Annotated in this window: 63 protein-coding genes and 2 pseudogenes (2 of these 65 cut by a window edge); 17 read left to right on the forward strand and 48 right to left on the reverse strand. The window is 68.0% G+C overall.

Translation table 11 applies throughout. The features are described from left to right. The 12 genes in view from QMK34_RS07255 to QMK34_RS07310 are tightly spaced (at most 50 nt apart) and all read right to left on the reverse strand, a layout consistent with a single transcriptional unit that may run on beyond the window. On the reverse strand, nt 1-673 hold the 5' end (the start) of the coding sequence (locus QMK34_RS07255) for a hypothetical protein (RefSeq protein WP_326412831.1). The gene continues 1,337 nt to the left of window position 1, outside the view; only the first 673 of its 2,010 coding nucleotides appear in the window; the start codon lies at nt 671-673; the stop codon falls past the left edge of the window. Beyond that, nucleotides 673-1,173, reverse strand: a complete 501-nt coding sequence (locus tag QMK34_RS07260) for a hypothetical protein (RefSeq protein WP_326412832.1) — start codon at nt 1,171-1,173, stop codon at nt 673-675. Before QMK34_RS07260 ends, QMK34_RS07255 begins: the two co-directional genes overlap by 1 nt. 21 nt (nt 1,174-1,194) lie before the next feature. Then, complete coding sequence (locus tag QMK34_RS07265; RefSeq protein ID WP_326412834.1) at nt 1,195-1,377, reverse strand: hypothetical protein; 183 nt, start codon at nt 1,375-1,377, stop codon at nt 1,195-1,197. Nucleotides 1,378-1,385: 8 nt separating this feature from the next. Beyond that, nucleotides 1,386-1,655, reverse strand: coding sequence for a hypothetical protein (locus QMK34_RS07270; RefSeq protein ID WP_326412836.1), 270 nt, complete (start codon nt 1,653-1,655; stop codon nt 1,386-1,388). Continuing rightward, a complete protein-coding gene (locus tag QMK34_RS07275) occupies nt 1,652-2,017 on the reverse strand; it encodes a hypothetical protein (RefSeq protein ID WP_326412838.1) in 366 nt (121 codons plus the stop codon). The genes QMK34_RS07270 and QMK34_RS07275 overlap by 4 nt, the downstream gene beginning before the upstream one ends. Before the next feature lies 1 nt (nt 2,018). Next, nucleotides 2,019-2,405 (reverse strand): hypothetical protein, encoded by a 387-nt coding sequence (locus QMK34_RS07280; RefSeq protein ID WP_326412840.1) that lies wholly within the window; start codon nt 2,403-2,405, stop codon nt 2,019-2,021. 50 nt (nt 2,406-2,455) lie between these two features. Then, a complete protein-coding gene (locus tag QMK34_RS07285) occupies nt 2,456-2,806 on the reverse strand; it encodes a hypothetical protein (RefSeq protein ID WP_326412842.1) in 351 nt (116 codons plus the stop codon). Next, complete coding sequence (locus QMK34_RS07290; RefSeq protein ID WP_326412844.1) at nt 2,803-3,159, reverse strand: hypothetical protein; 357 nt, start codon at nt 3,157-3,159, stop codon at nt 2,803-2,805. The genes QMK34_RS07285 and QMK34_RS07290 overlap by 4 nt, the downstream gene beginning before the upstream one ends. A 6-nt stretch (nt 3,160-3,165) precedes the next feature. Then, complete coding sequence (locus QMK34_RS07295) at nt 3,166-3,378, reverse strand: hypothetical protein (protein WP_326412846.1); 213 nt, start codon at nt 3,376-3,378, stop codon at nt 3,166-3,168. Next, nucleotides 3,378-6,455 (reverse strand): phage portal protein, encoded by a 3,078-nt coding sequence (locus tag QMK34_RS07300; RefSeq protein ID WP_326412848.1) that lies wholly within the window; start codon nt 6,453-6,455, stop codon nt 3,378-3,380. The genes QMK34_RS07295 and QMK34_RS07300 overlap by 1 nt, the downstream gene beginning before the upstream one ends. 49 nt (nt 6,456-6,504) lie before the next feature. Next, on the reverse strand, nt 6,505-8,220 hold the full coding sequence (locus QMK34_RS07305) for a terminase (protein WP_326412850.1): 1,716 nt from the start codon (nt 8,218-8,220) through the stop codon (nt 6,505-6,507). Then, the gene (locus QMK34_RS07310) at nt 8,177-8,482 is read right to left on the reverse strand and encodes a terminase small subunit (RefSeq protein ID WP_326412852.1); all 306 of its coding nucleotides are present in this window, start codon (nt 8,480-8,482) and stop codon (nt 8,177-8,179) included. The genes QMK34_RS07305 and QMK34_RS07310 overlap by 44 nt, the downstream gene beginning before the upstream one ends. A gap of 311 nt (nt 8,483-8,793) precedes the next feature. Between QMK34_RS07310 and QMK34_RS07315 the strand changes: the two genes are divergently transcribed. Further along, the gene (locus QMK34_RS07315; protein WP_326412854.1) at nt 8,794-9,387 is read left to right on the forward strand and encodes a DNA primase; all 594 of its coding nucleotides are present in this window, start codon (nt 8,794-8,796) and stop codon (nt 9,385-9,387) included. A gap of 111 nt (nt 9,388-9,498) precedes the next feature. Here the strand turns inward: QMK34_RS07315 and QMK34_RS07320 are convergent, their stop codons facing one another. The 9 genes from QMK34_RS07320 to QMK34_RS07360 form a co-directional block, all read right to left on the reverse strand. Then, a complete protein-coding gene (locus tag QMK34_RS07320) occupies nt 9,499-9,759 on the reverse strand; it encodes an HNH endonuclease (RefSeq protein ID WP_326412856.1) in 261 nt (86 codons plus the stop codon). A gap of 201 nt (nt 9,760-9,960) precedes the next feature. Then, a complete protein-coding gene (locus QMK34_RS07325) occupies nt 9,961-10,983 on the reverse strand; it encodes an HNH endonuclease (protein WP_326412858.1) in 1,023 nt (340 codons plus the stop codon). A gap of 94 nt (nt 10,984-11,077) precedes the next feature. Further along, complete coding sequence (locus QMK34_RS07330; RefSeq protein WP_442785108.1) at nt 11,078-11,413, reverse strand: WhiB family transcriptional regulator; 336 nt, start codon at nt 11,411-11,413, stop codon at nt 11,078-11,080. Continuing rightward, nucleotides 11,413-11,805, reverse strand: coding sequence for a helix-turn-helix domain-containing protein (locus QMK34_RS07335; RefSeq protein ID WP_326412860.1), 393 nt, complete (start codon nt 11,803-11,805; stop codon nt 11,413-11,415). Before QMK34_RS07335 ends, QMK34_RS07330 begins: the two co-directional genes overlap by 1 nt. An 11-nt stretch (nt 11,806-11,816) precedes the next feature. Then, nucleotides 11,817-12,137: a hypothetical protein gene (locus QMK34_RS07340; protein WP_326412862.1), complete on the reverse strand. Its 321-nt coding sequence runs from the start codon at nt 12,135-12,137 to the stop codon at nt 11,817-11,819. Then, on the reverse strand, nt 12,124-12,426 hold the full coding sequence (locus tag QMK34_RS07345) for a hypothetical protein (RefSeq protein ID WP_326412863.1): 303 nt from the start codon (nt 12,424-12,426) through the stop codon (nt 12,124-12,126). The genes QMK34_RS07340 and QMK34_RS07345 overlap by 14 nt, the downstream gene beginning before the upstream one ends. Further along, entirely contained in the window at nt 12,423-12,905 is a 483-nt protein-coding gene (locus QMK34_RS07350) for a hypothetical protein (protein WP_326412865.1), read from the reverse strand. The genes QMK34_RS07345 and QMK34_RS07350 overlap by 4 nt, the downstream gene beginning before the upstream one ends. Before the next feature lie 313 nt (nt 12,906-13,218). Continuing rightward, a complete protein-coding gene (locus tag QMK34_RS07355) occupies nt 13,219-13,455 on the reverse strand; it encodes a hypothetical protein (protein WP_326412867.1) in 237 nt (78 codons plus the stop codon). Further along, nucleotides 13,452-13,769, reverse strand: coding sequence for a helix-turn-helix domain-containing protein (locus QMK34_RS07360; RefSeq protein WP_326412869.1), 318 nt, complete (start codon nt 13,767-13,769; stop codon nt 13,452-13,454). The genes QMK34_RS07355 and QMK34_RS07360 overlap by 4 nt, the downstream gene beginning before the upstream one ends. Before the next feature lie 181 nt (nt 13,770-13,950). Between QMK34_RS07360 and QMK34_RS07365 the strand changes: the two genes are divergently transcribed. From QMK34_RS07365 to QMK34_RS07375, 3 genes are all read left to right on the forward strand, one after another. Then, complete coding sequence (locus tag QMK34_RS07365) at nt 13,951-14,439, forward strand: hypothetical protein (protein WP_326412871.1); 489 nt, start codon at nt 13,951-13,953, stop codon at nt 14,437-14,439. Between the two features lie 174 nt (nt 14,440-14,613). Continuing rightward, nucleotides 14,614-14,853, forward strand: coding sequence for a hypothetical protein (locus QMK34_RS07370; RefSeq protein WP_326412873.1), 240 nt, complete (start codon nt 14,614-14,616; stop codon nt 14,851-14,853). Between the two features lie 193 nt (nt 14,854-15,046). Continuing rightward, nucleotides 15,047-16,204 (forward strand): tyrosine-type recombinase/integrase, encoded by a 1,158-nt coding sequence (locus tag QMK34_RS07375; RefSeq protein WP_326412875.1) that lies wholly within the window; start codon nt 15,047-15,049, stop codon nt 16,202-16,204. An 85-nt stretch (nt 16,205-16,289) separates the two neighbouring features. Here QMK34_RS07375 and QMK34_RS07380 read toward each other — a convergent pair. After that, nucleotides 16,290-17,099 (reverse strand): annotated as a pseudogene (locus QMK34_RS07380) (RtcB family protein); the annotation flags it as partial. Nucleotides 17,100-17,259: 160 nt separating this feature from the next. On the opposite strand from QMK34_RS07380, the gene QMK34_RS07385 reads away from it, so the two are divergent. Beyond that, nucleotides 17,260-18,396, forward strand: a complete 1,137-nt coding sequence (locus QMK34_RS07385; RefSeq protein ID WP_326412877.1) for a DUF418 domain-containing protein — start codon at nt 17,260-17,262, stop codon at nt 18,394-18,396. Between the two features lie 120 nt (nt 18,397-18,516). Then, nucleotides 18,517-19,398, forward strand: a complete 882-nt coding sequence (locus QMK34_RS07390) for a DUF4034 domain-containing protein (RefSeq protein ID WP_326412879.1) — start codon at nt 18,517-18,519, stop codon at nt 19,396-19,398. Nucleotides 19,399-19,503: 105 nt separating this feature from the next. Here the strand turns inward: QMK34_RS07390 and QMK34_RS07395 are convergent, their stop codons facing one another. Together QMK34_RS07395 and QMK34_RS07400 are read right to left on the reverse strand one after the other, a co-directional pair. Next, nucleotides 19,504-20,574: an aspartate-semialdehyde dehydrogenase gene (locus QMK34_RS07395; RefSeq protein WP_326412881.1), complete on the reverse strand. Its 1,071-nt coding sequence runs from the start codon at nt 20,572-20,574 to the stop codon at nt 19,504-19,506. After that, nucleotides 20,574-21,839, reverse strand: a complete 1,266-nt coding sequence (locus tag QMK34_RS07400; protein WP_326412883.1) for an aspartate kinase — start codon at nt 21,837-21,839, stop codon at nt 20,574-20,576. The genes QMK34_RS07395 and QMK34_RS07400 overlap by 1 nt, the downstream gene beginning before the upstream one ends. Nucleotides 21,840-22,090: 251 nt before the next feature. Between QMK34_RS07400 and QMK34_RS07405 the strand changes: the two genes are divergently transcribed. Then, entirely contained in the window at nt 22,091-22,681 is a 591-nt protein-coding gene (locus QMK34_RS07405) for a nitroreductase family protein (protein WP_326412885.1), read from the forward strand. Nucleotides 22,682-23,047: 366 nt separating this feature from the next. Then, on the forward strand, nt 23,048-23,701 hold the full coding sequence (locus QMK34_RS07410) for a hypothetical protein (protein WP_326412887.1): 654 nt from the start codon (nt 23,048-23,050) through the stop codon (nt 23,699-23,701). Nucleotides 23,702-23,704: 3 nt separating this feature from the next. Here the strand turns inward: QMK34_RS07410 and QMK34_RS07415 are convergent, their stop codons facing one another. Continuing rightward, nucleotides 23,705-24,082 carry a hypothetical protein gene (locus tag QMK34_RS07415; protein ID WP_326412889.1) on the reverse strand — a complete coding sequence of 126 codons (378 nt, stop codon included), beginning with the start codon at nt 24,080-24,082 and terminating at the stop codon, nt 23,705-23,707. A gap of 244 nt (nt 24,083-24,326) precedes the next feature. Here QMK34_RS07415 and leuA point away from each other — a divergent pair, with 244 nt between their 5' ends. Both leuA and QMK34_RS07425 read left to right on the forward strand, forming a co-directional pair. Next, nucleotides 24,327-26,114, forward strand: coding sequence for a 2-isopropylmalate synthase (leuA, locus tag QMK34_RS07420; RefSeq protein ID WP_326412891.1), 1,788 nt, complete (start codon nt 24,327-24,329; stop codon nt 26,112-26,114). Nucleotides 26,115-26,183: 69 nt separating this feature from the next. After that, a complete protein-coding gene (locus QMK34_RS07425) occupies nt 26,184-27,164 on the forward strand; it encodes a helix-turn-helix transcriptional regulator (RefSeq protein ID WP_326412893.1) in 981 nt (326 codons plus the stop codon). A gap of 163 nt (nt 27,165-27,327) precedes the next feature. Here the strand turns inward: QMK34_RS07425 and QMK34_RS07430 are convergent, their stop codons facing one another. Continuing rightward, complete coding sequence (locus QMK34_RS07430) at nt 27,328-28,245, reverse strand: SDR family oxidoreductase (RefSeq protein ID WP_326412895.1); 918 nt, start codon at nt 28,243-28,245, stop codon at nt 27,328-27,330. Nucleotides 28,246-28,417: 172 nt separating this feature from the next. Between QMK34_RS07430 and QMK34_RS07435 the strand changes: the two genes are divergently transcribed. After that, the gene (locus tag QMK34_RS07435) at nt 28,418-29,311 is read left to right on the forward strand and encodes a helix-turn-helix domain-containing protein (RefSeq protein WP_326412896.1); all 894 of its coding nucleotides are present in this window, start codon (nt 28,418-28,420) and stop codon (nt 29,309-29,311) included. Nucleotides 29,312-29,412: 101 nt separating this feature from the next. Then, the gene (locus QMK34_RS07440) at nt 29,413-29,967 is read left to right on the forward strand and encodes a DedA family protein (protein ID WP_326412898.1); all 555 of its coding nucleotides are present in this window, start codon (nt 29,413-29,415) and stop codon (nt 29,965-29,967) included. On the opposite strand, the gene QMK34_RS07445 is transcribed toward QMK34_RS07440, so the two are convergent. Continuing rightward, nucleotides 29,954-30,604 carry a peroxiredoxin-like family protein gene (locus tag QMK34_RS07445; RefSeq protein ID WP_326412900.1) on the reverse strand — a complete coding sequence of 217 codons (651 nt, stop codon included), beginning with the start codon at nt 30,602-30,604 and terminating at the stop codon, nt 29,954-29,956. The two genes, QMK34_RS07440 and QMK34_RS07445, sit on opposite strands and share 14 nt — an antisense overlap. Before the next feature lie 69 nt (nt 30,605-30,673). Here QMK34_RS07445 and QMK34_RS07450 point away from each other — a divergent pair, with 69 nt between their 5' ends. Further along, on the forward strand, nt 30,674-31,279 hold the full coding sequence (locus QMK34_RS07450) for a TetR/AcrR family transcriptional regulator (RefSeq protein ID WP_326412902.1): 606 nt from the start codon (nt 30,674-30,676) through the stop codon (nt 31,277-31,279). A gap of 203 nt (nt 31,280-31,482) precedes the next feature. Here the strand turns inward: QMK34_RS07450 and QMK34_RS07455 are convergent, their stop codons facing one another. The 3 genes from QMK34_RS07455 to QMK34_RS07465 all read right to left on the reverse strand — a co-directional run bounded on the left by QMK34_RS07455 (nt 31,483) and on the right by QMK34_RS07465 (nt 34,153). Further along, nucleotides 31,483-32,388, reverse strand: a complete 906-nt coding sequence (locus tag QMK34_RS07455; protein ID WP_326412904.1) for a LysR family transcriptional regulator — start codon at nt 32,386-32,388, stop codon at nt 31,483-31,485. A 144-nt stretch (nt 32,389-32,532) separates the two neighbouring features. After that, nucleotides 32,533-33,321 (reverse strand): choice-of-anchor P family protein, encoded by a 789-nt coding sequence (locus QMK34_RS07460; protein ID WP_326412906.1) that lies wholly within the window; start codon nt 33,319-33,321, stop codon nt 32,533-32,535. Nucleotides 33,322-33,352: 31 nt separating this feature from the next. After that, nucleotides 33,353-34,153 carry a L,D-transpeptidase gene (locus QMK34_RS07465; RefSeq protein ID WP_326412908.1) on the reverse strand — a complete coding sequence of 267 codons (801 nt, stop codon included), beginning with the start codon at nt 34,151-34,153 and terminating at the stop codon, nt 33,353-33,355. A 299-nt stretch (nt 34,154-34,452) separates the two neighbouring features. Here QMK34_RS07465 and QMK34_RS07470 point away from each other — a divergent pair, with 299 nt between their 5' ends. After that, nucleotides 34,453-35,370: an EamA family transporter gene (locus QMK34_RS07470; protein WP_326412910.1), complete on the forward strand. Its 918-nt coding sequence runs from the start codon at nt 34,453-34,455 to the stop codon at nt 35,368-35,370. 45 nt (nt 35,371-35,415) lie between these two features. On the opposite strand, the gene QMK34_RS07475 is transcribed toward QMK34_RS07470, so the two are convergent. Further along, complete coding sequence (locus tag QMK34_RS07475; protein WP_326412912.1) at nt 35,416-36,120, reverse strand: SDR family oxidoreductase; 705 nt, start codon at nt 36,118-36,120, stop codon at nt 35,416-35,418. Nucleotides 36,121-36,208: 88 nt separating this feature from the next. On the opposite strand from QMK34_RS07475, the gene QMK34_RS07480 reads away from it, so the two are divergent. Beyond that, entirely contained in the window at nt 36,209-36,778 is a 570-nt protein-coding gene (locus tag QMK34_RS07480) for a CGNR zinc finger domain-containing protein (protein WP_326412914.1), read from the forward strand. A 9-nt stretch (nt 36,779-36,787) separates the two neighbouring features. On the opposite strand, the gene QMK34_RS07485 is transcribed toward QMK34_RS07480, so the two are convergent. The 14 genes and pseudogenes from QMK34_RS07485 to QMK34_RS07550 all read right to left on the reverse strand — a co-directional run bounded on the left by QMK34_RS07485 (nt 36,788) and on the right by QMK34_RS07550 (nt 51,524). Then, nucleotides 36,788-37,585 (reverse strand): alpha/beta fold hydrolase, encoded by a 798-nt coding sequence (locus tag QMK34_RS07485; protein ID WP_326412916.1) that lies wholly within the window; start codon nt 37,583-37,585, stop codon nt 36,788-36,790. 129 nt (nt 37,586-37,714) lie between these two features. After that, nucleotides 37,715-38,392, reverse strand: coding sequence for a DedA family protein (locus QMK34_RS07490; RefSeq protein WP_326412918.1), 678 nt, complete (start codon nt 38,390-38,392; stop codon nt 37,715-37,717). A gap of 81 nt (nt 38,393-38,473) precedes the next feature. After that, nucleotides 38,474-39,115, reverse strand: coding sequence for an SDR family oxidoreductase (locus QMK34_RS07495; protein ID WP_326413011.1), 642 nt, complete (start codon nt 39,113-39,115; stop codon nt 38,474-38,476). Between the two features lie 171 nt (nt 39,116-39,286). Beyond that, nucleotides 39,287-40,399, reverse strand: a pseudogene (locus QMK34_RS07500) (ABC transporter ATP-binding protein); the annotation flags it as partial. Continuing rightward, nucleotides 40,396-41,391: an ABC transporter ATP-binding protein gene (locus tag QMK34_RS07505; RefSeq protein ID WP_326412920.1), complete on the reverse strand. Its 996-nt coding sequence runs from the start codon at nt 41,389-41,391 to the stop codon at nt 40,396-40,398. The gene QMK34_RS07505 and the pseudogene QMK34_RS07500, both read right to left, overlap by 4 nt. Before the next feature lie 6 nt (nt 41,392-41,397). Further along, complete coding sequence (locus QMK34_RS07510; RefSeq protein WP_326412922.1) at nt 41,398-42,324, reverse strand: ABC transporter permease; 927 nt, start codon at nt 42,322-42,324, stop codon at nt 41,398-41,400. Beyond that, on the reverse strand, nt 42,321-43,322 hold the full coding sequence (locus tag QMK34_RS07515) for an ABC transporter permease (protein WP_326412924.1): 1,002 nt from the start codon (nt 43,320-43,322) through the stop codon (nt 42,321-42,323). The genes QMK34_RS07510 and QMK34_RS07515 overlap by 4 nt, the downstream gene beginning before the upstream one ends. Before the next feature lie 91 nt (nt 43,323-43,413). Beyond that, nucleotides 43,414-45,087 (reverse strand): ABC transporter substrate-binding protein, encoded by a 1,674-nt coding sequence (locus QMK34_RS07520; RefSeq protein WP_326412926.1) that lies wholly within the window; start codon nt 45,085-45,087, stop codon nt 43,414-43,416. Nucleotides 45,088-45,371: 284 nt separating this feature from the next. Next, nucleotides 45,372-45,851: a uridine kinase family protein gene (locus tag QMK34_RS07525; RefSeq protein ID WP_442785109.1), complete on the reverse strand. Its 480-nt coding sequence runs from the start codon at nt 45,849-45,851 to the stop codon at nt 45,372-45,374. Between the two features lie 47 nt (nt 45,852-45,898). After that, nucleotides 45,899-46,342: a DUF2304 domain-containing protein gene (locus QMK34_RS07530; protein WP_326412929.1), complete on the reverse strand. Its 444-nt coding sequence runs from the start codon at nt 46,340-46,342 to the stop codon at nt 45,899-45,901. 16 nt (nt 46,343-46,358) lie between these two features. Then, nucleotides 46,359-47,060, reverse strand: a complete 702-nt coding sequence (locus tag QMK34_RS07535; protein ID WP_442785111.1) for a glycosyltransferase family 2 protein — start codon at nt 47,058-47,060, stop codon at nt 46,359-46,361. Between the two features lie 60 nt (nt 47,061-47,120). Continuing rightward, a complete protein-coding gene (locus tag QMK34_RS07540) occupies nt 47,121-49,112 on the reverse strand; it encodes a DUF6541 family protein (protein ID WP_326412933.1) in 1,992 nt (663 codons plus the stop codon). A 94-nt stretch (nt 49,113-49,206) separates the two neighbouring features. Beyond that, complete coding sequence (locus tag QMK34_RS07545) at nt 49,207-50,502, reverse strand: hypothetical protein (RefSeq protein ID WP_326412935.1); 1,296 nt, start codon at nt 50,500-50,502, stop codon at nt 49,207-49,209. A 5-nt stretch (nt 50,503-50,507) separates the two neighbouring features. After that, nucleotides 50,508-51,524, reverse strand: a complete 1,017-nt coding sequence (locus QMK34_RS07550; protein ID WP_326412937.1) for a glycosyltransferase family 2 protein — start codon at nt 51,522-51,524, stop codon at nt 50,508-50,510. 79 nt (nt 51,525-51,603) lie between these two features. Here QMK34_RS07550 and QMK34_RS07555 point away from each other — a divergent pair, with 79 nt between their 5' ends. Continuing rightward, on the forward strand, nt 51,604-52,716 hold the full coding sequence (locus QMK34_RS07555) for a UDP-N-acetylglucosamine 2-epimerase (protein WP_326413012.1): 1,113 nt from the start codon (nt 51,604-51,606) through the stop codon (nt 52,714-52,716). Between the two features lie 67 nt (nt 52,717-52,783). Here the strand turns inward: QMK34_RS07555 and recR are convergent, their stop codons facing one another. Continuing rightward, nucleotides 52,784-53,380, reverse strand: coding sequence for a recombination mediator RecR (gene recR / locus QMK34_RS07560; RefSeq protein WP_326412939.1), 597 nt, complete (start codon nt 53,378-53,380; stop codon nt 52,784-52,786). Continuing rightward, the gene (locus QMK34_RS07565; RefSeq protein WP_326412941.1) at nt 53,381-53,743 is read right to left on the reverse strand and encodes a YbaB/EbfC family nucleoid-associated protein; all 363 of its coding nucleotides are present in this window, start codon (nt 53,741-53,743) and stop codon (nt 53,381-53,383) included. It abuts the gene before it with no gap. Nucleotides 53,744-54,021: 278 nt separating this feature from the next. Between QMK34_RS07565 and QMK34_RS07570 the strand changes: the two genes are divergently transcribed. Then, on the forward strand, nt 54,022-54,663 hold the full coding sequence (locus QMK34_RS07570) for an N-acetylmuramoyl-L-alanine amidase (RefSeq protein WP_326412942.1): 642 nt from the start codon (nt 54,022-54,024) through the stop codon (nt 54,661-54,663). Between the two features lie 314 nt (nt 54,664-54,977). Here QMK34_RS07570 and QMK34_RS07575 read toward each other — a convergent pair whose 3' ends face one another. Beyond that, nucleotides 54,978-55,898 carry the end of a DNA polymerase III subunit gamma and tau gene (locus QMK34_RS07575; RefSeq protein WP_326412944.1) on the reverse strand. The gene runs 1,122 nt beyond the window's last position, so only the last 921 of its 2,043 coding nucleotides appear in the window; its start codon lies off the right edge, out of view; the stop codon is at nt 54,978-54,980.

The following is a 55,898-nucleotide window of genomic DNA, read 5'->3' on the forward strand; positions in this document are numbered from 1 at the left end:
ACGTGAGCTGCACGAGGATCGGCGCGGCGACCGCGCCAATCCGGATGAACGCGGCGCCGACCGGGGCGAGGAACTTCCCGATGTTCTGCACGATCCGGGTGGTGGCATTCAAGATGGTGTTCAGCCCGGATACCTGGCGGGGTGCGGCGAGCATCGCCGTGAAGCGGCCCGCCAAACCGCCGACCGCGGACGCAACCGACTTCAGCCCAACCGTCAACTGCGGTAGCAGCGTCTTGAGGTTCCGCACGGCCGGGGCGAACGACTGCTCGAACGACAGCGACACCGCGGACTTCAGGGTGTTCAGCGTCGGCGTGAGCTGCTCGAACGCCCTCTTGATCCCGTCCGATCCGAGTTTGATGGCGGCCATCACGCCGACCGCGGCGAGGCCACCGGCGACCAGCAGCGGAAAAGCGCCGGCGGCGACCGCGGCGCCGACGGCGAGGGCGTGCAGCACCACCACCGCGGTGGCGACGCTGGACGCCGTCAACGCCATACGGCTCAAACTCGCCGCGGACGATAGGACGCTTGCGGAGAATCCGGCGAGGGACTGCTTGTGCTTGTCGGTGGCGGCCTGCATGGCTTTGATCTCGGCGCGTGCCTTCGCCGCGGCCGACGCGAGCCCGGTACTTGAACCGTCGAACCGGATGCGGATGGTGCGTTCAGCGGTGGCCATCAGAGATCACCACCGGCGGAGAAGCGGCGGACAATCTGGTCTGCGGCGTGGTTCCACGCGCTCGAGATCGCGGGTGCTTCGGATTCGACGAGCGGGAAGAACCAATAGGCGTCTTGCCCGCGGTGCGGCCGGTACTGGCGACCGCGACCACCGTGGTAGCGCGGCGCGGCGTACCAGCCCGATCGTCCGAAGTAGCCGAACACGGACCCGAACAGCAGCCCGTAGGCCGGGGCCCGGGTGTGCCCGACCTTGCGGGTTCCGCCGACGGTCACCATCGGCACCCGGTCGCGGGCGGCCTTGATGGTCGGGGCGAGCAGCTTCCCTTGCGGTCCACCGTGCGCGTGTGCGTCGACGACCGCTTTGGCGGCGATGGCTTTGGCGAGCTTCTGTGATGCGTCGCGGAGCTCGTTGTTGGCGTCGGCCGGAAGTTCCTTGAACGCGGCGAGGGTCTCGCGCACGCCCTCGATCCGCAGGTTGACGGTCAGGCTGGTTTTTCCCACTGCTGTAACACCTCCCGTCGGTCATCCGGACATCTGCACGCCGCTGTACGGCGAGCCCTGCCCCGGCTCCGAGGGTGTGCGGTGGTTCCCGTTCGCTTGCTTTTCCTGCTGTTCGAGGATCTTGCTGGCGGTGGTGATTGCCTTGGCGCCCTCGTCGGCCCACACGCTCGGCGCGATGCCGGTGGCGACGGCCAGGGCAATCACCGTGTGCGCTAGCGACCCTCGTTCGTAGGGTCCGAGTCGTCATCCTCTTCAGGCACGACGTCATAGCCCGCCTCGAATTCGGCCAGCGAGCCGGTGAACACGGCGGTCCGCTTGGCGGCGAACCACGCGATCTTGTAGAGGTGCCCCAGTTCCATACCGTCGGCGAGGTGGCCGAACTTCGCGCCCTTGGTGGTCTTCTCCCAATTCAGCACGTCGCGCGCGGTCGCCTTGACCTCGGTGGACTGTCCGGCGTCGTCGGTGACGGTGAACGTGATCACGCGAACATCACCACCGCTCGGGTCACCGACGCGGTCGCCGAGTAGTCGACGTAGGCCTTGCCGACGTCGGCGGGCAGCACCGCGGACGCGGTGGTCTGCCGGTAGTGCGGCGAGTTCAGCGGGATGAGTTTCGGTGCGGTGCCAACGGGAACGGTAACGACGCGCTCGGCGATGGCAAGGTCGCCGTCGACGGTCTCGGGCGTCTGGACGGTGACGGTGATCGCGCCGCTGCCACCGTTGAGCACGGACAGGAACGTCCGGCCGACGTCGAGGACGTCGCCGTCGGCGGAGACCGCGGTGTGCACCGGCGCGAGTCCGGGATAGACCAGCGGCTGAGCCGCGGGGGTGAGACGCGCTGCCACGTCAGATCCTTTCGTAGGTCAAGCCGTTGCCAAGGGTCCCGATCACCTGCAGGGTGATTTCGGTCATTTCGGTGTCACGGGCGTCGCCGCCGACCGGCGCGGGTTTGATGAGTACCTGCCCGGTAAAGCGGACGTGTTCGCCGACGATCTCGGGGTGGTGGTCGAGCAAGAAGCTGGCGACGACGTTGGGGTTGGACCACAGGAAGTCGGAGATGCCAGCGGAACGCCAATCACTGAAGAACTTCAGCTCAAGTGTCGGCTCGTCGTCGGTTTCCTCAATGAACGTCCCATCAGGACAGAACGTGTACTGCCGGTCTCCGTCGTCGGTGCCGGGGTCGAGATTCCAGCTGTTGAGCTGGCACTCAAACGACGTGCCGCCGATCGTCAACGTGATCAGTTTCAGCCTGCGCTGTTTCACGGACACAACAGCACTTCCTTTCAGGTCAAGGGAAATTCGGCGGTGAACAGGTAGGCCGGGAGATCTCCGACCGGGTATATGCCGGGGTCCGCGGCGTCGACGGTCGCGCCGGTGGCCACTTCGATCGCGGCGGCGACCAGCGGCGCCAGCGTGAGCAGCTGCCTGACCGACTTGTCGTCCATCGACACGACCAGGTAGACCGGAAACGACGCCGAGGTGATCTCGGGCGAGTAGGCGCCCCACACCAGCCGCGGCACGCCGACGACCACGCCCGGCGGGTCGACCGACGCGCCGAGCTCGTAGACCCGCACACCCTCGACCGACGCCAGCGCGGCGGACAGGGTGGCCGCGGCGTCCGTGACGGCGCTCATCCGATGACCGCCACCGCGTGCCGCCCGATCCGCAATAGCCGATCGATGTCCGGATCGAAACTCGCGACGCGCGCGGATCCGAGGTCGGCGCCGAGGTTCACCATCCCGTCAGGTGAGCGCGGCCGGGTGTACCAGCGCGCGGCCAGCCGGATGGTGCCCAACACCAGATCCGCTGTCGGCGCCGGGTAGCGCGAGAGCGGGTCGGCGGTGTAGTTGAACCGCGGCCGGACACGTTCCACGAACGCAACGGCAGCGTCCAAATTGGACTGGTAACGCTGGTCGTCGCGCTCGTCGGCGTCCTTCACCTTCTGGTCGAGCTTCAACGTCGCCAGCGTCGGCGGCCACGTGCTCACGGGCGATCAGTCCTCACTGTCCTGGTCGTCGGCGGTGTCGGGTGGTTCGAGGGTCCAACCGCGGTCGGTGAGCACGTAGCCCCCGGCGCGACGGGTGTAGTCGGTGGTCGTGTCGGCGTCTTCGACCGGGGCGTCCTCGACCACCGCGGCGTCGAGCGCCACAACGGCGGTGTCGGCCGGTGCCGAATCGGCAGGGGCGGGCTTGCGCGCGGCGGGCACTACGCGCCGACCGTGTGCCGGATGGCGTGCAGCCCGGCGGGACGCAGCAGGCGCACCGCGACGTAGCCGAACAGGGCAAGGTCGATGTTCGCCGGTCCGCCGCGCTCCTCGAACCGGAACGTGAGCAGCGGGGATTCCCACCCCCACACGTCTTGGCTGTTGAACACGAGCACGTCGGCGTCAGCGGCGCCGTTGCCGCTCATTGACCAGGTGGGGACGTTGGGCAGCCCGTCGACTGACCAGCCCTGCGTGAGCGCGTTGCCGAGCCCGGACGAGTTCTGCGCGCCGATGCTCGGCAGCAGTGAGCGGCCGTTGCCATCGACCGCGGTGGCGTAGGCCGTGGTGCCTTCCTGCGACAGGTGCGCGTGGTTCGGTGCGGCGAAGCGGTGGAACGGGTACTGCGCGAGCAGCATCCGTTCGGTGGCGAGCAGCTTCTCACCGCCGTAGGTTCCGGCCGCGACGGATCCGCCGGTGGAGGTGTAGACCCACGCACCGGAGGGAACCTGCCCGACGGTGATGGTGCCCCCCGCGCCGTTGACACCGTTAAGCTCGGCGTAGAGCTTGGCTTCGGCGTTCTGCGAGTAGGCCTCGGACATGGCCTGCGTGGCGATCGCGTCGATAGCGGGGTTGGAACTGTCGGCGATCTCCCGGGTGATGGTGAACAGTCCGGACACCGCGCCCGGCGTCACGGTCACCGTGCCGACGGTCAGGTTGCCGGTGGTGGGGTTGGTGCCCTCAGTGTGGTTGCCCGCCATGGCGGTCGCGGTGCCGAACCTCGGGATGGTGAACGGCGTGGCGTCGCTCAGGGAGCCGCGGGACACGGACTGCCAGAACGGGCGGCCCTGCAACAGCTGTGTCACGTAGAGGTCGGGGCGGTAGCCCGGTGGGACGATCGCCGCGGCGTTGGTGGTGTTGCCCGCGGCGAAGTTCGCGGCGAGGATGCCGGACGCCTTGCGCTGCGCGTCCTGCAGCTGCAGTGAGAACTTGCCGAGCCGTTCGCGCGCGTCGTGGTCGCCTTCGGTGCGGGACTTCCACGCATCCTTGATCATCGACGGTCCCGAACCGCCGTTCATCTGGTACACCAGCGGTTCGCTCACGACGTGCGCACCCTGCCCGGCGGGGATGACCTGGCGGCCCTCCTGGTGCTGCGGCAGCGGGAGCTTGGCGAACGCGTCGGCGATCGCGGTGCCGATGGCACCGGACAGTCCGGCGGTGAACTGGACGAAGTCGACTGCGGGTGCCGCGGCCGGTGCGACGGGTGCGGCCGGGGCCGGGGCGGCAGGGGCGGTCATCGTGGTGGTGTCCTCTCGGGTGGCGGCGACGTGCGCAACTCGTGCGTCGTCAAAGGCGGGCATCGCGGTCAGTGCGACCGCGCGCAGGGTGGCGCTGTGCACCAGGCGGACGGACTCGTCGACAGGGTCCGGCGTCCAGCCGTCGCCGTCCTCGAAGTCGATTTCGATCGAGAAGCCGTCGTAGACCTTGTCTTCGGCGAGCGCCAGCATTTCGTCACCGACGGGCCCGCGGGCGACCTTGAACGCCGAGCCGAGCCCGGCATCGCTACTGGAAAGTGTTGCGGCGTAACCGAATGACTGGTAGCGGTCGTGATCTCGGTTGAGCTTGACGCGCGTGGTGTCGCCGCCCCAGTGCAGTGAGTTCGGGGCAAACTTCCAGCGAGCGTAGCCGGATCGCGCGATGGATCCCCACGGGACAGCGATGCCGGAGACCGTCCGGGTAGCACTGTCCACTGTGAACTCAACGGCGGAAGTGCCGGCGTCGAATCCCATCGTGATCGAGCCCTGCTCGTCGGCGAATCGGGCAACCGGCGCGGGTGCGTGCTGGGCGGCGGACACGGGGTTTCCCTCCTGCGGGGCGGGCGCGGGCGGCGCTGTCGGCGCGGCGGGAGTGGGAACGGTTGCGGTCGGAATGTTCTCCAGCACCGCAATCCGTTCGTCGTTGTAGACACCGACTTCCCTGCCTGCCTTGTAGGCCTGCATGCGGGTGAGGGTGTCTGATTTGAGGAAGTGCGCGTACTCGTAGCGGGCGACGTAGCCACGCGGGAGGACGTCGCCCATCGACAGCCGATCCTGTACGGCGCTGGCGAACGCGGACAGCGTGAAGTCGATCAGGTCGAGTCGCCGCTGTTCGGCGTTGGCGTAGGTGCGGCTCGTCGTCGACACGCCGAGGTCTTCGGGGTCAAGTCCGGTCAGGCGGGCGATTTCCAGCACGGCGGTGTCCCGCGCCGCGGACAGCTGCAGCTGTTCGGGGTTCCACTGCAATGCCTTGGCTTCCAGCGCGGCGCCGACGTAGTTCCACACGCGGTCCCGGCGGGCGTCTTCCCACTCGTCGAGCAGATCTCTAACCTCGTCGGGACTAGGGTCGGCGGCGCCGTCGCGCGGGGCGAAGTAGCCCAGCGGCAAGGGGTCTTCGGCGTAGCGCGAGGCAGTGCGGTCAAGTAGCAGGGCAATCCGGATGGCGCGGGCACCGGCGAGCAACAGCGGGTCATTCGGCGAGTCGATACGGATCAACTCGGCGTCGGGTACGTATTCCATCGCTTGCCCCTGCGATCGTCCGTCCACACTGGACACGTAGACCTTGGCGTCCTGGTGGACGTTGACCGTGCGGGCGTCAAGCTTGCGGATTTTGGTGGGGTAGCCGTGCCAGCCGAACTCGGTGACGCGCCACCACGCGCGGCCCTCGAACAGCATGTCTTCGATCGTGCGAGTCATGGTCACCGACCGGGCGACGTCGATTTCGGGCTGTTGCAATAGGGTGTAGGTGTCGGTGACGACGGCGCGAGTAGGACTGTGGGTCTGCAGTGGGAGCGCGCCGAGCGTCCCGCAGATCAGGTCCCGGGCTCGTTTCACCGCGGGAACGGACATGGCCTGCGCGCGGCCCACGCGGCGTTCAAGGGGTCCGTCGAGCAGTGCACCGCCTTGGGTCATCTCGGGCGGGACGTCGAGCATGAAGTTGAGCGGGCGGGACCAGCGCTGCGCGGGGGCGGCCTGCTGTGCGGGGGCGCGTTCCGGTGCGGGCGCGGGTCCGTTGCCCCACGTGAAGATGTCCCGCAGCAGTCCCATGCAGAAAAGCTACCGCCGGTATCTGACAACCGGTGGTATCCAAATACCGTTATCCCCCTGCGGGGCTACGGCGTCGCGCGCGGACAATCATCGGCTTGGGCGCGACGACCACCGGCAGCGTCCGCACCACGTGCACGGCACCCGCGGCGGCGTAAGCGGCGTCGACGTGCCCGGCGCCGCGCCGGACGAACCGCCACCCGCCATCGCCGACGCCGTATTTCTGCGCACCGGCTATGTGCGCGTCCAGCAGCGGGTCTCCGGGCTGTAACACTCGGCGCGCGGCGACCAGGTCGGCGAACCCCTGGCAGGCTTCGGCGACCGCGGCGCCGGTGAGTTCGACGTACTGCGGGCCGGTTGAGCGCGCCCGGCGTTCGGTGGTCTTCGACTCGGGCGGGCGGAGCTCGGCGGCGAGCGCGGCGGCCGGGCCCGCGGGAAACCATGCAAGCGCGGCCGGGGCGATGCGCGCGATCAGCGCGGGCAGTTCGATCCGTGCGTCCTCGGTCGACTTCCACGCGGCGACCGGCTCGACACGCACGCGCCCGTCTGGCGTCTCGGCGGCAGCCACCACGGTCACGTGCTGCCCGTCCGGTGCGACATCGAGGCACAGCATGATCCGTTCGCGGAGATCGTCCATGGTGCCGAGCGGGTCCTTGCACGCTGCCCACGCGACCAGGTCGACCGCCGAGTTGAGCTGGTCGACCTTCTGGCACAACACCTCTGTGCGAAACACCTCGACAGGGTCGGTGCCCATCGCCGAGCGGATCGCGGCGACGCCCATGGTGTGTCCGAGCGACGGGTTGGCCTGTGCCCACGCGTCTTCATCGTCGATCTCGCAGCCGAGCGGCGCGGACCACTCGAACAGCCCGATGGACGGGTCGCGTGCCTCTCCCATGACGTCGACGCCGTCGACGAGTTCGACACCGGCCGCGGCCCGTAGGTGGTTGAGCACCACGCTTTGGTCATCACCCGCGTTGGACAGACACCAGATCTGGCCACGCGCCCGCGCCATGGTGGTCTTAGACAGCGCACCCCACGCGGCCCAATTCCGTTGTTCGCGTAGTTCGTCCATGGTGAGGTGGTCGACGGTGAGACCGCGACCCGCCTTGCGGTTGGACGCGCGGATGAGGTACCGACCGCCGGTGGTGAGCTTGAGCGCTTCCTTGCCGTTCGCCCGGATGTAGGCGAGCTTCTCGGCGGCGAGCTCGGGCACCTCGTCGATGGTGTCGTTGGCCAGCTCTAGCACTTCCTGCGCAATGGAGAGATCTTGTGCGGCGCCGAGGACCAGGCGGGCGCCGTCGACGTAGAGCCGCCACAGCGCGAGCACCTTGGACAGGTGCGTCTTCCCGTTCTGCCGAGCCACCAACGAGATGACCGTGCGGAACCGGAACGTGTTGTCCGCCAACAGTTCTAGCGCATGGATGACCAACCACTCTTGCCAGGGCAACAGGGGTTCGCCGAGCACGTCGCGGGCGAAGTCGATCACCTCGTAGCCGCGGGTGCTCGTGCGGGTGAGCCGCCGGAGAGGCTTGGTGAACAGCCGGGCCTGTGTGCGGCCGATCAGCGGCTTGCTCGCTGGCCGCCCGGCGGACGGGCGCGTCGTCGAGCGCCGTTGAGCGCGGCGGGTAGCCCATTCCGCCGGGCGCCGCTGTCGGAAGTGAGCCGAGCAGAAGCCGTAGGCCTCTTGGGGATCCGTGCAGATCTTGAGCCTGCACGGCTTGGGCTCAGCGGGCGGCGCGGATCGCCGCGAGCTTGCCACCGCCTGCACGAGCGCCACCGCCCTTCGCCGCGGCACGAGCCTTGGGCGTAGCGCCGAGCGCGTCGAGCGCGGCCAGCAGCCGCGGTCCAAGTTTCTCCAGCACGTCGGCGCGCTCGGCGGGGTCGGCGTCGTCGATCTGCTCGGCGTAGGCGGCGGCGAGCTTGACCACCGCCCGATCTTCCGGCGAAATCTCCAAACCGGCGACCGTCTCGGCCACCGCGGTCACAAGCAGGCCAGCCACGTCCCGCAGACACCCGCCGATATCAGTCACGTCCTGGCACCTCCGATCCTCACTGTACCGGCGGTATCTGAGTACCCGTGGTACGTGAAGCTGCTCGGCCGCCCTCGGGGAGAGAGGAACATAAGGACGTGGATGTCCGGGCGGCGGCGGCGCGGGGAAAAGCAGGCGCCCGGTGCCCGCACGCGGGACACGTGCGGCACGGTGCCGCGCGAACACGCGCGCCGAGTGTTGCGACGACCCTCGACCGCGTTCCGGGCACCTGAGCGCGTGACACCATCGGTGCCGAACATAACCGCAGGTCAAGGCACCTTTTCGTTACACGGCCCGGTAGACTGGACCAGGTGATCGCCACCCATTGCCAGCGCGCCGACTGCGGCGCCCCGCTGCATGCCGCCGGACGTGGTCGACCCCGCAAGTACTGCTCTGGACGGTGCCGAGTGGCCGCCCACCGGGCGAGCCGCGCGATACCCGCCGAGCTGGTCGCGCTACCGCGTTGGGTGCGCTGGACGCCGGACAAGCGGCCCCTGCAAGCGGGCAGCGGGCGCCACGCCTCGATCACCGCGCCCGCCACCTGGTCCACGCACGAGCAGGCGGCCAGCTCGCCGCACGGCGCGGGCGCAGGATTCGTACTCAACGGCGACGGCGTCATGTGCCTCGACCTGAACCACTGCATTCAGGAAGGGCGGCTCGCCCGCTGGGCGGCCCGGATCCTGGCACGCTGCCCGGCAACCTACGTCGAGGTGTCGATGTCGGGAACCGGACTACACGTATTCGGCCGTGGGACGGTCCGCCGAGCGCGGGTGATCCGCGGCATGAACGGCGCGGCGATCGCACTGCACGGCAACCGCCGATACATCGCGACCACCGGGCGTCGGTGGCGCGGCAGCACCATGCATCTGGCCGATCTGTCCGAGATCATCGCCGTCTTGGACTGAGCGGCCGAACCGCCACGTTCCGCCGACGAAATCGCGAAATCCGGGGTGTGACCAGCGACGATGTCGGCACCGGTAACGGTGTTACGGAAGGATTTATGCCGGCACTCTGGGCTACCACCGGGTCCGCGGTTGCGGCGCCGGATCGTGCGCCCGCGGATCACCCTCGGACAGGTTGCAGTGCTCGCAGCTGGCCACGACGAAATCCGGGTCGTCGCCGGTGACCTCACGCCCGCCGAGGTGGTGTCCGTGCGTCGCGACCGTCGTACAGCCGTTGTCTCTTCTCACCTGGCAGCGGTAGCCGTCGCGCTCCAGCACGAACGCCCGCACTTTCCGCCACGCGCGCGTACTGCCGCCCTCCCATGTCTTACTCACGGGCCGGTTCCTCTCGGCGGTGGCGGACGGCCTTGGCCACCCGGTGGCAGTGCGCCGGATAGGGCAGCTCGTGCCCGAAGTGCGGATTCACGCACCTGGTGGCCTTGGGTCGCTGGCACACGTCACACGAGACGGTCAGGGCTAGCTCGCGGTCGCTCACGAGCCGGTCGAGCGCGCGACGGGCACGAACGGTGTGTGCGCTCACCGGGAACCCGCCGGAGGATCGTCCTCGGGTCGCGGGGGGTGTCCTGCGTGCAACTCCGGGAACGGGCGGGATTGGCGGAGGTAGGGAGATGCTGGCCTGTGTGGTGTTCGGGATGGCGGTGGTCCTGGTCGAGTGGGTGACGGTGAGCCGGTGTCGTGCGAGTGGGTGGGGGTACTAGCTGCGGGCCCGTCCCCGTCCCGTCCGGGAGACACCCGGTCCCGTGACCGGGCCTGGTCATGTTGCTGCTCAGGTGACGGTGCGGTGCCCTGGTCGGGACGTGGTGCGGTGTCAGGGGTTGCGACGGGAGTTGTGTCCGTCGTTGTATCCGGTGCTGTGACAGGACTTGTGACGGTCGTAGGTGGCGCTGCAGTAGGTGCGGGTCGCGAGTCGAGCAGGATCATTCCGGCTTCGGCGGGAGTACGGCGGCCCTTGCGCCGGTTGCAGCCGCGGCACGCGACCACGAGGTTGTTGATGCCGTCGGCAACGAGGGGGTCGACGTGGTCGAACGTCAGGCCGTTGTCGGACGTGCGGTCGCTGAACTTGCAGACCTTCGCGCAGTACCGGCACGTGTCGGCGTCGCGCTCGCGCGCGGCAAGTTTGAGCGCGGCATCGCGCAGTTCCCGCTTTTTCGCGCGGTGCACGTCGTTTTCGGTGCGGGTGGGGTTGTAGTCGAGGTAGTCGTGCACGGCGTACTCGTAGTCCTTGGGCCATGCCCGCCCGTCGAGGCACGGGCATACCGGCGGCGTGCCGTTGACGGTGATCTTGTGCAGCAACGGCGCTCGGTCGAACTTCGCGCGCAGCAATCGGGTAGTGGTCGCTTTGGTGCCAAACAGGTCGACCACGTCGGCGGTCACGAATCCGTCGGACCGTTCTCCGGCCACCCACGTGAGGATCTGGTACCAATGCCCGATTGCTGCGCACCGCTGTTCCTTCGCGCGCTCTCCGGTGGCGCCGGGGTCGTGTAGGCCGCGAACTTTCGCCGACATCGCGGCGCGGTCGTCGGTTTTGAGCCACGACATCAGCGACCACCGCCCGGCAGTGCGGGGGCGGTGGCCAGACGCCGGAATGCCCGGCCGCGCGAGGCGGCCGGGCATTGCGAGTTGCGCTGGTGGGTCACGCTGTCTCCGTTCGTGGCCGCTCGGGGCGGCCGGTTCTCGGCGCCGCGGCGACGGCGGTATCGGCGTCGGGCGCCGAGGTGGTGGTGTCGAGGCGGCGGCGTTCCCGCTGGGAGTACCCGCCCCAAATTCCGTGTCGATCCCTGGTACGCAGGGCTTCTGCGAGGCATTGGGTCCGCACCGTGCACGCGAGACAGATCCGTTTCGCGGGCGCGGCAGGCTGGCCTTTCGCCGGATAGAACAGCCCGGGATCGGCGTCGCGGCACCGTGCCGCCGAGCGCCACCCGTCGCCGTCGAGCGCCACGGCGGCGAGCTCGGCGACGTCGGCGATCATTATGGGCGCCCGGCGGCGTAGTGGGCGACGATCTCGGCGCGGGTGGGCCGGAGCCCGTTGTAGTAGGAGATGGCGACGGCGTGCGCGCGGTTGCGGGCGCCGAGCTTGCGCAGGATGTTACGGATATGCGCCTTGCTGGTGTCGTAGGCAATGTGCAGCTCGGGCGCAATTTGCGTGCTGTCGAGGCCGCGGGCGACCAGGTCAAGCACTTCTACTTCCCGGACCGTCAACGGGTTGTGCGGGTGCTCGGGTAGCGGGAGCGCGAGCACGTCGGCGGCGAGCCGCTCGGCGGCGGCGGGTGGGGTGCCTTGCGTGCCGCCGAGCGCCAGCTGTACAACGGCAGCGATGTGCACTGGCAGCACCATCGGTGCTCGGCTGAACGCGTCCGTCACGATGGTGCCGGTCACCGGCGACCCCCTGTTGTGGCGAGGGCGGGCGGGTAGCCGACGGCGGCGAGCGCGGCCCGCACGCAACCGTCAAGCAGGCGACACACCGCATCTTCGGGGTCTGTGTCCTGGACGGCGGCGATGACGGCAGGCAGCGAGGCGACCTCGACCACCGCCGACCACACGGCGTGCCTGCTGTCGTCGAGGTCCACCAAGACAGCGTCCGGCGCGCGGCCTGCCGTAGCGGGGCGGCCCGCGGCGTGGCGGTCCATCGCGTCGTTGAGACGGCGCCGGAACTCGGCGGGGTCGAGTACGGGCGGGATTTCAGGCACGGGCACCGCCGGGGTTGATGTCGCGGGTGTCGGGAAATGGGAGTCCGTCGAGGGTCGCGTGGGCGACGCGCTCGGCAGCGGCAATGTGCTTGGGACACAACAGCTTTTCACTGAAGTGGGCCCATCCGGATCGGTCGATGGTCGGCCCGAACGGCGCGAATTTGGGGGCGGTGTTGAGGGTTTCGCGGCGTTCCTCGTTGAAGTCGTCGTAGAACGTGACGACCTCGGGGCACTGTCCGCGGGTGGTGTCGCCGTCGCAGCGGAATCGCCACAACAGCACCGGCTCGAACGTCATGGGATCACCTCGAACGCACCGGCTTGCATCAGGGACGCCAGCATCCGCAGGTGGTGAACCACCATGTGCAGCATGGCGACGTGGGCGCCGTTGTAGCCACCGCGGCGACCGCCAGCCTGGAAATGGGCAGTGATGATGTCGTGCATGGCGTCCTCGTCGTCGTTGAGGTAGCGCACCACCGACTGTGCGGCGGCGAGCGCCGCCGGGTCGCCGACCGGCTTACCGGGGTCGCTGTCGGCGAGGTCCCAAAACTGACCGGGGTCGCGCTCGGCGGCGCCGCGCACCGGGCCGATCGACGCGAACGTCCACAACCGCACGGATGCCGTGTCCTGGTCGCGAGTGAAGTACGCGAACAGCAAGTCAGCCGCGGCAGGACCGTCGTTGGCGGCGGCTCGTCGGGCGATGTCGAGGAACGTGCACGCGGCCTTTGCGGCATCGTCCAAGGTCGCCGCCCGGCGGCGCGGGATGTCGCCGGTCATCGCGTGACCGCCGAGAGCGGCGTTACGCGCACGGTCTGCCCTGCACGCTCGGCGGCGACGCTCGTCCGCAATCGCGCGACCTGATCGTCGGCGGCCGTCACAGTTCACCGTTGCCGGTGCACTGCGGGCACGTCTTCTCATCGCACCTGCTGATGGGCACTGTCCCGACACCGCGGCACATCCCGCAGGTGATGGCGCGGTCCCGGGCAGAGGCGGAGCCGGTAACGGTCGTACTGGTCATGAGGCTTGCTCCTCGTAGTTGTGGCCCGTCTCGTGGTGACCGCCGGGGGGCGGGCCGTCTTCGTGGGTCCGGTCAGGACGCGACACGGAACCGGCGGTTGCCGCGTGATGGCGGCTGACGCTCCATCCACCGGTTGACGTCGTCGACGTGCACGAACCGCTTGCCGTCTTCTCCGGTCGGTTGGGTGTTCTTGAGACCCGTCTTGCCACCGGAGCGGTCGTATTCAAGGCATTTCTGCTGGACGAACCGGAGGTGCCGCCGCATGAAACGAGCGGCTTCCTGCAGGTCCATCCACGGGCTGTCACTCACGCGACCGCCCCGGCCGCGCGGCGCGGGCCAGTTTTCTTCTCGGTGGTTCCCCGCTTCGGAGGTCCGGCCGGTGACGTCGGTGGCTGCTTCGGCGGCCCGGACGGATCGCCGTCCGGCGTGCGTCGGACCTCGTGCAGACCGAGGCCAAGTACGCGGGTGAAACGGTGGATGACGCGCATCGAAGGTTCGTCGACGCCGTAGAGGATGTTTTCGAGGTAGCCCTTGGAGATCCCCATGCGGTCGGCCAGCTCGGGGTTTGACAGGTCGAGCTCGTCGCGGCGATCTACGAGGCGGGGGTGGTTCACGGCTGGCATAACCCAGACACAACCAGACTTTTCCAGACGTAGCAACCAAGATTTCCTAGTCGTTACCCGTTTAGCCGTAGACTTTCCTGGAAAATTCTGGGAATCTCCGGGTATGGAGCGGCTGCTAAGACGCGAAGGACCCCCAGGTAGGCGACTACCTACCTGTAAAAGTCTGGGTTACTCTGGTCGCGTGGAAACGCGGCGTAAGGAGCTCGGTCGACACATCAAATCGACCAGGCGCAGGGCGTACCAGTCGACCGGGCGCAGGACGTACCGGAGCCAGAAGGCGTTCGCCGAAGCCATCGGCCTCCACGAGAGCAGTGTCGCCAACGCCGAGATAGGCAGCGACCGGGTCGGCGATCTCGTCTATTCGACGATCGAAGAGGCGTTCGGCTGGCCAAGGAACTCGGTCGGCAACTACATCGCTGGCCGCACCCAAACCCTCCCCGGTGACCTGCCGGACGGCGAAGGAAGTGCCGACGAGGACGCCGATCCGCGCCACGAGTGGTCCGCGGCGTTCCGTCAGAAGACGGGCGCGATGTCGGTTGACGAGATCATCGAGTTCGGCAAGCACATCGGCGAGACCAGCGGCGAGCGGGCCCGGATCCGATACCTTCGCGCGGCGCTCCAGGTCAAAGAGGAAGACGGAACCCTGGAGCCTGACCCCGCGCGGAAATAGCTGGCGATCACTCCCGCGATCATTTCTCGTCCATTCGGCCTAATTCCACTGAGGACCGATAACGGCGAGTCGATCAAGGACGATCGACTCCCTGCGGGCTGTCTACAAGTGACTGCCCCTAGGGAAGGAAGTTGTAACACGATGCCTACACAGCGCATGGATCCTGCGTCAGCGATGCTCCACATTTGGCTATTCGCAGTAGCGGGAGCGTCACTGTTCTTCGCTGTCCCGCACGCCATCCTTGCGTTCATCTTCGACCTCCCGTCGCACGTTCTGAACCTCCACCTGTGCATCACCCTGCTACTCGGCCTCGCCGGATGGCGAGCCGAGATGAACTCACGGCGAACGGTTCGCCTGGCTCAGCAGCGGGAGATTGACGACCTCGAACGCCGGTTCTGGCAGACCAACGACTAACTGACCAGGAGGCGGGCCGCTCCCCCGGCCCGTTCCGGTCAGCTCATCGCCGACGCCTTCGGCACCCTGATACACCAAGAGAAAGAGTATGTCTATGCCATGGGCTGACCCATTACCGGGAGGTGGCTACCGCGGTGTATACCGCGACTCCTCCGGGGCGAAGAGATACGTCAAGGACAAGCTCGGTAAGACCGTGCGCTACAAGAAGCCGACGGCCGCGAAAGCGGCGGCGAATGAGATGGAAGTGGAGGCCCGTCGCCAGGCAGCGCCGTCGGAGGTTGCGCCCGCAGCAACCATTCCATGGGGCGACTGGTGGGATCAGCTCGTCACTAAGCGCGAGTTCTCTGACACGGATACCGCGACCACCGAGAGCTACATCGTGGAGCGATTCCTACGGCCGAAGTGGGGACACGTCCCGCTGAACGAGATCAGCTACGAGCTGGCCGAAGAGTGGGTCGAGTCGGGCGAGCTCAAGGTGAGAAAGGGCATGTCACCCGCGTACGTGCACCGGATCTACTCCGTGTTCAACGTCTCGATCAAGGCGGCCATGAAGAAGCCCGCGATCCTGAAGGCATCGCCGTTGGCGGGGATCGAGCTGCCGAAGCGTCTGAAGCGCCCGAAGCCGTACCTGTCTGTCCGCTCGAACGAGGCGATGGCCAAGCACCTGCGAGACGACTACCGCGACGCGATCGAGTTTCAACTTGAGACCGGGCTCCGGCCCGGCGAGGTTTGCGGGTTGCACTCCGATCGGCTCGACCTTGATCGAGGATGGATGCTGGTCGCGGAGACGTTCGTCAAGCGCCGTGGCGTGATCCGGCCCTTCCCGAAGGACGGCGATGTCCGATCGGTTCCGCTCACTGACAAGGCCATCAAGATCGCCTCACGGCGCATCGAGGGCAGGGACGAAAGCCACGGGTGCGGGTTCGAGCACACAGACGAAAGCGTGCCGTGCAGTGGAGTCCTGGTGTTCCTCACCGACCGCGGCCGCATCATGCACCCGGACACCATGGGCTACCACATGAAGAACGCTGCGAAGAAGGCCAAGGTCGCACGCCGAAGCCCGTACGCAGTCCGGCGCGGGTGGGCAACCCGCGCCGCTGAGGGTGGGCTCGATGCGTTCCAGATCGCCGAGATCCTCGGGCACGAGACGCTAGATCAGGCGCAGGAATACGTGCAGCAGACGCCGATGGCGCGGATGAAACTTACTTCCGCGCTCACCCGGTACCCGGCGTTGACCGTCATCCCGGGCGGGCTGGGGCAGGCCGGTCCTGCTGGGGCAGAAGATGGGGCACCACGTGATTCGCAGGCGATCGCGGCCGATCACACAGCAGCCGGTGGAAACACGGCTTGAGCTGCGGATACGTTCGCGTATGCTGACACAGACTCGCAAACGCTCGTAAACGTAAAACCGCAGGTCGCGCGGTTCTGGTCACCTAGTTGTGGTGGCAGGAAATCGCGTCGTCGAACGTGGTCCCCGGCACGACCTCGGCCAGCGCCAGCTTCACCAGCGCGACCATCGTGGCCCGGTTGCGGGCCGCGTAGTCCTGCGCCCAGAACAGGTCGCGCCGGTACGCCTCCATCTCCAGGGTCCCGGCAAGGAACACCGAGAGGTCCCAGTCCGGCAGTGCGGCGTTGTGCGGCAGCTTGCGCGCGACGGCCATGTGCCGCTCCGCGAGCTCCTTGCCGATGTTGCGCGAGCCCGAGTGCAGCATCAGCCACACGCGGCCCTCGTCTTCGCCGCCCTGCTCGAGGCAGACCTCGATGAAGTGGTTCCCGCCGCCCAGGCTGCCGATCTGCCGCGCCGCGCGGTCGCCCAGCTCCTGGACACCGGTGTGGAGGTCGCCGAACGACTTCCAGAACGTGTCCCAGCCGCCAACCCCGTGCACCTTCGCCGGGTTCACCGGGGTCTTGTGCATGCCGAAGCCGACCGGCACGGCCGACTCGATCCGGCGCCGGAGCTTGAGCAGGTCGTCCGGCAGTTCCGAGGCCGTCAGGGAGGTCCGCACCGCGCTCATGCCACACCCGATGTCGACGCCGACGGCCGCCGGGGACACCGCGTCGCGCATGGCGATCACACTGCCCACGGTGGCGCCCTTGCCGTAGTGGACGTCGGGCATGACCGCGACGCCGTGCACCCACGGCAGGTTGGCGACGTTGTGCAGCTGGCGCATCGCTTGCTCTTCGACCGACTGTGGGTCGGCCCACATCCGGATCGGCACTCGAGCGCCTTCGACTGCGGTGTACATGACTTCCCTTTCGTAGCTCGGCAAGAACCAAAGACTCACCCGAAAGCGTGATTATCGCAACCGAATTCTCACCCTCCTTCTCCTCCCTTGGACGGACGACCTCCGCGCCCGCCGCGCCTACGGTCGAAGTGTCAGCAGAATTTCTGGAGGGGCGGAAACCGTGACAGCACAACGTATTGCCGCGCTCGACGTGCTGCGGGGAATCGCGATCCTCGGCACACTGGGCACGAACATCTGGATCTTCACCGACCCGCTGGGGGCGGCCGGTTTTCTCGCCACGCCGAGCCCGGATACGGCGGGCGGCTTCACCGAGATCGTCCTGCGGCTGCTGGCCAACGGGAAATTCCTGGCCCTGCTGTCGATCCTGTTCGGCGTCGGGCTGGAAATCCAGTACCGCTCGGCGCGCAAACGCGGGGCGCGCTGGCCGGGCTGGTACCTCTGGCGCTCGGCACTGCTGCTCGTCGAAGGTCTGGTCCACTACGTGCTGATCTTCGAGTTCGACGTCCTGATGTACTACGCCGTGGTGTCGATCCTGGTCGCGTTCCTGGTCAGCCGCAGCGAACGGGTGCTGCGCGCCTGGCTGATCGGGACGGCAGTGCTGTACGTCGGCGCGATCTCGCTGCTGACGTACACGCGTTCGACCGGCCAGGCTGGCCCGATCCCGACACCGTCCACAAGCGACTGGCTGACCGGCGTGGCCGACCGGCTCACGATGGCCGGGACCTACCGGGCCGAGGCGTTCCTGGTCATCCCACTCAGTTTCGTGCTGTTCCTCGCCGGTTCCCTGCTGATGCGCGCGGGCGCGCTGGAAGACTCCGCGCGGGGACGGCGGATCCAGCTCAAGCTGGCGAAGTTCGGGCTCGGCCTCGGAATTCCGCTCGACCTGCTCGCCGGTTTCTCCGGCGGGAACTGGTTCTTCGCCGAGCGCTACCTCGCCGCGCCGGTCGTCGCGCTCGGGCTGCTCGGCCTGATCACCCGGCTCGTCCACCGGATGCGCCAGGAGCCAGGCCTGATCCGCACCGGCCTGACCTCGATCGGCCGCACCGCGCTGTCCTGTTACGTGACACAGAACCTGCTGGCAGGCGCGTTCTGCTATGGCTGGGGCCTCGGCCTCGCGGCGACGCTGAACGACGCCAGGCCGTGGTGGGTGGCGGGCTTCTATGTCTTCCTCTGCGCCCTGCTCATGACGCTGGCCACCTGGTGGTCACGCCGGTTCTCCCGCGGCCCGGTGGAGCTCGCCTGGCAATGGGCGTATCTCGCGCCGCAGCGTAAGAAGGCCGTCACACCAGCGAGCTGAGCCGGGGTCGATTCGTAAGCGAAACGAGATGAGATCCACGGGTCCCTCAGGCAGAATACGCGGTGGGGCCTGCCGGACACCAAGGAGGTCAGCACGGCGAACCACATCGCGGATCCGGGGGTGGCCGCCGCCGAAGCCGCGGCCCGCAACGGCGACTGGGTCCCCGCGGCCGACCTGCTCACCGGCATCAGCACCGACTGGGACCAGCGCGCGTTCGCGGTCCGGGCACTGGGCGACGCGGCGGCCGACGACGACAGCTGGCTCCGGGCGTGGCGCGCGGCACGGCCGGACGACCCCGACGTGGCGGTGGTCCACGCCGACGGCCTGGTCGCGCTGGCCTGGCAGATCCGGAGTTCGGCACGCGCCGAGCACGTGTCGAGCGATCAGTTCGCGGGGTTCTTCCGGACGCTCGAAGAGGCCGAAACCGCGGCGCTGGCGGCGAGCGAGCTGGCTCCCGCGGATCCGACGCCGTGGCGGGTCCTGCTCACCACCGGCCGGGGCAGGCAGCTCGACAACGACGCGTTCCGCGAGCGGTGGGCAGAGCTGGTCGCGCGGGATCCGCTGCACCGCGGCGCCCACGACCAGGCGCTGCAGTACTGGTGCCACAAGTGGTTCGGCTCGGACGAGCTGATGTTCGAGTTCGCCGAGCAGGCCGCCGTGAAGTCGCCCTCGCTGAGTATCCTGCCGGTGGTCGCGGCGTTCGAGGCGGAGGCCAGGGAGGTCAAGGCCTGGCAGCACGAGCGGACCCGCCGCGCGCTCGACCAGGCGTTGCGCTGGCTGAACGGGGATGGCGCGAACCACCCGTCGACCCGGAACGACCGGGCGTACGCGGCGCTGGCGCTGGTCGAGAACAAGCGCTACGACGAGGCCGTCGAGCAGTTCCGGCACCTCGGCACGCACGCCGACGCGATCGCGTGGGCGTACTCCGGTAAACCGCTCCAGAAATTCTTCACGACCCGCTTTGTGGCTTGCGCCAACGCGACGCCGCCCGCTCAGCCGTAAAAGCCTCTGAAGGCCACCATGAGGGACTCTAACGCCCTCAGGCCCGTCGCCGACGAGGCGACGGGCTTGAGGAAACGCGGTGGCCTTCAGAGGCAGTCAACCGTTCTAGAAGATGAACTCAGGGGCGAGCTGCTCAGCGACCTCGTAGGTGTTGAGCGCCGCGCCCTTGCGCAAGTTGTCGCCGCACACGAAGAAGTCCAGCGTGTTCGGGAAGTCCAGCGCCTGGCGGACCCGGCCGACGTAGGTCGGGTCGCCGCCGACGACGTCCGCCGGGGTCGGGAACCGGCCGTTGGACGGGTCGTCGACCAGCACGATCGACGGCTGCGCCTCGAACACCTTGTGCGCCGCCTCGACGGTGACCTCCCGCGCGAACGTGGCGTGCACCGCGAGCGAGTGCGTGGTGACCACCGGGACGCGCACGCAGGTCGCCGAGACCTTCAGGTCCGGGATGCCCAGGATCTTGCGGGATTCGTTGCGCACCTTGAGTTCTTCGGAGTACCAGCCGTCACCCTTGTACGAACCGGCCGCCGGGATCACGTTGAGCGCCAGCGGTGCCGGGCCGAACGGACCGTCCGCTATGGACAGTCCGGCCGCTTCGAGCGCGGCCCGGACGTCACCCGCGACAGCGCCGACACCCTTGCCGGCCACGGCTTCGAGCTCCGCGTTGAGCCGGTCGATGCCGCCCTGCCCGGCGCCGGAGGCCGCCTGGTACGAGGCCACGACGAGCTCCTTGAGCTCGAACTCGCGGTGCAGCGCGCCGAGCGAGGCCATCATCGACAGCGTCGTGCAGTTCGGGTTCGCGATGATGCCCTTGGGCCGCACCGTCACCTTGTCCGCGTTCACTTCCGGCACCACCAGCGGCACCTCGTCGTCCATCCGGAACGCGCCGGAGTTGTCGACGGCCACCGCGCCGCGGGCCACCGCGATCGGCGCCCACTCCGCGGAGATCTCGTCGGGGACGTCGAACATCGCGATGTCGACCCCGTCGAACGCCTCCGGCGACAGCGCGACGACGGTCAGCTCCTCGCCGCGGACGGTGAGCTTCTTGCCCGCCGAGCGTGCCGAGGCGATCAGCCGGATTTCGCCCCAGGGAACGGTTTCCCGGCTGTTCATGATGTCGATCATGACCGTGCCGACGGCACCGGTCGCGCCGACGAGTGCGAGTACGGGTGCCATCAGCGTCCACTCCCCGCGTATACGACGGCTTCTTCGTCGCCGCCCAGTTCGAAGGCCTCGTGGATCGCGCGCACCGCGTCGTCGAGCTGCGCGTCCCGGATGAGCACCGAGATGCGGATCTCCGAGGTGTTGATGATTTCGATGTTCACGCCCGCGGTCGCGAGCGCTTCGCAGAACGTCGCCGTGACGCCAGGGTGCGAACGCATCCCGGCGCCGACGAGGGAGACCTTACCGACGTGGTCGTCGTAGAGGACCGACTCGAAGCCGATGCTCTCCTTGACCTTCTCCAGCGCCCGCACCGCCCTGGCGCCGTTCGCCTTGGAGAGCGTGAAAGTGATGTCCGTGCGGCCCGACGAGGTGCTGGACACGTTCTGCAGCACCATGTCGATGTCGATCTCGTTGTCGGCGATGACCCGGAAGATCTTCGCCGCCGCGCCGGTGTGGTCGGGCACGCCGGTCACGGTGATCTTGGCCTCGGACCGGTCGTGCGCCACGCCGGTGATCAGCGCCTGTTCCACGGGGATCTCCTCAATCGAACCGGCCACGGTGGTGCCCGGCTTGTCACTGTAGGACGAACGAACTCGGATCGGCACGCCGTAGCGGCGCGCGTACTCGACGGAGCGCAGGTGCAGGATCTTGGACCCGCTGGCGGCGAGTTCGAGCATCTCCTCGTACGGGATGGTGTCGAGCTTGCGCGCGTTCGGCACGATCCGCGGGTCGGCGGTGTACACACCGTCCACATCGGAATAGATCTCGCAGACGTCCGCGTTGAGCGCGGCGGCGAGCGCGACGGCGGTGGTGTCCGAACCGCCGCGGCCGAGGGTGGTGATGTCCTTGGTGTCCTGCGCGACACCCTGGAACCCCGCGACCAGCGCGACGTAGCCCTGGTCGAGCGCCTCGGTGACGCGGCTGGGGCTGACGTCGATGATGCGCGCGTTGCCGTGCACCGCCGTGGTGACCACCCCGGCCTGCGAACCGGTGAACGACCACGCCTCCGCGCCCTGCGCCGCGATGGCCATGGCCACCAGCGAGTTCGAGATGCGTTCGCCCGCGGTCAGCAGCATGTCCATCTCGCGCTCCGGCGGCGACGGGTTGACCTGCTGGGCGAGGTCGAGCAGCTCGTCCGTGGTGTCGCCCATCGCGGAGCACACGACGACGACGTCGTTGCCGGCCTTCTTCGTCGCGACGATCCGTTCGGCGACGCGCTTGATCCGGGCGGCACTTTCCAGCGACGAACCGCCGTACTTCTGGACCACGAGGGCCACGCCCGAACCTCCTCCGGGCCGGGTCGGCTCCCGGTGGGCACCGAGAAGCCCCCGCGTCCCTGATTTGGGCAAAACTCTACCGGGGTCACCGCCCCGCGCCACCCTTCCGTGTGGCCCCGGCCACCCGTTCGGGGCCACAAGCGCGTAAATCTTCCGTAACCGCAGCGAAATGCTCGAAGCACTTACTGCCGGGTGACATAGGGCACGCCGTCGCCCAGGGGTGATCTTGCGCGCAACGTTAGCGTTGGCGGGTGCGAAAGCCTGCCGAAACGAGCGTCCCGATCGAAACCGTCCTCGCCGAGCGCTGGAGCCCCCGCGCGCTGGACGAGACCGCGACCGTCTCCGAAAGCCAGCTCCGAGCGGGGCTGGAGGCCGCTCGCTGGGCGCCGTCGTTCGGCAACACCCAGCCCGCGAGATACCTGGTCGGGCGACGCGGCGAGGACACGTTCGAGCGAATCCTCTCGACGCTGAACTCCGGCAACCGGGCGTGGGCGCACCGGGCAGGCGCCTTGCTGATCGGGGTGATGGTGACGGAGAACGGGAAGGGCGAGGTCCCGTACGCCGAGTACGGGCTGGGCTTGGCGACCCAGAACCTCGTCCTGCAGGCGGTGTCGGAGGGGCTCGTCGCGCACCAGATGGCGGGCTTCTCGGCGGACGCCGTGCGCGAGGCGTTCTCACTGCCCGCGCACGCGGTCCCGAAGGTCGCGATCGCGATGGGCACGCAGGCGGACCCGTCGGTGCTCGGTGATGAACGCAGCGTCACTCGGGAGACCGCCCCGCGCACCCGGCTGGCGCTCAGTGAGTTCGCGTTCACCGGCGAGTGGGACGCGCCCGCCTTCTGAGAAGGCGTCCGGAAACTGATGTCATGGCGTCCAGTTTGGCGCCTGGGGCCGCGTTCCCTTCAGTCGCCACCCCAGGTATGCCGTGTGCCCTGATGGGAGCCTTCACGGCGTCTAACGCTGTCATGGTGGCCTTCAGGGACATGCGTGAAACGATCATAGCGGTATGAAACGGGCGAATGGGCAGACTTTTCGTCCTTTGTGGAGGGTAGGCGGCTTCGAAGGCCAGGTGCTCGAGGCTTCGAGCGGCGGCTGCTGCGACAGTTCTCAGACGCGTTCTGAGACAGCAATTCGACGACTGAGGGAACCGAAGGGCGCACTGGTCCATCGGAGGGTGCGATTCAGTCTTTCGAGTGAAGGAGTTCTCAGATGCGTAACCGTGTGTTGGCGGTAGCCGGGGTCGCCGCGGCGGTGCTGGCCGTGGCGGGCTGCTCGACCGCGAAGGACGGTGTGCCCTCCGCGGCGCTCTCCTCCGCACCCACGGCTACGTCCGGAGCGGGCTCCGCCAGCGCCACACCGACCGAGCAGGCGTCCACCGGCGGCGACTTCACCAAGCAGGGCAGCAAGCTGAAGCTCGGGGACAAGGCCGTCGTCCCGTTCAAGTCGAGTGAGAAGACGGGCTCGCTCGGCATCACCGTCAAGGCCATCGAAAAGGGCGCCGAAAGCGACCTCGCCGAGCTCAAGCTGGGCGACAAGGCCAAGGGCATGACGCCGTACTACGTGCGGGTGGTCATCTCGAACGAGAGCGGCACCGACTTCGCCTACAGCTCGCTGAGCGGCGTCGACGGCACGCTCGCCGACGGTTCCGAAGCGCAGGGCGTCTCGGTGATCGGCAAGTTCGAGAAGTGCGACAGCGGCAGCGCGAAGAAGGACTTCACCACCAAGGGCGCGACCTACGAGAGCTGCGAACTGGCACTCGCCACGGGCACCGCGGCGGTGACCGGCGCGTCGTACGGCTCGGGAAGCTACTCCAAGCAGGCGCCGGACACGGACTACAGCGACGAGGCCATCGTCTGGCAGTAAACGCTAGCCGACGCTGGAGCCGATGCGACGCAGGATGCGGGCGACGATCACGGACACGACGAGCCAGAAGACCGCCGCGATGCCGTAGTTGATCAGCACCCGGAGTTTGGCGTCGGCGGGCGTGAACATGTCCTTGAAGCCGAGGGTGAGCGAGTCGGCCCAGCCGCGGACGAACGACACGATGCCGTTGTCGCCGTTGGCCTCGCCGATCACGAAGATGATGTGCAGCACGAGGAGCGCCGCGAAGACGAGGCCGACCCAGCGCGCGATCGACGCCAGGACCGAAAACACCTGCTCACGGGTCTTGCCCCAGTTGATGTCAGCGCGCTTGGGCGGCGCCTCGCGCTCCGCTTTTTCGCTCGACTCAGCGTGCTCAGCCATGCCCGGCAGTCTGACACGTCACTACGCCGAACGCTACCTGTCAGTAACACGGTTGGCGCACTGGACGTAACAGTTCGATCGCGACCTGACTTCCCTTCGGCGGAGATCCGTGGTTAAAGTGGGGTCGTGGCATGCACCCTCCTGCTTCGCTGCCGCGACGGGGCCTGATCGGACCGGCTCCTCGTCGCGGGGCTTTGTCGCGTCGCCGGTCGAGACATCCAATCCCGGCAGGAGCCTTCTCAGCATGACCACGCCAGAACCCCGCACCTCGTCCAGCCGCATCCGCACGCCGTCCCGCACGGCCCCGGCGGGTCAGCCGGTCTGGAACCCTCAGCGCGGCACCTCGATGCCGGTGCACCGCTACCGCCCGTGGCACCAGCTGGTCGAGGACATCGACGTCCGCGACCGCACCTGGCCCGACAAGCGCATCGACCGCGCGCCGCTGTGGTGCGCCGTCGACCTGCGTGACGGCAACCAGGCCCTGATCGACCCGATGTCCCCCGCCCGGAAGCGCAAATTCTTCGACTTGCTGGTGCGCATGGGCTACAAGGAGATCGAGGTCGGCTTCCCGGCCGCTTCGCAGACGGACTTCGACTTCGTCCGCGAGATCATCGAAGAGGGCGCGATCCCCGACGACGTCAGCATCCAGGTGCTGACCCAGTGCCGCCCCGAGTTGATCGAGCGGACCTTCCAGTCCCTCGAAGGCGCGCCGCGCGCGATCGTCCACATCTACAACTCGACATCGATCCTGCAGCGCCGCGTCGTGTTCCGCGAGGAGCGCGAAGGTATCAAGAAAATCGCGACGCAGGCCGCGGAAATGGTCGTCGAGCTGGCAGCGAAGCAGCCGGACACGAACTTCCGTTTCCAGTACTCGCCGGAGTCGTACACCGGCACCGAGCTGTCGTACGCGCTCGAGGTCTGCGACGCGGTCACCGAGATCTGGCAGCCGACGCCGCGGAAGCCGGTGATCCTGAACCTGCCCGCGACGGTCGAGATGGCGCCGCCGAACGTGTACGCCGACTCCATCGAGTGGATGAGCCGGAACCTGGCGCGCCGTGACTCGGTGATCCTGTCGCTGCACCCGCACAACGATCGCGGCAGCGGCATCGCCGCCGCCGAACTGGGGTACGCGGCCGGCGCGGACCGGATCGAGGGCTGCCTGTTCGGCAACGGCGAGCGCACCGGCAACGTCGACCTCGTCGCGCTGGGCATGAACCTGTACAGCCAGGGCGTCGACCCGCAGATCGACTTCTCGGACATGGACGAGATCAAGCGCACGGTCGAGTACTGCAACCAGCTGCCGGTGCCCGAGCGCAGCCCGTGGGGCGGTGACCTGGTGTTCACCGCGTTCTCCGGCAGCCACCAGGACGCGATCAACAAGGGCCTCGACGCGCTGAAGGACAAGGCGGACAAGGCTGGCGTGCCGGTCGACGAGTACCCGTGGGAGGTCCCGTACCTGCCGATCGACCCGAAGGACGTCGGCCGCAGCTACGAGGCCGTGATCCGGGTGAACTCGCAGTCCGGCAAGGGCGGAGTCGCGTACATCATGAAGGCCGAGCACCAGCTCGATCTGCCGCGGCGGCTGCAGATCGAGTTCTCGAAGGTCGTGCAGCGGCATACCGACACCGAGGGCGGCGAGGTCGACGCCACCACGATGTGGAACGCCTTCGCGGCCGAGTACCTGGACCCGCAGGTGCCGCTTGAGCTGATCCGGCAGCGCGTCACCGACAACGGCGACAGCGAGTACGACATCGCGGCGACCGTCCGGGTGGACGGCGACGAGCACGACATCACCGGGCGCGGCAACGGTCCGATCGCGGCGTTCTTCGACGCGTTGTCGACGGTCGGGTTCGACCTGCGGCTGCTGGACTACAGCGAGCACACGCTCACCCCCGGCGACGACGCGCGGGCCGCGTCGTACATCGAGTGCGCGATCGCGGATCGCGTGTTCTGGGGCATCGGCATCGACGCGTCGATCGTGACGGCGTCGCTGCGGGCCGTCGTTTCGGCTGTGAACCGAGCTCACAGGTAAAACGCCCGTGAACGTCGCGTTCAGTGTTCACACCGGACGCGGCGTTCACGGTTCGCCACGGGGGTTCACATGCGCGCCGAACGCTTGGTCGCCCTGCTGTTCACACTGCAGAGCAAACGCAGCGCGACGGCGGCCGAGCTCGCGGAGGCACTGGGCGTCTCGGAACGGACGATGCACCGCGACCTCAGCGCGCTGCGCGATTCGGGTGTTCCCTTGTGGACGGAAACGGGACGGCACGGCGGCGTCCGGCTGGTCGAAGGCTGGCGAGCCCGGCTCGACGGCCTGACCGGACGAGAAGCCGTCGCGCTCTTCGCGCTCGGAGTGCCCGACGCACTGGCCGGGCTCGGGCTGGGGACAGCGGTTTCGGCCGCGCACGCGAAGGTGTCCGCGAGCCTGCCGAAGGACCTGCGCGACCAGGCCGAACACGTCGCCGGGCGCTTTCATCTCGACGCCCCCCGCTGGTTCGCCGCCACCGATGAGGCGTCCGAGCTGGCCGTCGTCGCGCGCGCGGTGTGGGCGCGACACCGGCTGAACGTGCGGTATCAGCGCCGGGACAAGGTCGCCGAGCGCCTGCTGGAGCCGCTCGGACTCGTGTTGAAGGCCGGGGTCTGGTACCTCGTCGCCCGGGTGCCGGAGGACGACGCGCTGCGGACGTACCGGGTTTCGCGCATCGTGTCGGCCGAGGAGGTCGACGAACGTTTCGAGCGTCCCGCCGGGTTCAACCTGGCCCGGTGGTGGCGCGATTCGTCGGCGAACTTCGAGCGGATGCCGTTGCGGCTGACGGTCAAGGTACGGCTGAGCCGCGCGGGGGTGCGGTCGCTCAGGCGGCTCCTCGGGCCGGACGAAAGCTCCGCGGACGCCTTCGTCTCGCTGGGTCCGGCGGACGCGGAAGGCTGGGCCGACGCCGAACTCGCCCTGGAAAACCGTGACATCGGCCTGTCCCAGCTGACCTCGATCGGCGCCGAGGTCGAGATCCTCGAGCCCGCCGACCTGCGAGCGGCCCTCGCCGAAACCGGGGCCGCCATCGCCGCCCGCAACGCCCCCCGCTGACCCCGCCCCGAGCTTGACCTGCCGCCACCCGTGTCCAGACTGCCGTCACGCGTGATCAGATCGCCGTCACGCGTGTCTGGATCGCCGTCGCGCGTGACGGCGATCCAGACACGGGTGACGGCTGTTCGGACACGGGTGACGGCGGTGTTGGGGTGGGTGGGGGTCAGCGGTAGCCGGTGGGGTTGGCGGGTTTGCCGGGTTCCTGGACTTCGGTGACGTAGCGCCAGGCGTCGGGACGGCTGCCGTCGAGGTCGTCGATGCCGTAGGTGTTCGCGAGCTGGAAGCTGCTGAGGGTCTGGCCGGTCCGGCGGGCGCGGTCGGGGTCCGCGGCGAACGCGGCCACCGCGCGGCCGCTGAAGGTCGGGGTTTCGGAGATGCAGAAGTGCGGCTGCTTCACCAGCGCGTCGCGCCAGTTCTCCTCGGTGACGCCGTAGATGTCGAGCATCGCCTCCGACCGCAGCCATCCCGGCGTGAACGCGACCGCCGTGCAGCCGTGCGGTTTCAGCTCGGCGGCCTCGCCGATCGCCAGCAGGTGCGCCGACGCCTTCGCCACGTAAAACGGCAGCGAGGTGCCCTCCCGGTACTTGGCGTTGTACTCGGCGGTGCCGTCGGTCATCTCGACGACCAGCCCGCCGGGCCGCCGGATCATCAGCGGCAGCAGGTGGTGACTGGTGATCAGGTGCGAGTCGACGCCGAGGCGCAGCATGCGCAGGCCGCCGTCGAGCGAGTGCTCCCACACCGGCTTGCCCCACTCCAGGTGGTTGTCGCCGCCCCACAGGCCGTTGATCAGGATGTCCAGCCTGCCCTGCTCGGCGTCGACGCGCTGGGCCAGCGCCGCCACCTGGCCGGGTTCCAGATGGTCGACCTGAATCGCGATTCCCTTGCCGCCGGAGGCGTTCACCAGGTCAGCAGTGTCCTCAATGGATTCCGGACGGTCCACTTCGGACCTTTGCGTCCTGGTCGTCCGGCCGGTGACGTACACGGTCGCGCCCGCTCGCCCGAGCTCGGTCGCGATCGCCCGGCTCGCGCCGCGCGTGCCACCGGCGACCAGTGCCACCTTGCCCGACAGTTCGGTACCCATCAGCATTCCCTTCGGTGCGGAAACTCGGTCAACCACCACGATGACGGCGAACCATGACAGGTCCTGTCATGGTTCGGCGCACTCCTGCATCACTGCAAGGGGTGAGTCCTTTGCGGTGAATCCACCGCGCTGTGACTGCCCGTGAGCGGATTGCCGCTCTAGCGTGACCGCCATGACCAAGAGGGCGAAACCGAAGTCCACCGTGCGCAGCCGGGAAATGGGGGCAGAACTGCGACTACGCCGTACCAAGGCCCGGATCAGCGGCGAGGAGCTGACCAGAAGACTCGACTGGCCCATCGGCAAAGTCTCCTACGCGGAGAACGGCATCCGCCCACTGCGCGAGCTCGAAGTCGCGGAGTACCTGGTCAGCTGCGGCCCGGTGGTTCGCGAAGACTACGAACGGCTGCTGGCGCTGTCGGAGGTGCCTGACCACGGCTACTGGGTCCGGCCCCACAACCTGGACCAGCCCGTCGAACTCCGCTCGCTCATCGTCCAGGAGAACATCGCCAGCGACATCGGGCATTACGAGCCGCTGGTGATACCCGGGCTCCTGCAGAGCGAAAGCTACATCCGCGCGCTGTTCCACTGGGGATCGAACCGGCCCGAGAACGAGATCGAACCGCGCGTGCAGGCCAGGCTGGCCCGGCAAGCGCTGCTGGACAAGCAACTCCCACCTGGCACGACTTTCTTCCTGCAGGAAAGCGCGCTTCGCACCGTGGTCGGCAGCCCGCAGGTGATGCACGAACAGATGCTGCTCCTGATGATGACCGCCAGTCAGCGACACTGCTCGATCCGCGTCGTCCGGGATTCGGCCGGGCCGTTCACCGTGTTCGGCGCCTTCAGGATCATGGACTACGTCGACGACCATCCCTCGGTGGCTTACACCGAAGGCTTCACGACCGGACTGTTCATCGACGACGCCACGGACGTCGCGCGCTACCGGCGCATCCTCAACAGACTCGACAGTGCGGCCCTGAGCGAGGCGCAGTCGCGAACCTGGCTGGCCAAGTTCGCGAGCGCCTACGACAGGGCGGAGCCCATTCCCTCATGTCCACCGCCGGAATGACGGGCGAACCAGAGTGATCACTCGGGCCTCGAACCTGTCTAAGTCCTGTGAGAACACTGTCTTGGGGAGTAAGCGAGACCGTTGGCGCGGTTAATGGAAGTGTGAACGCTTCGACGACCGCGCTGCTGGTGCTGTTCGTCGTCTCGCTGGTGCCGCTCCTGCCCACCGAGGTGACGCTCATCGGCATGGGCGTCGCCGCCGCCCAGGGCGGCGCGTCCCTGCCGGTGGTGATCGCGGTCGCCAGCGTCGGCTGCCTGATTTCGGACCAGGGATTGTATGCAATCGGCCGGTTCGGTGGGCCGCACCTGCTCGACAGGCTGCGCCGCCGTCGCGGCATCGACGCCGGGATCACCTGGCTCGACGGGAAGCTGCAGCAACACCCGCGGCCGGTGCTGGTGGTCGCGCGGTGGCTGCCGTCCGGCGGGACGGTCGGCGCGCTGCTCGCCGGTTCGCTGCGCTGGCCGCTCGGCGAGTTCCTCACGGCGTCGGTTGTCGGCGTCACGCTGTGGACCTCGTACGTTTCCCTGCTCGGCTACCTCGGCGGGCAGATGATCACCGAGCCGGCGATCAGCATGCTGCTCTCCCTCGGAGTGGCGCTGGTCCTCGGCTCGGTGATCACCGTCAAGCTGAAGCGCGAGCGAGTTACAGCGCCTTGACGGCCGCGACGATCGCTTCGGGCTCGGTGCGGGTCGTGTAGTCCGGGTGGACGTCGATGAAGCGAACGGTCCGGTCGCGGTCGACGACCACCACGGTCGGGTAGGCGAGTTCCCAGCTGGCGGTGCCGTTCTGCCGGGGCAGGTCGGCGCCGAGCGTGGCCATCGCACTCTGTATCCGCTCACTCGGCATGAAGGTGATGCCGAGTGAACGAGCCACCTCGTTGCCGAGGTCGGAGAGCACCGCGAAGGTCAGTTCGTTGGCCTCCTTCGCGGATAGCGAACCGTCCGGGAGCTGGGGGCTGATCGCGGCCAGGCGGATGCCGAGCCCGTCGAGCACGGGGACCAGCTCCTGCTGGTAGGTCCGCAGGGTCAGGTTGCAGTACGGGCACCAGGCCCCGCGGTAGAACACCAGTACGGCGGGACCGTTCGCGACGAGCTCGTCGAGCGAGACCTCGCCGCCGTTCGCATCCCGCAGCGTGAAGGCGTTCAGCTTGTCGCCGACCGCGGCGAAACCCGCCGGATCCGCGCCGTCGACATTCCTGCCCGGCTCGGCCTCCAGCACGGTGGCGATGCCCTCGGGCACGGCCCCCCGGACACCGGCGGCAATCGCGTTCAAACCCGTAGAAAGCTCGCTCACTGATAAGTCCTTCCACCCCGTCAAAGCTGTACTAATCAGTACAACGACACTGACTGTACTATCCGGTACATGGACGTGCAAGCAGGGGCCCCGACCGAACAGGGGCGTCGGACACAGGATTCGATCGTCGACTCGGCGGCGGCCTTGATGTACACCAACGGTGTCGCGGCGACGAGCGTCGACAAGGTGCTCGCCGCCTGCGGGGCCGGGAAATCGCAGATGTATCACTACTTCAAGAACAAGGACCAGCTGGTCGAGGCCGTGATCGGCCGGTACCTGGAGACCATCCTGGCGAACCAGCCCGCGATCAACGACCTGCACGACTGGGCCGCGTTCGACCGGTGGACCGAGCAGCTGCTCGACATCCAGCGCGGCCCGCAGGGGCCGATCGCGTGCCCGCTGGGCAACATCGCGGGCGAACTGGGCGACGACCCGCGCGTCGCCGGGCTGCTCGACAAGGCGTACCGGGAGTGGGAATCCCACCTGGCGCGGGGGCTGATCGCGTTGCGGGACAAGGGAGAGCTCGCCGCCGACGCCGATCCGGCGCGGCTGGCCCAGACGGCGATGGCCTGCCTGCAGGGCGGACTGATGCTCGCGCACATCCGCCGGGACATCACTCCGCTGGCGGACGCGCTCGCCGTCGCCGTCGGCCACCTGAAATCCCACGCCCGCTGAGTAGCGCTCGCCTCCGGCGCTTCGTTTCCTGAAGGATCCCGACCTCGTACCAGGCCAGCCCGGGAAGGGCGATCAACGCCGCGATCAGGAACTCCGGTCCGCCCGCGATCGTCCAGCCCAGCGCGACGGCGAGGAGCACCAGCAGCGCGATCAGCCTGGCCGACGCCCAGCCGCCCGGGGCTCTTCCTCGCGCCATTCCGACGTCAGCTCGTCAGCTCGGCGACCTCGGCACGCAGCGAGTCGATGACCGCCGCCACCGCGGGCCTCGCCGCCGCACCCCTCCGGCAGACGGCCTCGACGTGGCGTGCGGCCCGGATCCCGGCGAGTGGTCGGCAGACCAGCCCGCTGCCGCGGCGGGTGTCCATGGTGTAGCGGGGCAGCAGCGCGATCCCGTGCCCGGCGGCGACGAGCCGTTCGGTGATGCGGAAGTCGTTGATGCGCTGGACGACCTGGGGCCGCACGCCCGTGCGCACGGTGAGCGAGCGCAGGACGTCGTCCACCGGGAAGCCGAAGTCGACGCTGATCCACTTCTCGTCGGCGAGGTCCGCGAGTTCGACGCGACGGCGGCTCGCGAGCCGATGTCCGGCTGGCAGCGCGACGTCCATCGGTTCACGCAGCAGGTGGACGGCCTCGAGCCGGTCGGTGCCGAAGGGCGGGGCGTGCTCGTCGCGGTGCGCGACCACGACGTCGTAGTCCGCGACCAGGCCGGGGACCTCCGGCGGGGTCATGTCGATGTCGCGCACGTCGAGCTCGAGGCCGTCGTACTCGGCGACGCGGTGGAGCAGGCCGGGCAGCAGCATCAACGCCGCGGACTGGAAGATCGCGACGCGGACCCGGCCGCGCGGCGCGCTGCGGTAAGTGTCCAATTCGGACTCCGCGCGGTCGAGGGCGGCCAGCACCTCGTCCGCCCTGGCGACCAGCGCGCGGCCCGCATCGGTCAGCCGCAGGCCGCGTCCGGCAGGCTCGGTCAGCGGCAGGCCGACCTCGCCCTGCAGCGCCTTGATCTGCTGGGACACCGCCGACGGCGTGCAGTGCAGCGCCCGCGCGGCGGCCGTCACGCTGCCGCGGTCGGCGAGCTCGCGAAACGTCCGCAACCGCCCGAGGTCCATCCTCGCAGCTTAAATGAAGCAGCCCTGCAAAGTCTCCGAGGTCCCTGAAGGCCACCTTGAGGGACTTGGAGTCCGTCGGGCCCGTCGCCGACGAGGCGACGGGCCCGAGAAAAACACAGTGGCCTTCAGGGACGGTAAAAACGGTCAGCCGGTGACGTCCAGGTGGGCCTTGGCCGGGGTCGGGGCCGGGGCCTTGCCGTTGGCGTCAGGCTTGTCGCCAGCGGGCTTGTCGCCGGTGCCGGTCGTGGTGGCCGGGACGCTCGGCTTGGTGCTCGTCGGCTTGCCGGGCTTCGTCGGCTCGGTCGGCTCCGGCGAACCGGGGGGCGTCGAACCTTCGCCGCCGCCTTCGGCGCAGGTCGCCGAGGCCAGGTCCAGCGTCTGGATACCGTCGACACTGATCGACAGGGCGGTGACGGTGAACGAGCCGTCCTTGTGCTTGACCTGCTTGTTCAGCAGGACCGAGGCCAGCCCCGGGACGACGACCCCGGTGTTCGGCGCGGCGGCGACGTCGAGCTTGATGTCCCCGATCCTGGCCTTCGCGAGCGAAGAGGAAGCCTTGCCCCCCTTGCACTCCGCCTCGATGGCGGAGACGCTGACCAGCGGCTTGCCCTGGCCGCCGATGAGCCCGTTCAGGCCGACGCTGACGTCCTTGATGCTCGCCCTGGCCTCGTTGTCGCCCGCCTGCGCGTTGAGCACGTTGACCTTGACCAGCTGCAGCGGGAGGGAAAGTTCCGCGAGCGACTTCTGGTCGAAGCCGTCCGAACCGTCGGCGAACGGGACCGGGCCGACCTTCAGCAGGCCGGTGGCCGAAAGCGCGTACGCGGAGCTGACGGGGTGCTCGGCGGCACCCGCCACCGGCGCGAAGAGCGTGCCCGCGACAAGGACGGCCGCACAAAGGCCGATACTGCCTGCGAAAGCGTTTCTGGGGAACAAGGAGCTATCCTTTCGAAAGATTTACGGGGAATCAAACGATGGTGACGATGGCGCCCAGCGGAACCTTGACGAGTTCGTCCAGTGCGGCCTGGGGCACCCGGATACAGCCGTCACTGTTCGCCTTGCCGACATAACTGTCGTTCGGCCAGGTGTGGATGCCGACCGTGCCCGGACCGCCGCCGAAGGTCTCGTGCGATTCCGAGTGCGCGCTGAGCGGCAGCACGATCGGGCTGTACTTGTTCACGGTTTCCTCGATCGACGCCAGCAGGAAAGCGCGGCCGGCCGGGGTCGGGAACTCAGGTTTCCCGGTGCCGACGGTCCAGTTCCCCACCGGCTTGCCAGCCCGGTCGAGTTCCAGCGAGAAGGCCGCTCGATCGACTTTGATCGTGTAGTCGTTCTGCGCGGTCTCGACGACGGCCGGGTTGAGGTGCACCCAGCCCACGGCGGCGTTCGGCCTGGCCGGAAGCAGGATCTCCGCCCAGTCGTCCTGCTCGGAGAGCACCGGGACCCAGGTCGGGGAGCCCACCTGGATCGACGGGAGCCTGGCGATCGCCTTGCCGCCGACGCTCTGGTAGACCACGATTTCGTCTTTGGGGTGAACGACCTTCCCGGTCGCGGGCGCCCCGGAGTCCTTCGCGGCGTCCGGCACCGTGGCGAACGTCGTGGCCTGCGGGAGCAGGGTGAGGTCCTCCTGGTTCACCGCGACGGGAACCGGGGTCGCGGGCTCGCTTCCGCACCCGGCGGCCAGCAGTGTCACCACGGCCGCGAAACAGCAGATTTTGGCTCGATTCCACTTCGGCAAGCGGCGGTTCGAGACGTCAAAGCTTTCCATACATCCCAATCCTTGAACGAGAGAATTGACCAGCAGGCAAAGAAAGCACGGTTATCGGCGCGTCAACCGACGCGAGCGTAGCGCTGTCGAAATACCTGCCGAATCCGGGATCGACTAAAGCGGAAAACAATTGATTCTTGTAATCCGGGAACGAAAACCGAGGCAAGAAAAACGTACCTAGGGCAGCGTTGGCGAAACGAGACAACCCGTTTGGAGCAACAGCACCTTGAAGCAGTGCTACAGGGTCTCTGCAGATATTCTCGCTGGACCTTCACGGTGGAAACCCACACAGTGGGGACATGCCTGCTCGTGACCGTCTGCTCGCCGTGTTCGTCGCCGTCCTGTGGGGCTGCAACTTCCTCGCCATCCACGCCACCCTCGGCCAATTTCCGCCGTTCTTCGCCGGGGCGCTGCGGTTCGTGGTGATCGCGATCCCGACGATCCTGTTCGTGCCATGGCCGAAGGTGAAGGTCAGGTACCTGCTCGGCTACGGCCTCGGTTTCGGCACCGGCCAGTTCGCGTTCCTGTTCGTCGCGATGGACACCGGCATGCCGACCGGGCTCGCGTCACTGGTGCTGCAGGCGTCGGCGCCGTTCACCGTGCTGCTGGGTTCGGTGTTCCTGCGCGAACGGGTGTCCGGGCGGCAGCTCGCCGGGATCAGCTTCGCCGTGCTCGGCATGGCCGCGATCGCCTGGCAGCAGGCCGCCCACGCCGCGCTGCTGCCGGTGATCCTCACCTTGCTGGGGGCGCTGAGCTGGGCTTTCGGCAACCTGAGCACACGGCAGGCCGTCCCGGACAACCCGCTGCATTTCACGCTGTGGATGTCGGTCGTGCCGCCGCTGCCGATGTTCGCGCTCTCGCTGATCGCCGAGGGTCCCGCCGCGCAGTGGCGCTCGCTGACCACGCTCGGCACGCCGGCCGGGCTCACCGCGCTGGCCGGGCTGACCTACGTCGTGCTGATCGGCACGGTCGTCGGCTCCGGGATCTGGACCACGCTGATGCGGCGCAACCCGGCGGGCGTCGTCGCGCCGTTTTCGCTGCTGGTGCCGGTGGTGGGACTGTCGATGGCGTTCTTCGTGCTGCACGAGCGGCCGACCGCGCTGGAGATCGCGGCCGGTTTCGTGGTGATCGGCGGGGTCCTGCTCGGCTCGACGCGGCGGCGGACACGCGCCGAACCCGTGGACGGCTTCCTCGCCCCGGAACCGGTCAAAGCCTGAAGCCCCCGCGCAACTCGTCGACGAGTCGCGCGTCCTGGGCCGTGCTCAGACGGCGATGGGCGTGGCGCCGAGGTGCTCGACCGGGCCGGAGAGCGCGGCCTTGATCTGACGCGAGATGTCGTCCGCGAGGACCTCCGTCTCACCGTTCTCGACCGCGGCCAGCGCGTCGCGGGCGACCTGGCTCGGGTCGTTCTTGGGGACGTCCAGGGCGCTGATCATGTCGGTGTCGGTGTAGCCGAGGTGCACGCCGACCACCTGGGTGCCCTGGCCCGCGAGCTCGATGCGGAGCGAGTTGGTCAGCGACCAGACGGCGGCCTTGGACGCGCCGTACGAGCCGGAGCCCGCCGCCCAGGACAGCACCGAGTGGATGTTGACCAGCGCGCCGCCGCCGTTCGCCGCGAGGATGGGCGCAAACGCTTGCACCACGCGCAACACCCCGAACACGTTGGCGTCGAAGGTGGCCTTGGCCTCGTCGACGTCCGCCATGAGGAGGGCGGACTGGCCGACCACCCCGGCGTTGTTGATCACGATCGAGACGTCGCCCGCGAGCTTCGCGAGCGCCTCGACGGACGCGGCGTCGGTGACCTCCAGCGGCAGCGCGACGACACGCGGGTCTCCACTCTCGACCGGCGTGCGGGCGGTGGCGTAGACCTTCACGGCGCCGAGCTCGAGCAGCTGCTCGACGAACGCCTTGCCGAGCCCTCGCAGGCCGCCGGTGACCAGCACGGTGGCGCCCTTGATGGTGGTCATGATGTCCTCCTGTTGACATAGTCAAATAGCTTTTACCTCTGTCACGACAGTGGACCCGAGATGCGACAGAGTCAAGTACGCTTGACCTATGTCATGGAGTGGGACGGGCCGGTTCGGCCTCCGGGAGGCCCCCGGCGGACTCGGCCTGGTGCAGGACTTCGTCAACACCAAGACCATCGGCGACTACGGCCCTGACCTGCTGTCGAGCACCGAACTGGCGCAGCCGTGGCTGAGCCGTGCGCTCGCCGCGTGGTCGGCCGCGCGCGGGCTGGACGTGCCGGAGATCACGCTGTCCGAGGGCGATCTGGCGGCCTTGCGGGAGGTGCGGAGCCTCTTCGAGCAGCTTGTCCACGGCGAAGAGGTGAGCGCGCCGGGCCCGGTGCGCACCGCGCTGCTCCCCGGGCGGGACGGCTCGGTGCGGCTCGCGCCGTCGGGCGCGGGGGGCGACTGGCTGGTTTCGGCGCTGTGGACCGAGACCCTGCTCGCCCAGCAGGCGAAAACCTGGCCCCGGCTCAAGATCTGCCGCCGAGAAGAGTGCGGATCGGCGTTCTACGACGTGTCGCGCAACAACAGCGGCGTCTGGCACGACGTCAAGACCTGCGGAAACATCAGCAACCTGCGCGCTTCACGCGAACGGAAGCGCGCCGCAGCCGGATGACCGAGGCCGTCAGCCGCCGAAAAACTCGCGGAGGACGGGTGCGAGGGCCGCGGCCTTGACGATGTGGGTCTGGCCCGGCAACGCGCGGTGCCGAGCTCCGGGAAGGGTGCCGGCGAGCGCTTCGACGCCGTTGCGCATCCACTGTGGACTCTTCGTGCCGCCGACCACCAGCGTGGGGACGGCGAGGGCGCTCCAGCGGTCCGCGGGCAGCGGCTTGCCCGCCTGGGCGTGCTGGACCAGGGCAAGGTCGTACGGAAGCGTGTGCGCGACGGCTTTGAGCTGCTTCCACGCTGGCATCAGCGGCATCAGCGCGACGACGGCACCGGGCAGGTTGACACCCTTCGCCATGAACAGCTTCACCGCCGCGCTCCGCTTGCCCGCGGCGACCAGCTCGCCGATCCGCGCACCGCAGTCGGACGGCGTCGGCGGCCGGGTGGCGTCGACCACGAACGGGGCCTCGTACAGCGCCAGTTTCTTCACCGACGAGAGGCGCGTGGCCGCCTCCAGCGCGAGCGCCGCGCCGGACGAGATGCCGTAGAGGTACGCGGAGCCACCCGCCGCCTCGATGACCGCTTCGACGTCCTCGACCTCGCGCTCGATGGCGTACGGCGCGGTGTCGCCGCTGTCCCCGCGGCCGCGGCGGTCGTAGGTGTAGACCGTGAAGTGGTCGGCCAGCAGCTTGGCCAGGTCCGGATTCGGGCCGAAGGTGCGGGTGTTCAACGCGCCGTCGACCAGGACGAGGGCCGGGCCCTCGCCTGCCCGGCTGTAGGCGATCTTGGTGCCGTCACGGGAAGTCACGTCGGTCATCGGAGTCTCCTTCGCTGGTGTGCACCCAGCTTCACACCGAATATTCTGGCTGTCAAGACAAAAAATATGTTCGGTGAGACGACCGGAGAAACCCGATGCCACCTATGGTGACACCGGGCTGCCGAAACCTCAGCTGAGGACGGTGGCGGACTCGTCCTTCGACTTGCCGTCGGTGCCCTCGTCATCGTCGTTGTCACCGTCGTCATCACTGTGCGCCATGCGCTTCTTCATGACGAGCGCGATGACGATCCCGGCGACCACCGCGACGGCGAGCCCGACGTACGAGAAGCCCTTGAGCCACTTGTCGGCCACGATGCCCAGGTAGTAGATGAGCGCCGTGGTGCCGCCCGCCCAGGCGATGCCGCCGAGGGCGTTGGCGGCGAGGAAGCGCGGGTACGGCATGTGGAGCGAACCCGCGAGTGGGCCGGCGAGGATGCGCAGGAACGCCACGAAACGGCCGAAGAACACGGCCCACACGCCACGTTTCTGGAACATCGCCTCGGCCTTGGCGATGTGTTTCGGGCCGAAATGCTTCGGGAATTTCCGGCCCGCCCAGGCGAACAGGCGTTTACCGCCCTTGCGCCCGATCAGATAGCCGATGCTGTCACCGATGATCGCGCCGGCGCTGGCGATGATGCCGATCCACAGCGGGCTCAGCTCGGCGTGCTGTGAGGACAGCAGGGCCGCGCTGACCAGCACGATCTCACCGGGCAGCGGGATGCCGAGACTTTCGATCATCACCACGAGGCCGACGATCAGATAGACCGACAACGGCGGGATGCTCTCCAGCCATTGGTCGACGTTCAATGCGTGCCCCTAGCTAAATTTTGCCGTTTCACGCCGGGTTCAGGCGTCTTGCCTGCAGCGTACCGGGAGGGCAGCGCCCGGCTAGCCGAAAGCGGCAAGCGCGGCGTTGACGGGGATGTCGCCGGAGTGCACGTCGAACCCGCGGTTCTCGGTCAGCGGCTCGTCCAGGGCGGCGACGAGCACGGCGGCGACGTCCGCGCGGGACACCTTGCCGTGCTCGAGGTGCGTCGCGATCTTCACCCGTCCGGTGGCCGGGTCGTCGGTCAGCGTGCCGGGCCGGACGATGGTCCAGATCAGGCCGGACCGCTGGAGCACGCTGTCGGAAGCCTGCTTCGCCAGCAGGATCGAGCGGACCAGCCGGTCGCCCTGGTCCGGCGAGTCGGCGAACTGCGCGGACAGCTGGAGGTATCGGCTGACCCCGGCCTTCTCGGCGGCGCGGATCGCGGAGATCGCGCCGTCGCGGTCGACGAGGTTCACCGAGGCCTCGTCCGGATCGGGCGCGCCGACCGCGCTGATCACGACCTCCGAACCGGCGATGGCCTCGACCAGGTCCGCGGCGTCGGCGGTGACGTCCGCGACCACCGGCTCCGCCCCCAGCCCGGCGACCTCATCGGCCCGGCCGCTGCTGCGCAGCCCGGCACGCACGGAGTGACCACGGCTGCGAAGGAGTTTGACGACGTGAAGCCCAGTACGGCCCGAAGCGCCCAGAACGGTGACCTGCATGGAGTGATCCTGCCCGAAACAGCCCGCTCGCGCCCTGTCGATCACGCAACTCGTCGACGAGTTGCGCCGTCTGGCCGGTAGCGGCGCGAGTACTGCCGCTAAAAGCCTCTGAAGGCCACCATCACGGCGTAATACGCCGTGATGGTGGCCTTCAGGGGCAGTTGCGGCGTAGAGGACATCGGAGACCGTGGCGACGTCGGGAGGGCCGAGGTCCGGGTTGAGGGCGCCGTCGATCTCGAAGAGCTCGGCCTTGACCTCGTGCGGGTGGATCCGGCCGTCACGGTTGTCCTCCGCGTAGTGGCAGGCCACCCGGTGCCCGGCGCCGATCTCCCGCAGCTGCGGGCGGTCGGTGTCGCACAGACTCTCCTGCTTCCACGGGCACCGCGTGTGGAAGCGGCAGCCGGTCGGCGGGTTCGCCGGCGAGGGCAGGTCGCCCGCGAGCAGGATCTGCTCGCGGCTGTCCTCGACCACCGGGTCCGGCACGGGAATCGCCGAAAGCAGCGCCCTCGTGTACGGGTGCAGCGGGTTCTCGTAGAGCTCGTCCGCGGTGGTCTCCTCGACCAGCGCGCCGAGATACATCACGCCGATCCGGTCGGAGATGTGCCGCACCACGGCGAGGTCGTGCGCGATCACCAGGTACGTCAGCCCGAGGCGCTCCTGCAGCTCCTCGAGCAGGTTGACCACCTGTGCCTGCACCGAAACGTCCAGTGCGGACACCGGCTCGTCGGCGACGATCAGGTCCGGCTCGACCGAGAGCGCCCGCGCGATGCCGATGCGCTGGCGCTGCCCGCCGGAGAACTCGTGCGGGTACTTCCGCAGCGACGACTCCGGGAGGCCGACCGCGGCGAGCAGCTCCTTGAGCCGCTTCGCCGTGGACTCCTTGTCCTTGTCGAGCCCGTGCGCCTTCATGCCCTCGACCAGAATGGACTCGACCGACTGGCGCGGGTCCAAACTGGACAGTGGGTCCTGGAAGATCATCTGCATCCGGCGCCGTGCCAGGCGCAAAGCCTCGCCCTTGAGCTGCGCGACGTCCGTGCCGTCGAACACGACCTTGCCGTTGGTGGGCTCGGAAAGCCGCAGGATCGCCCGGCCCAGCGTGGACTTGCCACAGCCGGACTCGCCGACCAGCCCGTAGGTCTCGCCGCGGACGATCGACAGGTCCACACCGTCGACGGCGTACACGTGCCCGATCGTCCGGTCGAACACGATGCCCTGCTTGATCGGGAAGTGCACCTTCAGGTCTTCGACCGTCAGCAGCACCTCACCCTGCGCTGCGTGCGTCATCGGTGTCCTCCTCCAGCGGCGACGGCCGGCTGGACCGGGTTGTGGCACCGCAGCAGCCCGCCGTGGTCCGGAACCAGGTCCGGCGAGTGCTCACGGCACGCCGCGACGGCGTTCGGGCAGCGGGGCGCGAACGCGCAACCGCCGTCCCACGGAATGTTGTCGGCCACGGAACCCTTGATGGGGACCAGTTTCTCGCCACGGCCCGCGTCGAGACGCGGGATCGACGAGAGCAGGCCGTGCGTGTACGGGTGCCGCGGCTGGGCGAACAGCGCGTGGCGCTGCGCCCGCTCCACGATCCGGCCGCCATAGAGGACGTTGACCTCGTCGCACAGCCCGGCGACGACGCCGAGGTCGTGCGTGATCATCACGAGCGCGGTTCCGGTGTCCTGCACCAGTTCCCGCAGCAGCGCGAGGATCTGCGCCTGGATCGTCACGTCGAGCGCGGTGGTCGGCTCGTCGGCGATGAGCAGCCGGGGACGGCAGGCCAGCGCGATCGCGATGAGCGCGCGCTGCCGCATGCCGCCGGAGAGCTGGTGCGGATACTCGGAAAGCCGCCGGGTCGGGTCGGGGATGCCGACCTTGTCGAGCAGCTCGGCCGCCTCGATCATCGCCTTCTTGCGCGACATGTCGCGGTGGCGTTCCAGCACCTCGGCGATCTGCAGCCCGATCGGGATGACCGGGTTCAGCGAGGACAGCGGGTCCTGGAACACCATGCCGAGGTCGCGGCCGCGGCGGTCCTGCATTTCCTTGTCCGACAAGCCAAGCAGGTCAGTACCCTCATAGGACACCGAGCCGGTGACGGTGTTCCCGCGCTTCGCCAGCAGCCGCATGATCGCCAGCGAGGTCACCGACTTACCACAACCGGACTCGCCGACGAGCCCGACGGTCTGGCCGGGTTCGACGCTGAAACTCACCCCGTCCACCGCGGTGAACGGCCGCTCGCCGCGGCGTTGGAAAACGACCTTGAGGTCACGAACTTCGAGGAGTGCCACGGGAAATCACCGCCTGTTCTTCGGATCGAGGGCTTCACGGAGGGACTCGCCGAGCAGCGTGAAGCCGAGCGCCACCACGATGATCGCGATGGCCGGGTAGTACGCCAGTTCCGGCCGGATGTCCAGGAACTGGCGCGCGCCCTTGCCCAGCATCAGGCCCCATTCCGCACGGGACGGATCCGGGTCACCGAGGCCGAGGAACGACAGCGCCGCGGCTTCGAGGATGGAGGTCGCGAGCGTCAGGGTCGCCTGCACGATGACCGGGCCGAGCGAGTTCGGCAGCATGTGCCGGAACACGATCGTCGTTCTCTTGACCCCGAGCGAGGTCGCCGCGAGCACGTGATCACTGTCCCGCTGCACCAGCATCGAGCCGCGCAGCAGCCGGGCGAAGATCGGCACGCAGATGATCGAGACGGCGATGATCACCGACCACTGGCTGGCCTTGGCGAACAGCGCGGCGATCGAGATCGCCAGCAGCAGCGAAGGCACCGACAGCATGACGTCGACCAGCCGCATGAGGACCGTGTCGACCCAGCCGCCGAACGCACCGGCGAGGCCGCCGATGATCATGCCGATCACCAGGCCGATCAGCGTGGCGAGCACGCCGACCAGCAGGGTCTGCTGCGAACCGACGATCAGGCGGGAAAGGAAGTCCCGGCCGAAGTCGTCGGCGCCGAACAGGAAGCCCGGCTGGCTGCCGGGGATGAAGTCCGGCCGGACCAGGCTCCCCAGGTACTGCTCGTTGGGGTCCTTGGGCGCCAGCAGCGGGGAAAAGACCGCGATCAGGACGAACAGCAAAGTGATGCTCGCACCGGTGATCGCGACCGGGCTGCGCAACATGCGGCGCACGGCCTCGGCACCGAGACTGCGGCCGGCGGCCGCGGCGGCGAGCTTGTCGATCGGCTCCTTGCGCTTGTTCAGCAGAGTGTTCATCGCACACGCACCCTCGGGTCGATGATCCCGTACGAGACGTCGACCAGCATGTTCACCAGGACATACACGACCGCGCCGAACAGGAGCAGGGCTTGCAGCCGCGGATAGTCACGCCGCTCGATGCCCTCGGCGAGCAGATAACCGAGGCCGCGGAAGTTGAAGACCCGTTCGGTCAGGACCGCACCGCCGAGCAGGGCGCCGGTCTGCAGGCCGATGGTGGTCACCACGGGCAGCAGGCCGTTGCGCAGCACGTGCCGCCGCCGCACGATGGACTGGGTCAGCCCCTTGGAGTTCGCCGTGCGGATGAAGTCCTCGTTCAGCACGTCGAGCACCGAGGCACGGGTGATCCGGGTGATCACCGCGAGCGGGATGGTGGCCAGCGCCACGGCGGGCAGCACCAGGTGCTTCAGCGCGTCCCAGACGGCGTCCCACTCCTGGGTGATGATGCCGTCGAACACCGCGAATCCGGTGATGGAGGTGGCGTCGAGCCCGGTCATCTGCCTGCCCTGGGACGGCAGCCCCAGCGGCGCGGCGAACGCGTCCTGCATGACGTAACCGAGGAAGAACACCGGAACAGCGACCCCGACCAGCGTGAGAACGATGATGACGTTGTCCACGATCCGGCCGTGGAACTGGGCGCTGAGATAACCGAAGGGAATGCCGAGCCCGATCGCGATGACCATCGCGGCGAAGCCCAGCTCGATGGTGGCGGGCGCGAAAGTGCTGATCTCCGACATGACCGGCTGCCCGGAGGCGAGCGAGTTGCCGAAGTCACCGGTGAGCGCCCGGCCGAGGAACTTGAAGTACTGCAGGAAAACAGGCTGGTCGAGCCCGAGAACCTTGTTGAGGTCGGCGATCTTCTGGGGCGTGGCCTTGTCGCCGAGCAGAGCACCGGCGGGACCGCCGGGCAGAGAGCGAAGCCACGCGAAGATGAGTATGGACAAGATCAATAGCGTCGGGATCGCTTGTAGCAGTCGACGCACCAGAAATCGGAGCACTTGGAGTTTCCTTTTTTGCCAGCCCGGCAAAGTCAAGGGCAGGGGGCGAGCGCGGTAGCGCCCACCCCCTGCCCAAACTTGAAGCTCAGGCTTATCCCATGCTCACGGTGTTGAAGCGTTCGTCGGTGAGCGGGCTCGCCACCAGACCCTTGACCTTCGAGCTCACCACGAGGGCGGGCGTCGGGTAGGCGATCGGGACCGCAGGCATGAATTCCATGATCTGCTTGTTGACGTCCTGGTACGCCTTGGCGTGAGCGTCACCGGCGGCGGCGGCGTCGGCGCCACTCAACGCGGTGAACAGCGCCGGGTTGTCGAAGCCGAACTCGGTCTTCTTACGGCCGAAGAACGTGCCGATGAAGTTGCCCGCGTCGTTGTAGTCGCCGGTCCAGCCGAGCAGGTGGATGTCCTGCTTGCCGTTCTTCTGCACGTCGTCCTTGTAGCCACCGTTCCACGGCTCGGCCACGGCGTCGATCTTGATGCCGATCTTCTTCAGGTCCTCGGAGATCGCCGTGAACGTGTCTGCCGGGTTCGGCATGTACGGGCGGCTGATCTCGGTCGGGTAGTAGAACTTCAGCGTCAGGTCGCTCGCCCCGGCCTGGGCCAGCAGCTGCTTGGCCTTCTCCGGGTCGTACGGGTACTTCGTGACATCGTCGGTGTAGCCGGCGATGCTCTTGGGCACGAACTCGGTCGCGACCTCGGAACCCTCGGCCAGCTTCGACTTCACGTACTGCTCGCGGTTGATGCCGTAGGCCAGCGCCTGGCGGACCCGCACATCCTTGAGCTTCGGGTTGCCCGACTGGTTGATGCCCAGGTAGAGCAGGTTGAACGACGGGCGGATGAGCACCTGCTGGCCGTCGTTGCGCAGCAGGCCGTAGTCACCGGGCGACGGGTAGTCGTAGCCCTGGATCTCGCCGGCCTTCAGCGCCTGCTTGCGGGCGTTCTCGTCCGGGATGACCTTGAAGATGAGCTTGTCGAGCTTCGCCTTGTTCGCGCTCGCGTCGTTACGCACCAGCGTGATCTCGCCCTTGGCGGTGTCCCAGCTCTCGAACTTGAACGGGCCGGTGCCGACGGGGTGCTTGGTGCCGTACTCGCTGTAGCTGAACGAGTCGCCGCTCTTGGTGACCGTGTCGGCGGTGTACTTCTTCAGCGCGTCCGGGCTCTGGATGGAGAATGCCGGGAGCGTGAAGGCAGCCGGGAAGACACCCTTCGCCTTGTTCAGGTTCACCACCGCGGTGCCGTCGTCCTTGGCTTCGCAGCTCTTGTAGACGGGGGCACCGCCGGCGTCGCCCTCGTTCTTCGCGAATCCCTCGAAGACGTCGCCGTAGTAGATCATCTGGCTCTGGGCGGCGGCGCCCTTCATGTTGTACCAGCGGTCGAAGTTGAAGCAGACCGCCTTGGCGTCGAAGGGGGTGCCGTCCTGGAAGGTGACACCCTTCTTCAGCGAGAACGTCCAGGTCTTCGCGTCGTTGCTCGGCTCCCACTTCTCGGCCAGGGAGGCCTCGAGGTCCGCGGTGCCCGGCTTGTTCTGGATCAGCGTGTCCTCGATCTGCCGAACGACCCGCAGCGACTCGCCCTCGTCCGTGAAGGTCGGGTCGAACGTCTTCGGGTTGCCCGCGGTGCCGAAGATCATCGTCCCACCGGTCGCACCACCCCCAGCGCCTTCATCGCGCTTGGAATCGGCACAGGCGGACAGCGAAACCGCGAGCGCGCCGGTAAGCCCGATCAGGGCAATACGGCGTGTTCGGGTCAGCCGCAATTGCTGCATCTGGCACCCCTTGGGAGATGTTCGGTGTTTTAGTCACCGTCCGGTCGGTCAGGAACTATGAGCGCCACGGACGATCGGTGTGTGCGCCGACACTAGCGGGAACTCGCCCCGCACTTAAGCACGTGAGGTTACGATCGCGCTACGCGGAGGCCAAAATGACCGCAAAGTGTCCCGAAATACTGACTGTGAGTAACATTTCGCTCCCACTGGTGCGGGCAGCGCACGACCACTGACACAAACGGCGGTATGCACGTAAGGCCGCTCGCACTAAGTGCCGAGCGGGTTCATCGGCTGTCCGCGGCCTCGCGGGTGCCGTCCACAGCGAACCAGCCCCGTTCGAACAACTGCCAGCGGCGCAATTCTTCCCGCGCTGCCTCACCATCACGGGAAACGACCCGCTTCAGCCGGGTCGGAGGCGCCGGGCCGTCGACCCAATGCAACTGGGAAAGCACCGGCCGGACCGAACGCCGACCTGCGGAAACACCCTCCAGGATCAGCACTTCGGGCACTTCGACAGCGACGAACGCGCCCAGCCGGGGTTGTCCGCCCGGCCAGTCCATCCGGCGATAGCCGCCCGCGCGCCCTGCGCTCAGCGGCGTCAACACGCCACGGACGAGCCGTGGCCACCACGAAACCGGGTCGTCCCAGGTCGCGAAGTCGTCGGTGCCGATCAGCCCGGCACGGACCCCGTGAGCCCGCAGTTCGGCCGAGACGGCGGCGGCGAGAGTGGACTTCCCGGCACCGGAAGGGCCGTCCACAGCCAAAAGCCGCACCTCGCCCAGCCGGGCGGGTGCGGCGAGGACCGCTTGACTCAGCGCGTGCGTGCGGGGCTCGGTTCGGGGGCGGCGAGGGCCTTGGCGTCGTCCGGCGCCGCCGTCTTCGTCTCGAGCGCGGCGATCCGCTGTTCCAGTTCGCGTTTGGTGTCCTCGAGCTCGCACCGCAGCAGTGCGGTCTCCTCCACGGAGGTCCGCACCTCCTCCTCCAGGTGCCCGACCTCCGTGGACAGGTGCAGCGCGACCAGCGCGAGCACGACCCCGGAGAGCAGGAAGACGAAGTTGGACGGCGTCTGCACACCGGTGGTCTTGGCGAGGAACTCCGCGGCCTGCGGCAGGACCGCCAGCACGACCACGCCGATCGCGACGATGAGCCAGATGCCCGCGTACTTCTCCCGGAGCTTGCGCCGCCGCATCATTTCGAGAACGACGAACAGCACCAGGCAGGCGATGACGATGCTGAGGATGCGCCAACCGTCCATGATTCGGATCTCCCCTTTACGCGGAGTCGGACGAGTCGAGCGCCGGACGGCGGCGCACCAGCGCCAGCAGCAGCGCGAGACCGGCCCGGCCCAGGTAGACGGCCGATTTGACGGGTGAGTGGCTCGGCGTGCCGCCGGCCCGCTCCCGCATGATCACCGGGATCTCGGCGATCCGCAGGTCGGCCCGGATCGCCATCACCAGCGACTCGACCGTGTCGCCGAGGTACTCGGCCGGGTAGTAGGAGGCGAAGAGCTTGATCGCGCGCGGGCCCATCGCCTTGAAGCCGGAGGTGACGTCGGTGAGCTTGGCCTTGCCCAGCCGCGAGAACACCAGTGACAGCACGACCATCGCGTACTTGCGCGGGCCGCTGGCCTTGTACGCGCCCTTCCCGGCGAACCGGGAGCCGATGACGATGTCCGCGTCGTCGAGGCCGCGCAGCAGGGCGGCGACCTCGTCCGGATCGTGCTGGCCGTCCGCGTCGACCTGGACCACGACTTCGTAGCCGCGGGCGACGGCGTACCGGAAGCCGGTGCGCATCGCGCCGCCGACGCCCAGGTTCACCGCGAGCCGCGCGACCGCCGCTCCGGCGGCGCGGGCCAGCTTGGCCGTCTCGTCGGAGGAACCGTCGTCGACCACCAGGACGTCCAGCCCCGGCAGTGCCTTCTTGACCTGCCCGACGACCGAGCCCACGCTCGCCTGCTCGTTGAGCGCGGGCATCACGATGAGCACGCGACGGCTGGTCACGGACGTACTGGCCACGTCGATCATCCTATCCACTCACTGGCCGTGAGCGGAGCCGGACGCGGCGCCGGAGGAGACCCCGGACCCGGCCACGCCCTGCTGCCCGGCGATCTCGTAGACGGTGGCACCGCTGTTGCCGAAGACCCGGTTGAAGCCCGGGGTCGAGCCGATCCGCCGGAACCCGGCGGGCTGCTTGATGTCCACGGTGACCGTGCCACTGCCGGTGATGACGTATCGCACCTTGAGGTCGGTCAGCAGCTTCCTGACCTCGGGGTTCTTGTCGAGTTCGTTGAGGTGCAGCGAGAGGAACGCGGCCGGGGTGGTGCGCGCGGCGCCGTAGTAGGTCCACTCGACCGGCTGCACCCCGGCGAGCGCGTACATCCACACCGAACCGTCGCTGAGGTCGTTCATCACCCGCTCGCCAGGGGCGACGTGCTGGGCGAGCCAGCCGTAGGCCGCCTGCTCCGCCGCGTTGACCGAGGGGCCGTTGGGGTCGTAGTTGTACGCGACGCGAGCGGCGTTGCGCTCGACGTAACCGCCGCGGCTCAGCACCGCCATCACCAGCCCGATGGCCAGCGCCCCGGCCAGCGTCACCGTCGCGGGTTTGAGGCTCGGGCGCCAGGCACCGACCTTGGCCGCGAACTTTTCCGCGCCGGTGTTGACGAACTCGCCGATCGCCACGGCGCCGATCAGCGGGAGCAGCGCGGCGATGCGCCAGTGGTCGTTGTAGAACACGCTGCTCAGCGTGAGCACCAGCCGAGTCTCCAGCGAGACCGTCACCATGAACAGCCCGCCGAACACCACGAACGCGCCGACCAGCCACACCATCCGCCGGTGCTTGACGAGCAGGAAGACGCCGATGATCGCCGGGAGGCCGACCCACCACAGTGGAAAGTCCGCCATCGGCGAGAACGTGATTGTTTCGCCGATGGCGGCCGCGACCGTCGCTTCGGTGGCCCAGGACGCACTCGTCACGCCCGCCGCGTTGTACAGCGACGGCAGGATCACCGGCAGCGCGAGCACCAGGCACAGCCCGATGGTCACGACGAGCGACGGCGCGGACCGGCGCCAGTCGATCGGCTCGAAGCGGAACAGCACGGCGGCCAGTATCAGCAGGAAGTACACGATGACGACGAACACGACGCTGGTGTGCAACCCGGCGAGCCCGGCGACGCCGAGGCCGATCCCGAGCGGGCCCGCGACCCCGCGCGGCTTGAGCAGGTAACGCGCCAGCGCGATCATCGCGGGGATCATCGAGACCCCGGCGATGAACGGCCACAATGGACCGCGCCACAGCGAGTCGTACGGGAACGCGGTGAACCAGGTGCTGACGGCGGCCGCGGCGGCGACCGCGATCGTCGGCATCCGCCAGGCCGCGCACATCGCGGCCACACCCAGCGGCGCGGCGATGGTCACCGCGACCACCGCGAGGTTCAGCGTCGGCATCACGGTGAGGCCGCTCTTGCCGAAGACCAGCGCGAGCAGCGCGTGGAAGGTGTCGGGGTAGAAGTAGTGCGTCTCGTTCGGCAGGTTGGCGATGGTGCCGACGGTCGAGGGGCGCGCGTCGCCGTGTTCGGCGATCCAGCGGATGAGGTTGCCGTGGTAGGGCGCGTCCCAGCCCTGCTGGACGTTGTTGAGCGAATGCGAGCCGCGCAGGAACGTGACGGCCCCGACGGCCATGCCCGCGGCCACGCCGAACCCGATCAGCAGGTGCCCGCGCAGCGACCGCCGCGCTGAGTCCCCTAGGTCCTTCTCCGCCTCCGCCCACTCCGGATGACGCCGGGCGGTGAAGCGGTCCACCGCGAACGCGAGGGCGAAGCCGACCGCGGACAGCAGCAGTGCCCACAGCCCGACGTTCAGCATGGTCCAGCGGATGCCGAGCCCGCCGAGCACCGGGACGCCGATCGCGACGATGCCGAAGGTCAGCAACGGCGCCGCGGCGGCGAGTGTCCAGCCACGCAGTTTGACGGCCGTGCCGAAAACGAGACCCGGCAACCAAAACGCGAGTAGCACGAGAAGTACGTTCATCGAATTTGCAATCCAAACTGTACTGAAATATCCCCGGTGCGAGAAAGCACCCAGAACTTCACCGGCAATTCAGCCATCCGAAAAGCATGTGAGATCACACTAGCGGGACGCGTGAACCGGCCTTCGAGTTGCCTGCTGAAGGAGTGACGCGCAAGACGAACACCAGTACGACCGCCAGCCCGAGGGTCGGCCCCAGCGCCAGCCCGGCGACAGCGCGGAACACGGCGTCGCCCGGCAGGAACAGCAGCACCAGCGCCGAGGTGGCGGCGACGACGGCCCAGGTGAGCAGGACTTTGTTCGCCTTGGCCTGTGCGACGAGCACCGCGGCCGCCAGCTGGATGGCGGTCAGCAGCACCGACGACCACACCAGCCCGGCCATCCACCAGCCCTCGGGCCGGTTCTTCGCGGTGTACAGCAGTTCGACGACCCAAGGTCCGATGAGGAATCCCACCAGTGCGCCGGCAGCGGCGAGCACCAGCGCGGCGAGCGCGCCGACGGAGAGCAGCCTGCGCAGGCGACGGGGGCCGTCCGCGGTGCCGGAGAGCCGGACGACGGTCGGCACGGCGATGGCCTGGATCGGGGACAGCAGCATCAGCGGGGTCCGCGCGACGAACAACGCGAGGAACAGCACCCCGATCCGGTCGTCCTCCCCGCTCGGGCCGAGCAGCGACACCATCGCCGGGTAGCCGGTGATCACGCTCGCGGTGAGCCCGGCGCCCGCCATGAGCGTGACGATCCGGACCGCGACCGGCCGCAGGGCCTCCCCTTCGAGTCCCGGGTCGACCAGCCTTCCGGCCTGGCGGGCGAACAGCAGCCAGGCGAACGATCCCGCCGCGGCGGCCAGCGCCAGCGGCACCAGCTGGGCGAGGCCCGCCACCAGCAGCACCCCGAGCAGCAGCACCCTGACCAGCGCCTCGGCCATGATCAGCCAGGAGTACGGCCGGATCCGGTGCTGCCCGATGAGCAGGCCGCGCGCGGCGAACTGGAAGGCGAACGAGACCCCGCCCGCCAGCACGATCACGGCGAATTCCCAGTGGCCGCCGTACAACCTCTGCGTCACCGGGGGGATCAGGGTGAGCAGGCAGAACAGCAGCACGAGCACCGCGCAGACGGTGAACGCGCGCACCGCGGGCTTACCGGCCTTGGCGCCTTCGAGCGCGGCGTGCGCGGACTGCCGCGAGATTTCCTGTTCCAGCGGGGAAAGCGCGGCGCCCAGTCCCATCAGGACACCCCAGAACGACAGGAAGACCTTGTTGTCGGCCGGATCCAGCACCCGGCCCCAGACCACGGTGAGGACGTAGCCGAGTCCGATCGCGATCAGCAGGAAGATGCCGATCCGACCGGCGGACCTGCCGGTTTCCTTGCCCAGCCGGGCTGTTTCGTCGGGCATGACGCTCATCGGCGCCTTCGCGCACGCAGCGCGAAGTAGAGGCCGCGCACCGCGCCCGCGCCGAAACCGGCCGCGAACAACGGGCTCAGCTGGGCGACCGCGCGGGCCTCGGCCTTGGTCGCGCCGAAACGCGTCACCGCGGCTCCGGCCGCGGCCGAGCCGAGCACGCCGAGCGTCACCGCCGTCTTCGGCCGCTTGGCGGCGACGCCGAGACCGAGCAGCCCGACCCCGAACGCCGCGAAGAAACCGTTTCGGGCCGGGCCGGGCGAGGCGAGGTAGGAGTCCACAAAGGTCGTTCCGCGGAAGTAGGACTGCGCGACGAACTTCTTCAAGGATTCACGGCCGTGATAGGTCGCGGACAACTCCGGCGCGAGGTGGATCCGCTGCCGTTCCGCGATCCAGCGCAGGACTCCCGTGTCGTCACTGGCGAAACGCGCGTCGTCGAACAGCGAGACGAAGGCGTTCGACGCGTCCTCGAGTACTTGGCGTGGCGCGGAAAAGAAGCCCGTGCCCTTCGGGAAGACGTCGAACTCCTCGATGCCGAAGCTCATCAGGCGCGGGTTCGCGCAGTAGCGGCGCCAGGGGATCTTCACCAGGCCCGCCATGAAACCCGCGTACGGATTCTGCTCGGAGGCGACGTTGATGTGCCCGTTCCAGACCTGGCGCTCCGGGTGTCCGATGAGCTGTTCCCGCAGGAAGGTCAGGGATTCCGGGTCGATGATCACCCGGCTGTCCAGTAGCAGGACCTGCTCGCCGGCGGCCTTCGTGATGCCGAGGCGCCGCGCCTCGAAGCGGCCGCTGTTCGGCTGGGTGAGCACGGTAATGCCATAGAGTCGTTGCAGGGCCGCGAGCTTTTCCCCGGTGGCGTCGGTGCTGCCGTCGTCCACCACGATGATCTCGACCGGCCACGCGGCGGCCTCGGCGGAGGCGACCAGCGCGCCCACGCTGCGGTCGATCCAGTTCTGCTCGTTGTGGACCGGGATCACGACGCTGAGACCGGGGAGGAGCGTATTCGCACTCACGCCGCGAGACTACCCTGGACCGCGGGTCGGGATGAGCCCAGTATCCTTCCGGCACCGCATACCCGGTTATCCGACAGAGATAGGGCCCACGGTGATTTCCTTCATTCTCGGCACCACGGCCGAACTGATCAAAATCGCGCCGGTTTACCACGCTATCGCCGATCGCGGAACCCGGCCGAAGATCTGGTTCACCGCGCAACACGTGGACGAGGTCGCCGACGTGCTGTCCGATCTCAAGCTGCCGGAGCCCGACGTCTGGCTGGTGCTGAAGGAGCAGGCCCGCAACCTGGAGTCGCCGTCGCAGGTCCCCGGCTGGGCCGCGCAGGTGCTGCGAAGCGCGTGGAGCCGCCGCGCCGAACTGAAGGCCACGCTCGCCGAGGACGGCCGCCCGCCGCTGGTGCTGGTGCACGGCGACACGTTCACCACGCCGTACGGCGCCTTGATCGGCAAGCGGATCCTGAAGTCGCGGGTCGGCCACGTCGAGGCGGGCGCGCGCAGCGGCAGCCTGCTCAGCCCGTTGCCGGAGGAGATCAACCGCAAGATCGCGGCGAAGATCGTCGACCTGCACTTCGCGCCCGGCCCGCGCGAGGTGCACAACCTGCGCAACGCGCGCGGCGTCGTGGTCGACACCGAGGCCAACACCGCGATCGACGCGATGCGCCTGGCGATCGACCAGCCGATGACGATGACGGACCTGCCGGAACGGTTCGGCCTGGCCACGCTGCACCGGTTCGAGCTGGTTTCACGCGGGGAGAAGTACCGCGAGGTGCTGGAGACCCTGCGCGACGAGAGCCGCAAGAAGCCGGTGATCTACCTGGCGGGCGCACCGGAGCGGGAGCGGATCAGGAACCTCGGGCTGCAGGACCTGTTCGACGAGGAGCGCTTCCTGATCCGGCCGAAGCTGCGCTACCTGCAGTTCCTGCCGCTGATCGCAAAGGCCGACTACGTGGTCACCGATTCGGGTGGCCTGAGCGCGGAGTGTTACTACCTGGGCATCCCCTGCGCCGTGCACCGCGAGCGCACCGAGACCCCGCATCACCTGGGCGAGACCGTGGTCCTGACCGAGATGCGCGGCGACAAGCTGCGCGGTTTCCTCGACACGTACCAGGACCGCCGCGGCGAGTCGTGGATGGACAAGTACCACCCGAGCGGGATCATCGTCGACACGCTGGCGCAGCTCGGCTACTGCTGAAAAGCGCCATGAACGGACCGTTTATGGCGAAAAACGCCATAAACGGTCCGTTCATCGCAGCTGGGGACTAGAGGACGCGACGGCCGGAGAGCGCGCGGCCGAGGGTCAGCTCGTCGGCGAACTCGAGGTCGCCGCCCATGGGGAGGCCGGACGCGAGCCGGGTCACGGACAGTCCGGGGAAGCTTCGGAGCATCCGCACGAGGTAGGTCGCGGTCGCCTCGCCCTCGGTGTTCGGGTCGGTCGCGATGATGATCTCGCTGATCTCCGCCGCGCCGATGCGGGCCAGCAGCTCCCGCATCCGCAGCTGCTCGGGGCCGATGCCGGACAGGGGGTCCAGCGCTCCGCCCAGGACGTGGTAGCGACCCTTGAACTCGCGGGTGCGCTCGACGGCGAGGACGTCCTTCGGCTCCTCGACCACGCAGATGACCGTGAGGTCGCGGCGGGTGTCCCGGCAGATGCGGCACTCCGTCTGCTCGGAGACGTTGCCGCAGATCTCGCAGAACTGGACGCCCTCCTTGACCTTCCCCAGTACTTCCTGGAGCCGCCCGATGTCCGCGGGATCGGCGGCCAGCAGGTGGAAGGCGATCCGCTGCGCGCTCTTCGGACCGACGCCGGGCAGCCGCCCGAGCTCGTCGATCAGATCCTGGACGACACCTTCGTACAACTAGAGTCCACCGCCGAGGCCGAGGCTGCCGAGGTCCGGCATCCCGCCACCGCCGAGGCCGCCCGCGAGCGGGCCCAGCTTCTGCTCGGTGAGCTGCTGCGCGTTGGCCGAAGCGGCCTGCACGGCGGCGATGATCAGGTCGGACAGTGTCTCGACGTCCTCGGGGTCGACCACTTTCGGGTCGATGACCAGGGCTTTGAGCTGGCTGTCGCCGGACACGGTCGCGGTGACCAGGCCACCGCCGGCGGTGCCGGTCACCTCTGTGCTGGCCAGTTCCTCCTGGGCCTCGACCAGCTTTTGCTGCATCTGCTGGGCCTGCTGCATGATCTGCGACAGGTCGAAGCCGCCACCGGGTTGCACCATGATCCGATCGGTCCTCTCTACCAAACACTCACGTGTCATCCAGCGTAGCCGCGCCCGCCTGTGGCACGGTGGTCGCCGTGCGACGACACGTAACAGGACTGGTTCTGGCAGGTTCGCTACTCCTGACCAGCTGCGGCACGGAGACACCCGCCGCGCCCGCATCAGCACCCCCGACCACGGCGATCCCGCCCCTGTCCACGGTCCCCGGCACCGCCCCCCTGACCTCATTCGCACCACCACCAGCCACCCCGAGCACCCCACCCGGCACCGGCAAGGTGGTGGTCCTCGACCCCGGCCACAACGGCGCCAACGCCACCCACCCGGCAGAGATCAACAAACAGGTCCCAGCAGGCCGAGGCGAAACAAAACCCTGCAACACAACAGGAACCTCAACAAACGCGGGCTACCCCGAGCACGAATTCACCTTCGACGTAGCCCAGCGAGTAGGAGCGGAACTAACAGCAAAGGGCATAAAAGTCATCTACACCCGCCCAGACGACACAGGAATAGGCCCCTGCGTGGACAAGAGAGCAGAAACAGGAAACAAAGCAAACGCAGACGCGGTAATCTCAATCCACGCAGACGGTTCAAACGCCCCCAACGCCCACGGCTTCCACGTGTCCTACTCGTCCCCGCCCCTGAACGAAGAGCAAGGACCCCCCTCGACAAACCTGGCAAAAACCCTACGCGACACCCTCACCAACGCAGGCTTCGAAACCTCAACCTACCTAGGCAAACAAGGCCTGGCCCCCCGAGCCGACCTAGCAGGTCTAAACCTCTCAACCCGCCCAACAGCATTAATAGAGTGCGGCAACATGCGAAACCCAACAGAAGCAAAAAAAATGACAACCCCCGAAGGCCGCCAAAAATACGCAAAAGCAATAACCCAAGCAATAGAAACCTACCTAAGCCCACAGTAAACCCAACCACACTAAACCCAGCCACACTAAACCATCCCACAAAACCAGCCCCAACACCAAAAACAAAAACCCAGCCACCACAGTTTCGCCCCAACCACAGCGTCTCCCCGAGCCCTGCGAGGGGAGACTTCACCGCCGCGCGCCCTCTTTCAGGCCCGCCAGGGCCTCCCAACTCGCGACGGCAGGTCGCCCCCCCCTAAAAACAAAAGCCGCACTTGCGTACATAGTCAGGGGCGGCCTGGCGGCGCGAGTTTGTAAGCGCGCTGGCCAAAAAACACAGGCTTCTAGCCACACCTCAGGACGCAACCAAAAAACTACTCCAACAACCGAGCCCCAAGCTGATCGGCAAGCAGCTTCCGGGCAATCTCCTCTGGATCCTCTTCCGGAGGAAGAGGCGGCGGAGGCGGAGCCGGACTGGAGTCCTCAGAGTAGAGATCCTCATCATCCTCAGCCGAAGGCTCAGGAGGCAGCGGAATATCCGGCTCCCCAGCAGCAACCTTCGCCCGAGCCGGCACCGCAGGCTCAGCCTTCACCGGAGAAGGAGCCTCAGCACCGGGCCCAGCAGAAGGCCGAGTAAAGGACCGCTCAGCAACAGCGACAACAGGAGCCTGCACAACAGGAGCACTAACCGGCCGAGCACTCCCATGAACACACCGAACCTGCCACTCCCCCCCCAGCACATCAGACAGAGCAGCAGCAATCTTCCGAGCATTATCATGATCAGAAAGCCGCTTGGCCAAAGGCTCAGACTTATGAGTGAGAGTCAAAGCAGAACCCTCAACCTCAGCAACGGTGGCCTGCGTAAGCATGGCCTCAAGACTGCGCCCCCCAGCAATCTTCCTCAGCGCACCAAGCAACTGCGGCCAGACATTCCGAATAGCAGCAGCATCCAACCCCCCACCACCACCAGCCACCACCGGCTCAGCAACAGGTTCAGGAGCAGGAGCCTGCACAGCAGGAGCAACAACAGGCTCAGCCCGTGGAGCAGCGGGAGCCTCGACAACGGGAGCGGGAGCAGAAGCAACGGACTCAACAGAAGGAGAACGCTGCGAAGGCCGCTGAAAAGCCCGATCCGGATGCCGCCCAGGCTGAGCAGCAACAGGCTCCGCAACCGGAGCAGCAGCATCAACGGGAGCGACAGGAGCAGCGACAGCAGGAGCAGGAGCAGGAGCAGGAGCAGGAGCAGCAGAAGCCCCCAAAGCAGCCCGCCGTTCAAGCCGTTCCAGCCGCTGCAA

It is taken from the genome of Amycolatopsis sp. H20-H5 (assembly GCF_035828755.1).
GTDB lineage: Bacteria > Actinomycetota > Actinomycetes > Mycobacteriales > Pseudonocardiaceae > Amycolatopsis.

Coding starts and splice junctions, on each gene's coding strand:
- QMK34_RS07285 (WP_326412842.1), bottom strand. CDS start 2,806: ATGAGCGCCGTCACGGACGCCGCGGCCACCCTGTCCGCCGCGCTGGCG.
- QMK34_RS07300 (WP_326412848.1), bottom strand. CDS start 6,455: ATGGGACTGCTGCGGGACATCTTCACGTGGGGCAACGGACCCGCGCCC.
- QMK34_RS07325 (WP_326412858.1), bottom strand. CDS start 10,983: ATGTCGTGGCTCAAAACCGACGACCGCGCCGCGATGTCGGCGAAAGTT.
- QMK34_RS07330 (WP_442785108.1), bottom strand. CDS start 11,413: ATGATCGCCGACGTCGCCGAGCTCGCCGCCGTGGCGCTCGACGGCGAC.
- QMK34_RS07345 (WP_326412863.1), bottom strand. CDS start 12,426: ATGACGTTCGAGCCGGTGCTGTTGTGGCGATTCCGCTGCGACGGCGAC.
- QMK34_RS07350 (WP_326412865.1), bottom strand. CDS start 12,905: ATGACCGGCGACATCCCGCGCCGCCGGGCGGCGACCTTGGACGATGCC.
- QMK34_RS07360 (WP_326412869.1), bottom strand. CDS start 13,769: ATGCCAGCCGTGAACCACCCCCGCCTCGTAGATCGCCGCGACGAGCTC.
- QMK34_RS07370 (WP_326412873.1), top strand. CDS start 14,614: ATGCTCCACATTTGGCTATTCGCAGTAGCGGGAGCGTCACTGTTCTTC.
- QMK34_RS07395 (WP_326412881.1), bottom strand. CDS start 20,574: ATGGCACCCGTACTCGCACTCGTCGGCGCGACCGGTGCCGTCGGCACG.
- QMK34_RS07410 (WP_326412887.1), top strand. CDS start 23,048: ATGCGTAACCGTGTGTTGGCGGTAGCCGGGGTCGCCGCGGCGGTGCTG.
- QMK34_RS07415 (WP_326412889.1), bottom strand. CDS start 24,082: ATGGCTGAGCACGCTGAGTCGAGCGAAAAAGCGGAGCGCGAGGCGCCG.
- leuA (WP_326412891.1), top strand. CDS start 24,327: ATGACCACGCCAGAACCCCGCACCTCGTCCAGCCGCATCCGCACGCCG.
- QMK34_RS07425 (WP_326412893.1), top strand. CDS start 26,184: ATGCGCGCCGAACGCTTGGTCGCCCTGCTGTTCACACTGCAGAGCAAA.
- QMK34_RS07430 (WP_326412895.1), bottom strand. CDS start 28,245: ATGGGTACCGAACTGTCGGGCAAGGTGGCACTGGTCGCCGGTGGCACG.
- QMK34_RS07435 (WP_326412896.1), top strand. CDS start 28,418: ATGACCAAGAGGGCGAAACCGAAGTCCACCGTGCGCAGCCGGGAAATG.
- QMK34_RS07450 (WP_326412902.1), top strand. CDS start 30,674: ATGGACGTGCAAGCAGGGGCCCCGACCGAACAGGGGCGTCGGACACAG.
- QMK34_RS07455 (WP_326412904.1), bottom strand. CDS start 32,388: ATGGACCTCGGGCGGTTGCGGACGTTTCGCGAGCTCGCCGACCGCGGC.
- QMK34_RS07465 (WP_326412908.1), bottom strand. CDS start 34,153: ATGGAAAGCTTTGACGTCTCGAACCGCCGCTTGCCGAAGTGGAATCGA.
- QMK34_RS07470 (WP_326412910.1), top strand. CDS start 34,453: ATGCCTGCTCGTGACCGTCTGCTCGCCGTGTTCGTCGCCGTCCTGTGG.
- QMK34_RS07475 (WP_326412912.1), bottom strand. CDS start 36,120: ATGACCACCATCAAGGGCGCCACCGTGCTGGTCACCGGCGGCCTGCGA.
- QMK34_RS07480 (WP_326412914.1), top strand. CDS start 36,209: ATGTCATGGAGTGGGACGGGCCGGTTCGGCCTCCGGGAGGCCCCCGGC.
- QMK34_RS07485 (WP_326412916.1), bottom strand. CDS start 37,585: ATGACCGACGTGACTTCCCGTGACGGCACCAAGATCGCCTACAGCCGG.
- QMK34_RS07495 (WP_326413011.1), bottom strand. CDS start 39,115: ATGCAGGTCACCGTTCTGGGCGCTTCGGGCCGTACTGGGCTTCACGTC.
- QMK34_RS07510 (WP_326412922.1), bottom strand. CDS start 42,324: ATGAACACTCTGCTGAACAAGCGCAAGGAGCCGATCGACAAGCTCGCC.
- QMK34_RS07520 (WP_326412926.1), bottom strand. CDS start 45,087: ATGCAGCAATTGCGGCTGACCCGAACACGCCGTATTGCCCTGATCGGG.
- QMK34_RS07530 (WP_326412929.1), bottom strand. CDS start 46,342: ATGGACGGTTGGCGCATCCTCAGCATCGTCATCGCCTGCCTGGTGCTG.
- QMK34_RS07535 (WP_442785111.1), bottom strand. CDS start 47,060: ATGCCCGCGCTCAACGAGCAGGCGAGCGTGGGCTCGGTCGTCGGGCAG.
- QMK34_RS07540 (WP_326412933.1), bottom strand. CDS start 49,112: ATGAACGTACTTCTCGTGCTACTCGCGTTTTGGTTGCCGGGTCTCGTT.
- QMK34_RS07545 (WP_326412935.1), bottom strand. CDS start 50,502: ATGCCCGACGAAACAGCCCGGCTGGGCAAGGAAACCGGCAGGTCCGCC.
- QMK34_RS07565 (WP_326412941.1), bottom strand. CDS start 53,743: ATGGTGCAACCCGGTGGCGGCTTCGACCTGTCGCAGATCATGCAGCAG.